Consider the following 57,671-nt stretch of genomic DNA (forward strand, 5'->3'; position numbering starts at 1 on the left):
ATTGTTTAAAGAGGCAGGGGGTAATGGGGGACGTGGGGGTGATGTTTGGGCTCTTGTTGTTGATGGCCTCAACACGTTGATTGATTATCGCTATAAGCAGCATTTTAGAGCAAAAACAGGGGGACATGGTAAGGGGCGTAACATGACGGGTGAAAAGGGTGATGATATCATCCTTAAAGTACCGATTGGTACGCAAATTTTTGAAGAAGATAATGAAACGTTAATCTGTGATTTAACAGAAGTTGGACAACGTTATCGTCTTGCAAAAGGAGGCAATGGTGGTTTTGGGAATCTTCATTTTACCACATCTACGAATCGAGCACCTCGCCGTGCAAATCTGGGTTTAGCTGGAGAAGAGCGCAGACTATGGCTTCGTTTGAAGTTAATTGCTGATGGTGGGCTTATTGGTTTACCAAATGCTGGAAAGTCAACTTTTTTAGCTTCTGTGACGGCTGCAAAACCAAAAATTGCGAATTATCCTTTTACCACTCTCCATCCTCACCTTGGTGTTGCACGCATTGATACGCGTGAATTTGTTTTGGCTGATATTCCTGGCTTGATTGAAGGGGCGCATGAAGGTGTGGGGATTGGGGATCGTTTTTTAGGGCATGTAGAGCGTTGTCGTGTTTTACTTCATTTGATTTCTGCGCAAGAAGAAGATGTAGCAAAAGCATATCATATTGTGCGGAATGAACTAGAGGCATATGGTAACAATTTGAGTGGTAAGACCGAAATTATAGCGTTAAGTCAGATGGATACTCTCACTGTTGAGGAGTGTAAAGCTAAACGAGAAGTTTTGCAAAGAGCAACCGGTAAATCTGTTATGATGTTTTCTGCGGTCAGTCGTGAAGGTTTAGAAAAAGTGCTACGTACTGTTGCTCATGTTATCGAAATGGCACGTAAAGAGGATGTTGATGGAAAAGAGCAGGATTGATTAAGATGGCGGTTGGATTACAAAAACTTGTGCACTATAAGCGCATTGTGGTCAAAGTTGGCTCTGCGCTTTTGGTTGATCCTCAGACAGGTTTACGGACTGAATGGCTCAACAGTTTGATAAGTGATGTTGCTCAGTTGCGCCAAAAAGGCGTTGAAATTTTATTAGTATCTTCAGGTGCTATTGCTTTAGGAAGGACATTGCTCCAGCTTTCCAAAGGAGCTTTGAAGTTAGAAGAGAGTCAGGCATGTGCTGCTTTGGGACAAATTGAATTAGCGAAAACATATAGTGACGCGCTTGCGCGATATGGATTAAAAACAGGTCAAATTTTACTTACTCTATTCGATACGGAAGAACGACGGCGTTATCTCAATGCACGCGCTACAATTAATGTACTTTTGCGTTTTGGAGCGATCCCCGTTATTAATGAGAACGATACTGTTGCAACAAGTGAAATTCGCTATGGTGATAATGATCGTTTAGCGGCACGTGTGGCAACAATGATGTGTTCGGATCTTTTGGTACTTTTATCAGATATTGATGGTCTTTATACAAAGTCTCCCCATTATGATCCAACGGCTGAATTTATTCCTTTTATTGCATCAATTACAAGCGATATTGAAAAAATGGCAGGTATGGCTGCTTCCGAGCTTTCTCGTGGAGGCATGAAGACCAAGCTTGATGCGGGAAAAATAGCGAATTCCGCTGGAACGGCGATGGTTATTACTTCGGGTAAGCGTATGAATCCTCTTGCGGCGATTGATAGGGGGGAACGCAGAAGTTTTTTTGCTGCCAGTGAGAAGCCTGTTAATGCCTGGAAAACTTGGATTTCTGGTCATTTGGAGCCATCTGGTATTTTAAAGATTGATCAGGGAGCGGTTAAGGCTCTTGAATCTGGGAAATCATTATTAGCTGCAGGAGTTATTGCAGTTGAGGGAAGATTTAATCGTGGAGATACGGTTGCGATTATTGATACAAATGGAGTTGAGATTGCGCGTGGACTTGTAAGTTACGGCAAAGATGAAGTTGTACGTATTATGGGGCGTAAAAGTGAAGACATTGAATCTATTCTTGGCTATGAAGCACGCTCTGCTATGGTACATCGTAATGATATGGTTTTACGCTGCTTGACCGATTCTGCTTAAAAAAGTTATCTTCTACCTTATTTATTGTTTTGGCAGATTGGATGATAGTACTATGGCTTTAAAAGAACAAATGAAGGAGATGGGGCTAAAAGCGCGTTATGCTGCCGCGATACTAGCTGTTATGTCTTCTGAACAAAAAAATAAAGCATTAGAAATGGTAGCTTTGAGTTTAGAAGCTCAGTCAGCTGAAATTTTACAAGCCAATCGTCAGGACTTAGTGAATGCTGCTCAGAATAATTTGAAGGCGGCGATGATTGATCGGCTCAAGTTAGATGAATTGCGTTTGCGTGCAATCATAGACAGTGTCCGCCAGATTGCTATTTTGCCTGATCCTATTGGGCAAGTGATGCGTGAATGGACATGTCCAAATGGACTTCATATAAGTCGTGTTTGTACGCCTTTTGGTGTAATTGGCATTATTTATGAAAGCCGACCAAATGTCACAATTGATGCAAGCGCTTTGTGTTTGAAGGCTGGAAATGCTGTAATTTTACGCGGCGGTTCGGATAGTTTTCATTCTGCTCATGCACTTCATTCAGCATTGGTGCAAGGATTAGAGTGGGCTGGTTTTCCTAAAGATGCCGTTCAAATGGTTGGAACGACAGACCGTGATGCCGTTGGAGAAATGCTTAAAGGTTTGGACGGTATGATTGATGTTATTATACCTCGTGGCGGAAAAAACCTTGTTGCACGTGTCCAGTCTGACGCACGTGTTCCAACTTTTGCACATTTAGAAGGGCTCTGTCATATTTATATTGATCAATCGGCAAATTTGAATATGGCGCGCAATATTGTTTTAAATGCGAAGTTACGACGAACAGGTATATGTGGTGCTGTCGAAACGGTTCTCATTGATCGTCAGGCATTAAAAAAGTTTCTTCCTGTTTTGACTGCATTACAGGAGAAAGGGTGTGAAGTTCGTGCAACAGAAGATATTGTTTTGCTTATGCCAGATCTCAAATTAGCTTCTGAAGAAGATTGGTCGCACGAATATCTTGATGCAGTTCTTTCTGTCAAAACAGTTGAAGGTATTGAGGGAGCTATTGCACACATTCAACGTTATTCATCAGGGCATACAGAATCGATTATTGCTGAAGATATGCGTGTGGTAAAAATATTTTTTGATCGTTTGGATTCGGCTATTTTGCTTCATAATGCGTCTACACAATTTGCTGATGGAGGTGAATTTGGTTTTGGAGCGGAAATTGGTATTGCAACGGGAAAAATGCATGCGCGTGGCCCTATAGGGGTTGAGCAGCTGACATCATTTCAGTATCACATTAAAGGAAATGGACAGGTTAGGCCTTGAAAGATCCGTTTTTTCTTTGGAAAAATCGTATGCCACATGTTGAAAGATCGAATGTTGTGGGGCTTTTTGGCGGATCTTTTAATCCGCCGCATGCTGGACATCTTCTTGTTGCAAAAAGTGCAATTCGCCGTTTGCGTCTCGATCAATTATGGTGGATGATAACTCCGGGAAACCCCTTAAAAGATTGTGCGCACTTACCCTCTTTAGATGAGAGAATGCGGCTAAGTATTGAACTCGTTGATCATCCGAAGATTCGCGTAACGGGTTTTGAACAGGCGATAGGCAGTAAGGTATCAAGTGATACGATTTCTCATATTCTGATGCATTGCCGCGGAGTACATTTTGTGTGGGTGATGGGTGCAGATAGTTTTGCAACGGTTCATCATTGGTATCGATGGCATGATATTGTATATATGCTTCCTATTGCAATTATCGATCGTCCTTTTGCACATATGTCAGCACTCTCTTCTCCTATGGCAAACATTTACCGTTCTTTTCGTGTAGATGAGAGAAAAAGTATACGATTACCTTTTATGAAGCCACCAGCTTGGACTTATTTACATGGGCCTTTATCTTTTCAGTCTTCAACGAATCTTCGTTTAAAGGAGAATAATTTTTCTTGAACATTTTATAAGATTCTGCTTCTTTTTGTATTCTAAACTATAAGAAAGGATATTTATCTGAAAAGCATTTCACAAAAACATTCTTACAGTATTGTATCTTCGACAGAAGAAACAATTTTTTTTGTCAGCGATGGTCTCAAGGTTATTCTTAAGAGTTTAGAGGATACAAAAGCAGAAGATATTGTTTCCATTGATATTCAGGGTAAGTCATCTTTAGCTGATTACATGGTTATAGCTTCAGCACATTCACAACGTCATATCTCTGCTGTTTCTGACCATTTGTTACGTACCTGGAAAGACAGTGGGTATAGCCTTGCAAGTGTAGAAGGACTTGCTGGAGGCGATTGGGTATTGATTGATACAGGTGATATTATTGTTCATCTTTTTCGTCCAGAAATTCGTCTCTTCTATAATTTAGAAAAAATATGGCTTTCTCCCGATTTAAATAATACAAAATCAGTTTTCTTTGGAGATCATTAGCATGCAAATTTCTATTTTTGCTGTTGGTCGTATGAAGAGGGGTGCAGAGTATAAATTGGTTGAGCATTATTTGGATCGTTTTTCTAAAATTTCTGGGGCTGTGGGATTTCATTTTAAAAAATTACAGGAGATATCAGAAAGTCGTGCTCAGACAGCGTATCAGCGTATGGAAGAAGAGGGAAAAAAGCTTATTGAGTTTTTGCCTGAAAAGTGTCGATTAATCGTATTGGATGAACGTGGAAAATCGATCTCATCATCCGCTTTTACTGAAAAGTTGGGGTTTTATCGTGATGAAGGTATCCGCGATCTCGTAATTGCTGTAGGGGGGCCTGATGGGCATAATGAACAGATAAGGAATCGTGCTGATTTCCTTTTGTCTTTTGGTTTTATGACGTGGCCCCATCAAATTGCGCGTATACTTCTTTCAGAGCAACTTTATCGTGCTGTAACAATTGCGAGTAACCATCCTTATCATCGTATTTAATATTTTTGTGCAATTTTTATCATTATTTGTGTATTTATTAATATTGTTTTAGCTGGCGTCATTTAAAGCATCGCTAGTTTGTGCGATAGTGCTTAATGGTTGGGCAAATGAAAAAGCTTCTTCATAGAAAAATGCAACATTTATATGAGGAATGCATGATATTTATTATGCTGTTCTTAAGTATGGGGTTTTGTTTTTCTGTATCGCATGCTGAAAATACAGTGAGGAGTGTAGAAGAAGCACATAAAGCGTTGGAAAAAATTCACCAGAATATTTCACTCTCGCGTGAGCAAGTTGCTTTTCTTACGCGTCAAGTTGAAGGTTTAAAAAAAGATCAGCGTGCTTTAAGTGATGCACTCATAAAAGCTGCTAGAGCAGAACGTGTAATAACAAATGATATTGCTGAAAGGGAAAAAAAGCTAAAAAAAATGATAGAAAAGCGGGTACAAGTTCACCAAAATTTAAAAAGTCGTCGCGCTGAATTTGCAGAAGTTCTTGCTATATTAGAACGTATGGGGTTAAATCCCCCTCCTGCTCTTATGGTACGGCCTGAGGATGTATTAGATTCTGTGCGCAGTTCTGTTTTATTAGGGGCTGTCGTATCTCAGATGCAAGAGAAAACGCGGGCTTTAAAAGAAAGTCTCCATGAGTTAACCAATTTAAGCAATTCAATTGCCATGGAATCTGCAGCATTAAAGATTAAAATGCAAAATCAAGCAGAGGAGCGGAAACGTTTAGAGCTTTTATTAGATAAAAAAGCAAAGTTACAAAAAAAATCAGAAGAAGAACTTACAGAGCAGAAACAGAGGAACGTTTTTCTTGCTAAAAAAGCGCATTCTTTAGAAGAATTAATTTTAGAGCTTGACCATCAATCAAAACTTAATTCTGATGTTTCAGTGTGGGTACGAGAAAATTTACAATTGTTAGAAAAGTCCAATTTTGAAAATCGAAAAGGTTCTTTGCTTTATCCTGTTTTGGGAACAAGAGTTCAGCATGCACATAATAATTCGCAGATGACACGCTTTGGTGAAGTAATTGAAACAGAAGCAGCAGCTGTTGTGATATCTCCTGCAGATGCTCTTGTTGCTTTTGCTGGGCCATTTCGTTCTTATGGACAATTAATTATTCTTAATGTTGGAAATGGCTATCATATCGTTCTTATTGGAATGTCAAAAATCAACGTCACGCAGGGACAATTTGTTCTTGCAGGTGAACCGCTTGGAACGATGGGGATGCAATTTATTGCGAATAGTGTTGCATTGGATATAGGCAAAACTGCTCCAATGCTTTACATTGAGTTTCGGAAGCAGGGAAAATCTATAAATCCAACTCCTTGGTGGCGGACTGAAAAAACGAAAAGGAACCGAAATGATTCGTAAAGTTATTCTTTTGGTCGCTGGGGTATTGCTCGGCGCCAGTTCAATGATAATGGTGCAGTCTGTTGCTGCCAATAATGAAAATGATGCGTATAGAGAGCTGGCCCTATTTGGCAATATTTTTGAGAAAGTACGTAGGCAATATGTGACGATTCCGGATGATAAAAAGCTTATAGAAAATGCTGTCAATGGAATGCTCACATCACTTGACCCCCATTCATCTTATATGAATGCACAAGAAGCCAAGGAGATGCGGGATTCTACGAAGGGAGAATTCGGAGGACTTGGTATTGAAGTTACTATGGAGAAAGGCCTCATTAAAGTTGTTTCTCCAATGGATGATACACCTGCTTCAAAAGCAGGTATTTTAGCGGGAGATCTCATTTCAAAAATTGATGGTGTACAGACGAACGGTCATACATTGAATGAAGCTGTTAATAAGATGCGGGGAACTCCTGGAACCCCCATTACGTTGACAATTATTCGTTCTGGTGTTGACAAGCCGCTCGAAATTAAGGTTATTCGCGATATCATTAAAATAAAGGCAGTAAAATATCGCGTTGAAGATGATCTTGGTTATCTAAGAATCATTCAGTTTTCTGAGCAGACTTTTGGTAATCTTCAAGCTGCGATTAAAGATATTCAGTCTCATATTCCTCAAGATAAGTTGAAGGGGTATGTCCTTGATTTGCGGCTTAATCCTGGTGGGCTTTTAGACCAGGCTGTTAGTGTTTCGAGTGCCTTTCTTAATCAAGGTGAGATTGTATCGACCCGTGGGCGTAAAAAGAATGATGTGACGAGATTTGACGCTAAGCCAGGGGATATCACCAATGGAAAACCTCTCATCGTTCTCATTAATGGTGGCTCGGCAAGTGCTTCTGAAATTGTTGCAGGTGCATTACAAGATCACCGTCGTGCGACAATTTTAGGTACACAATCTTTTGGTAAGGGGACTGTTCAAACGATTATTCCTTTGGGCGAAGATGGTGCTTTACGTTTAACGACAGCGCTTTATTATACGCCGTCTGGTACTTCAATTCAAGGAACTGGCATTACACCTGATATTATTGTAGAGCAACCACTGCCTGAAAAATATAAAGGTTATGATGTAAAGCTTGGTGAATCTGCATTAAAAGGGCATATCAAAGGGAAGCGAGAAGATAAAAAAGGATCTGGTTCAGCGGCTTTTGTTCCACAAGACCCTAAGGATGATGTTCAATTGCATGAGGCTTATAAGTTGTTACGGGGTGAAATGGCAAATGTGGCATTTCCACCAGATCCCAATAAGGATATTTTAAAGTAAGAAAGAATATGTATAGCCTACAGTTTGGGGTATAATTGAATGGATGATGCAGTGATTAATATGAAAACTCTTCCTTATAGGAAGGGTGTTGGGATGGTTGTATTTAATCATACAGGTAAAGTTTGGGTCGGGCGCCGTTTAATGACGGGCATTCGTCCTAATACTGAAATGTCTTATCGTTGGCAGCTTCCTCAAGGGGGGATTGATGAGAATGAAGGGCCGTTAAATGCGGCATGTCGTGAACTTTACGAAGAAACGGGTATCCGATCTGTAAAATTGGTTAAGGAAGCACAGAATTGGTTTCATTATGATTTTCCACAAGAACTTGTTGGATGCAAGTTAAACGATAAATATTGTGGACAAATACAAAAATGGTTTGCTTTTCAGTTTACGGGAGATGTGTCTGAAATTGCAATAAATCCCCCGCCGGATGGTAATAAAGCGGAGTTCGACCAGTGGAAATGGGTTGATCTAGAAACTCTTCCTTCTATTGTTATTTCTTTTAAAAAGCATGTCTATAGGAAAATTGTCAATGAATTTCGAGGTAGCCTTAGAGGATTATAAAAGCTATATAATTATAGAAAGCTCTTTTTTTAGCGAGATGCTTTATAGTATGTATAATCATTAAAAGATAATAAAAATGTTTCTCTTTTATGTAAAGAACTGGAATATAAGATGAAAAAAATATTTAATTTACTTATGGTTTTTACTCTTTTGAGTGTTTCTTCTATAGCATTTGCATCAGATCCAAAGCCAGCTGTAACAAAATCTGCAGCAGCTACATTGCCTAATGGTGCTTCTTCTTTGACTGAGGCCTACGGTTTGTGGAATGTTAGCTGTAGTGTGCAGGAAGGAAGAAAAGTTTGTTTCATGGGCCGTCAAGAAGTGAATGATCAGGGTCGTGTGGTTGTGGCTATGAACGTTATGCTCAATGCTGATGGCGTGGTATCTGGTAGTTTAATAGTTCCTTTTGGTGTTTTAGTTTCTAAGCCTATCCGTTTACAAGTTGATGAAGGCAAAGCCGTTATCGAAACTGGTATTCGGACTTGTGTACCAGCAGGTTGCATGGTTCCAGTAGTTTTTGACAAAAACTACGTGACGGCTTTACGTGGTGGAAAGCATTTGAAGTTGGCTATGACAATTGCCGCTCCAGGCGAACCACCTTTGAATGATTTGTTTATTCAGCTGAATGGTTTTAGCAATGCCCTTAATCGTTTGACTGCTTTGCAGAAATAATTTTAAAAAATACGACAAAAACGGCCTTTTAGGGCCGTTTTTAGTTTAAACGCTTTTTATAGTAACTTTACGGTTAAGACAACAAGATTACTTTATAAGGAAAGTTCAGAGTTTTCTGAATGTTCCCAGATTGTTCGTCGTTACTTCATGTTTTGGCAGACTATTTTTTATTCTGACATTTATTTTTTCGGTTTCATCATCATGATAATACAGGGATGAAGAATGAGGATGTTTGGATTTTCTATTCATGGAAAAAAGGATGTTGAAGTATAAAGCCATTATCCAATAAACTGATTTATTTTCATAAAAGCTCTATGTGTGATTTTCTGTAATTGAAAGAGGGATAAAGCATGATTTATACCTTACTTAAGGTGATTGATTTTATTTTTGATGTTTATACTTACGTTTTAATCGCAAGAGTTATCGTTTCTTGGCTTTATGTATTTAATATTATAAATACGCGCAATCGCTTTGTTGCTTTGATAGGGAACTTTCTATATCGCCTTACAGAGCCAGTTCTAGGTCGTATCCGGCAGAGTTTGCCAAATCTTGGAACACTTGATATTTCACCTGTTATAGCGTTCATCGTTATTTATTTTACGCGTGTTTTCATGTGGTACGCTTATACAAATATATATCTATAAAAAGGCTACATGAGACGAATAAAGATGTTTTATCAAAGCGATACACATGGTTTAATTCTATTTGTACATCTCACTCCAAAGGCTTCTATTGATCGGATAATGGGAGTTGAGTGTAGGGATGATGGAAAGCAATATTTGGTTATACACCTCCGTGCTATTCCTGAAGATGGAAAAGCAAATAGAGCTCTCATTAAATTTTTAGCGAAGCAATGGAAAATTCCATCTTCTTGTATTTATTTAAAAAGTGGTGCAACATCTCGCTATAAACAGCTTCACTTCTCAATACATTTGGAAAAGCTAAAGCAGATATGGTTCTCTTTAGGAGAGTGTACCTCAAGATAAAAGCCCATTCAAAAAAACAGGCTTTATTTGTAATCACTACATCTCTTTATTGCACTTAATAGCTTGCTTGATCAATTCATGTGCAAAACTTTTATCACGCCATCCTTCAATTTTCGCCCATTTTCCAGGCTCAAGGTCTTTGTAATGTTCGAAAAAATGCTCAATTTGTTTTAGTGTAATTTCAGGCAGATTTGTATAGTCATGGATATTGATATAGCGTTTTGTTAATTTAGAACTAGGAACAGCAATAATCTTTTCATCTTTACCACCATCATCTTCCATAATGAGAGCTCCAATGGGGCGAACATTGATGACACAACCGGGAAGGAGTGGACGCGTATTACAGATAAGAACATCTATAGGATCACCATCATCTGAAAGTGTATGTGGAATAAAACCATAATTTCCTGGATAAACCATTGATGTATGAAGAAAACGATCAACAAATAATGCCTCTGATTTTTTATCCATTTCATATTTTATTGGTTGACCACCAAGGGAGACTTCTACAATGACATTGATATCTTCTGGCGGATTTTTGCCAACGGGGATTTCTTTAATATTCATGTAAATATCCTTTCTGGGATGAAGCTAAGTATAATAAAATATTTGACTGAGAAAGCCATAAAATTAGCTTGAAGTTGATGCACGTATTTTTTCAAAACGTTTGCGTTCATTAGGATCCAGATAAAGTTTACGCAGACGAATATTTTTAGGAGTCACTTCTACAAGTTCATCATCTTGTATCCATGACAAGGCACGCTCTAATGTCATTTTAAGTGGAGGGGTCAATTTTACGGCTTCATCTTTTCCAGAAGCGCGCATGTTGGTGAGTTTTTTTCCTTTTAAAACATTCACTTCTAAGTCGTTATCCCGTGAATGAATACCGATAATCATACCTTGATAGACTTTAACACCAGCATCGATTATCATAGGTCCACGATCTTCAAGATTAAAAAGAGCATACGCGACAGATTCACCATGATCATTTGAAATCATGACACCATTAACACGGCCACTAATGTCTCCTTTATAAGGTTCATAGGCATGGAAAAGACGGTTTATAATGGCTGTACCACGTGTATCGGTTAAAAGCTCAGATTGGTAGCCAATAAGTCCTCGCGTTGGTGCGTAAAAGACGAGACGGACACGATTTCCTCCAGAAGAACGTAATTCAACCATTTCGCCTTTACGTTCAGACATTTTTTGAACAACAGTTCCAGAATATTCCTCATCAACGTCGATAACAACTTCCTCGATTGGTTCAAGAGTGCTTCCATTTTCATCTTTTTGCATAACGACACGTGGACGCGAAACGCTCAGCTCAAATCCTTCACGGCGCATATTTTCAATGAGAACGGCAAGTTGCAATTCTCCTCGTCCTGAAACGTAAAAGGAATCTTTATCGGCTGATTCTTCAATTTTAAGAGCTACATTTCCTTCCGCTTCTTTAAGCAGACGATCACGGATAACACGGCTTGTTACTTTATCTCCTTCAGTTCCCGCAAGGGGACTATCATTGACAAGAAAGCTCATAGTAACAGTGGGAGGATCAATGGGTTGAGCAGTAAGAGGCTCAGTGACGGAAGGATCACAGAAAGTATCCGCAACGGTACCTTTTTGTAGACCTGCAATTGCTACAATATCACCAGCACCACTTTCTTCAATAGGCTGCCGTTCCAGACCACGAAATGCCAAAATTTTCGAAATACGTCCAGTTTCTAGTATCTTTCCATCTTGCCCAAGAACTTTGATACTTTGATTAGATTTTATAGAGCCTGAATGAATACGGCCTGTAATAATCCGTCCAAGAAATTGATCTGCTTCAAGAATAGTTCCGATCATACGGAATGGTCCCTCTGCTACACTAGGAGAAGGGACATGGCGAGTTACGAGATCAAACAAAGGACTAAGTCCTTGATCTTTTGGTCCTTCGGGCGATTCAGCCATCCATCCATCACGACCTGATCCGTACAGAATGGGAAAATCAAGCTGTTCATCGGTTGCATCAAGAGCAGCAAAAAGGTCAAAAACCTCATTAATAACTTCATCAGCACGTGCATCAGCGCGATCAATCTTATTGATAGCGACAATCGGGCGTAAACCTACTTTCAATGCTTTTCCAACAACAAATTTTGTTTGCGGCATTGGACCTTCAGCGGCATCAACAAGCACAATTGCTCCATCAACCATGTTCAAAATACGTTCGACTTCTCCACCAAAATCAGCGTGGCCCGGTGTGTCAACAATGTTAATTCGGGTATCTTTCCAAACAACAGATGTGACTTTTGCTAGGATTGTAATTCCGCGTTCTTTTTCAATGTCGTTTGAATCCATCATACGCTCACTGGTACGCTGATTATCGCGAAAGTTTCCTGATTGCTTGAGAAGCTCGTCTACGAGCGTTGTTTTGCCATGGTCAACATGGGCAATGATGGCGATATTGCGCAATTGCATAAATTTTCTTCTTTTCGTTTAATGAAATTTCGTTTAAGCCAACGTTTTTGTGGGCCTTACTTCAATCTTACAAGACCTTTTACATGTTTTTTTATAATTTTGGAAGATGGAGGAAATATTTTTATGGTAAGGCGTTTGCAGAGACTTTTGAGATTCTGTTGATTTAGAAAATTTTCCAAAAAAATTTTCGATACGTAAGCACTTCATATGGAATATGTGCTAAGAAAACAAAGAGTATCCATTTGCTCTTTTGTAATAAAGTTCGCACCTTAGTTTTTTCTTGTCAATAAATATCTAAATTCAATGAAGTTATATTTTAGAAGATTATCGGTTTATAATAAATAGAGTGATCATTATTTTCTCTATTAATTTACATTGCTCAATACAAAGAATACTTTTTCATTTATTATGAATGAAAAAAATCAGTTATTTGCACATTAAAAGTAAAGATTGATATGTGGAAAAATTATTTGAGAAAGAATGAAACATGTGTCCAATAAACTGTCTTAATACAAAAGTAATTGTAGCATTAGGAACTGAAAAATAAACTGATAGCGCTAGCTTATATGTATTTTCTTTCACATTGCACTTGTTCTCATCTTTAATGGATACAGATTCTCTCTTCTAAAATTGCTTTTATAGAGATGTTTCTCTCTTGATTTGCTATTGAACAATTTTTACTCAATCCATAATAAAAAGCATTTCAAATCATGAATTATGACGGCATACAGAGATCCTGTCTAAGATATGTGGTGCTATTTTATGTTTTTAAAAATCATGTTTTTTCTAACCATTGCTTACAGAGAAGAAATTTAAAGTTATATAAGGTGCGTTTGTATCCCCTATTATAGCAGAGTTCCAGACAAAATAAGGGAAGCAACAGAAAAGTAGATCACAATTCCCATCACATCCACTAAAGTTGCGACAAGAGGAGCTGAAGCACTTGCTGGGTCGAACCCAAAACCTTTAAGGATAAAGGGAAGCATAGAGCCGGATAAAGAACCAAAGGTGACAATTCCAACTAAAGCTGTGCCCACTGTTATGGCAATGAACATCCAATGTTCACCATAGTTATAAATACCGAACTCTTGCCAAAGAGCAATACGCACCATTCCAATAACTCCCAGTAAAAGGCCAAGGGATATCCCTGCTGGAATTTCACGGATGATAATTTTCCACCAGTCTTTGAGTGTGAGTTCACGTAAAGCGAGTGCACGAATAATAAGTGATGTAGCTTGCGAACCAGAATTTCCTCCTGAACTCATGATAAGAGGAATAAACAGTGTAAGAGTGATTGCTTTTTCGAGTTCTGTTTCAAAATACTGCATAGCGCTTGCGGTTAACATTTCGCCAAGAAAAAGGAGTGCAAGCCAACCACCACGTTTTTTCATCATCCCGAGAAAATTGATCTGCATATAAGGTTTATCAAGGGCTTCCATACCCCCAAACTTATAAGCATCTTCACTCATTTCATCGACCATTGTGTCAAGTACGTCATCAACTGTCACAATACCAATAACATGATTACTCTCATCAATTACCGGTACAGAGAGAAGATCGTGGCGCTGAAAAAGACGTGCAATATCTTCATGATGTGTAAAGGGGGATATCGCTATGGGTGTGTCATGTGTAGAGACGTTTAAAATTTTATCATCTGGTGAAGCAAGAATAAGGTTACGCAGTGAAACAGCTTTGAGAAGAGTTCCCGTTTTGGGGTCAATCACATAGCTTGTATAGACTGTCTCACGTGTTCGTTCGACGTCGCGAATGTGATCCAGAGTTTTTTTTACGGTCCAGTTTGCGGGGACAGCTATAAACTCTGTAGTCATCAGTGCACCGGCTGTATGATCAGGATAACTGGTAAGTTTTTTTAGTTCAGCACGCGTTAAGGGTTTGAGCAATGCATAAAGCCGCGTACGGGTTTCTTTATCCATTTCCTGAAAAACGTCGGCAGCGGCGTCAGCAGACATGCCATCAAGAATTTCTACGGAACGATTAACAGGGAGAAGTTCAAGAATAGCTGCTGGCTGCTCAAGCTCTGGTTTATCAAAGAGTTCAATGGTATAATCCAGAGGTAAAAGGCTTAAGATAGCTATGCGTTCCATAATATCGAGACCATTGATAATATCAATCGAATCGGCAAAATGATAATTTTTCAATTCTTCGGCAAGAGCTTCAGGAGAAGAATTTTTGAAGTCGAAGGTCGTTTTAATTTCAGTCATAACAAAGTACCTTCCGAAAAATTGAAGAATTATAAATTCAGATCATAGATAAGATAAGATAAAACAAAATTCTAAAAATTTTAAAAAAAACGTTCCCCAATTGCACTCTTCCAATTGTTAATATTTAAAATAAAGTCAAGGATAGATTGCAGGTTATAAACAATTTCATGAATAAAGTATGTAGGATTCACATTTTTGTTTATCTCCTCATAACAAAGATATCCTTTAGTTCTGCTCTTAAAAGAGAGACCTAAAAGGTATTTTTGAAGTTCAATAAATAAATTTAGTATATTATCAATTTATGTCGTGAAGGTAATCATTATTACATTAAATTTATAATGGAGAGAGTGTGTTATGACAAAAGCAGCAGTGCTGGACTGGAAGGGATTTTCGGGGCTTCCGGATTTTTTTTCAATAAGTGATGAAGATTTTAAACCCGCTTTTGAAAAAGCTCTTCAAGAAGCAGAAGAAGAACTAGAGATGATTGCGAGAGTGAAAGAACCACCAACGTTTGAAAATTTTTTGCAACCTTTTGAACTTTCTGGCAAAGCACTTGATCGTGTATGTTCAATATTTTTCTTGCGTTCAGGTGCACATAGTAACGCGTTGATTCAGCAGTTAGAACGAGAGTTTGTTGTAAAACTTTCTCATTATTCTTCGAAAATAATGATGGATGCACGAATATTTGCCAAAATGGATGCACTCTATAAACAATCAAAGCAGGGCATGTATGATAGTGAAACAACACGTGTGCTTGAATTATGGTGGAAAAAATTCGTTTGTAATGGTGCAAAACTTGATGAAGAAAGTAAAGAACGACTTGTAAAAATTAATGAGAAGCTTGCCTTTTTAAGTGCTACTTTTGGCCAGCATGTCTTAAAAGATGAAGCTGAATGGATTTTACTTTTAAAACAGACAGATTTATCTGGTTTGCCTGATGATCTTATAGCTTCAATGAAGGAAATTGCGCGAGCGAGAGGTCATGAAGGTGCTTATGCATTAACCTTAGCACGTTCAATTGTTGAGCCTTTTCTAAAATTCTCTCATCGTCGTGATTTGCGTGAGAATGCATTCCAAGCTTGGGTTAAACGTGGGGAAAATAATAATGAAAATGATAATTGCGCTATTATTTCAGAGATTATTGCACTGAGAGATGAGAAAGCTAAATTATTAGGATATAAATCCTTCGCAGATTTAAAACTTGATAATACTATGGCAAAAAGTGTTGATGCGGTTATGGATTTACTCACGCCTGTGTGGGAACGAGCAAGAGCTAAGGCTTCTAGTGAACAAATTGAATTGCAGAACTTTGCAAATAATCAGGGAAGCAATGAAACTTTAAAGGCGTGGGATTGGCGTTATTATGCTGAAAAACTTCGCTCTGAAAAATTTTCTTTTGATGGTTCTGAAATTAAATATTATTTTCAGCTTGATCGCATGATTAAAGCGGCTTTTGGAGTAGCAGGAAAACTCTTTGGCATTACATTTGAAGAAAAAAGTGATGTTACACTTTGGCATCCTGATGCACGTTTGTGGGAAGTAAGAAAATCTGATGGAAGCTTGCTTGGACATTTTATTGGTGATTATTTTGCGCGTCCTTCAAAACGGTCTGGTGCATGGATGAACGGACTGCAATCCCAACATAAATTGGCTGGCGGACAAAAGCCTATTATCTACAATATTTGTAATTTTGCTAAGCCACCCAAAGGTGAGATTGCTCTTTTATCACTTGAAGATGCACGTACGCTTTTTCACGAATTTGGTCATGCATTGCATGGTTTGCTTTCTGATGTAACATGGCCATCTGTATCAGGAACATCCGTCTCGCGCGATTTTGTTGAATTTCCATCTCAGCTTTACGAACATTGGTTAACAGTACCAGAAGTTTTAAAATCTTATGCGACACATACAAAAACAGGGCTTCCTATGCCACAAACATTGATGGATAAAGTTTTATCTGCACAGATATTTAATGCTGGTTTTGCTGCAGTTGAATTTATCTCATCGGCTCTAGTGGATATGGCTTTTCATCAGGGAAAAACGGTAACTGATCCAACAATATTTGAGCGTCAGGAATTAGAAAAGTTGCAAATGCCCAACACTATTACTATGCGTCATCGTCCTGCACATTTTACGCATATATTTTCAGGAGATGGTTATGCCGCTGGCTACTATTCTTATATGTGGTCGGAAGTACTCGATGCTGATGCTTTTCAAGCTTTTGAAGAAACAGGTGATGTTTTTAATTCGGAACTTGCTGATCGCTTAAAGCGTTTTATTTATTCTGCTGGAGGAAGCCGTGATCCAGAGGAACTCTATAAAGCATTTCGGGGACGATTACCTTCACCAGAAGCTATGATAAAAAAACGTGGGTTGTAAGAGATGACGGTATGGTGTGAGCCATACCGTTGTTGTGTTCTTTTCTACGGTTGGGGTTTATGCAAAATTATGGTCATATAAACGGGAGTTTTTCATTTGTGGAGCAAATGAAAATTTCGTACTTTAAAGTTATCAGGGGAAAGAAAAATTATCAGCACGATCTTTTTGATGACCATTTTCCGGAGGCCACGATCTTTTTATGAATCTTTGATCGATTTTATTGATTAATTCAGTATTTTGTTGTGCTATATCATGAAGGCTCATAGGAGATTGACGTTCAATCTTTCGTGCTGCTTGCGTAAATTTTAGAGTATTGAGATTGACCAAAAGTGGATTTTCATGGGGAAGTGTATGAAAATTTAAAATATTTTCCAATTTTTTTTCTAAATAAGAAGCAAGTTTTCTTTTTCCTTCAGGGGTAAAATTCATACCATCATGTGCACGTAATCTAACGACTTTTCCGTTTATATCATAGCCTGAAAAAGAAAATTGTCCGCGTTCATCAATGAAAGCATTCCAAATATCGATAAAATATCCTCCTGCTGCTTCTGTTTTTTGTTTGTAGAGCTCATTAAGAATTTTCATTTTTTGTGTCAAATTATCATTTCCAAAAGCAGGTTGTCCCATCCATATCCACGGTTTCCCTGAAATATGAAGGTTTTCAGCAATTTCGGAAATTCTCTGCTTGTAGGCATTGAGCCATTCTGGCTGCATTGTATTGAATACGCCATAAGACGTTGTTATTGGTTGATTATCATTAGCACCAATCACTATGATAATAACGTCGGGTTTATTTTTATCAATGAGCTTAGAAATATGACTTTTCCAAGAAGTTTGATCAGTGCGGACCAAACCAGAATTCGGTATCGTATGATTTATGATGATAATATCACGATTATCCATAAAAAACTTCTTAAGCGCATCGGCAACAGCAGAAGCTACAAAGTCCCCTATAACGAGAATGCGTTTTGCATTTTCTTTTTTTATTTTTTGTACGGATTTTTGTGTTACAGTCTTTTTTTGTGGTTTGTATCTCTTCTGTTCTATAATTTGTGGGTGTTGTTGTGGTTGCTCTTGTTTGTTCTGTTCTACCAACCATTTAAAAAAATTCGTCGCTTTACTTGGAGATGGTTGTATGACACTTACAACGAAGAGCGAGAACAACAAGAAGATTAAGTATATCGGGCATGAATACGACAAATACTTTACTCCAAATTATTGTTTTCGAAGAAGAAAAAGAACTTCACGAGTTGGATATCCATTAGCCGTTAAGCCGTGTCGTAGTTGAAAAGCTTTAAGTGCTTTTCGAGAGACGGTACCGATTTTGCCATCAATTTCTCCTTTATAATAGCCAAGTGCCATTAAGCGAGATTGCAATTCTTTGCGCTCATGGAAAGTAAGAGGTTCGAATGGTCTTTGCCAATCCTGAATCAATCCAGGATGTCCAGCAATGCGGTTAGCGAGAAGGGCGACCGCGAAAGCATAGCGATCTGCATTATTATAACGTTTAAGCACAAAGAAATTTTTTGTTACTAAAAATATCGGCCCTTTTAGTCCATCTGGATATTTCAATATTGCACGTTCAGGTGATAAAGGCAAAGGCTGTCCGTTCGCGTGTTTTACACCTAGCTTTGCCCATTGCTCAAAGGAATGCCAATCTTCGGGGAGGTTTTTCCCTTGTGGCAATTTAACTTCTACTCCCCAAGGAAGGTTAGGTTGCCAACCATTCATGTGGAGAAGATTAGCAGCAGTAGCTAAAGCATCTGGGACAGAAGTCCAGATATCACGTCGTCCATCTCCATTCATGTCAATGGCGTAGGCAAGATAACTGCTTGGAATAAATTGCGTATGTCCCATTGCACCGGCCCAAGATCCAGTAAGTTGTACACGTCTAATTTCACCGCTTTGGAGAATTTTCATGGCAGCAATGAGTTGTGCCTGTGCATATTTTGCACGTTTTTTATCAGCATAGGCTAGGGTTGCAAGTGAGCGAATGGTATCACGCATTACACCTTTATTTGCTAAAATTTTTCCATAATTGCTTTCCATTGACCAAATAGCTAGGAGAATATTACGGTCAACACCAAAACGTTGCTCAATTTGAGGCAACCACTTTTGCCATTTTTGAGCTTGGCGCTGTCCTTCCACAATCGCAATATCATGAACACGATTGTCGAAGTAGTTCCATGAAGGATCAACAAATTCTGGTTGATATGCGGCCCTTTTTAAGACTTCTGGATCAATTGCACTGATACCTTGAAAAGCTATATCAAACGTGGAGGATGAAATATTGTTGGCAAGAGCTGTTTTTCTAAATTCTTTAATCCAGTATTTAAAACCACTATCAGCGTGTAAAAATTGTGCAAAAAACATGTAAAAAGCGGTAAAACCTATGATAAGAGTTCCTCGATTGATCAATTTCTTTAAAGAAGAAAAAGTTTTAGATTCTGTTTTTTGCATTTTTAAATTCCCCTTAATATTTAAATATTTTAATACGCAAAACATTATTTTGTATTTGGTGTTATTGACGATGTTATCAAGCGTATAAAAAAGCTAAAACAAATTATTTGTTTAAGGGAATGTTCTCAATGGATTATTATACTCTTGCATCTCTTTCCTGTCCATTATAATGGCAATCAAAACAATAAGATATCTTTTTTACCATTTGGTAAAAACATATGTTAAATGAATTTATAAAGCTATACGATGAATGAGGGGTAGGAGGGTGTAAATGTGTAAAATCCGGAAAGCAGTATTTCCCGTGGCTGGTCTTGGTACACGTTTTCTTCCTGCAACAAAAACAATTCCTAAAGAAATGCTGACTGTTGTTGATAAGCCGGTTATTCAATATGTTGTAGATGAGGCTCGTGAAGCTGGTATTGAGCATTTTATCTTTGTTACTGGGCGCAATAAAGCAGTCATTGAGGATTATTTTGATGCGCAAGTTGAATTATATACAACCCTTGCAGAACGTGGTAAAAGAGAAGAACTTGAACATTTGCACGATTTACAACCTCCACCTGGTACGACTTCTTTTACGCGCCAACAGCAGCCTTTAGGGTTAGGGCATGCCCTTTGGTGTGCACGTGAGTTGGTTGGAGAGGAGCCTTTTGCTTTATTGTTACCGGATATGCTTATACAAGCTAAAAAGGGATGTCTTTCTGAGATGATAAATCTCTATAAGGAAACCGGTGGAGGAAATATTATTGCTGTTCAGGAGTGCGATCCTGAAGAAGTGCATAAATATGGTATTGTTGGAAAAGGCAAGCAGATAGCAAACGGTTTTAAAATTACAAAAATGATAGAAAAACCAACAAAAGGAACAGCGTCATCAAATCTGTACATCAATGGACGTTATATTTTACAACCAGAAATTTTTAACATTCTCTCTAATCAAAAACGAGGAACGGGAAATGAAATTCAATTAACAGATGCAATGGTGAGGCTTTTAAGTGAGCAGGATTTTTTTGGTTTCCAATTAGAAGGACTTACCTTTGATTGTGGTTCTAAAACTGGTTTTATTGAAGCCAATGTTGCATTCTCTTTGGCACGCGCTGATATGCATTGCCAAGTCTCTGCCTCATTAAAAAATTTACTAGAAACCATTAAAGTTGAAAAATGATGTAGATCTCTCATTTAATTTCATTTATCATATTTGATTATGACAATACAAGCTTCTCATATAGCTTTGCAGGGTGCTATCACATCAGCGTTAAAAACTCTTGCAAGTGAAAAACAAGGTCTAAAGGCGCTTGAAGTAGCTCTTCTTGGAAATCTTTCTTCTTCCTTTAAAACTGCTGTTCAAACCATCAGGAATGCTAATGGCCATGTGGTGATTACTGGTCTTGGGAAGAGCGGTCATATAGGTACAAAAATTGCTGCAACCCTAGCTTCGACGGGGACGCCTGCCTTTTTTGTTCATGCTGCAGAAGCCAATCATGGTGATCTTGGTATGATTGGATCTGATGATGTTATTCTCGCCTTATCATGGTCTGGTGAAACTTTGGAATTAAGTGGTATTATTAAGCATGCTGCACGTTTTCGCATACCACTTATTGCCATGACATCGGGTAAAAACTCTGTATTAGGACGACAAGCTGATATTGTACTTTTATTGCCAAAAATAGAAGAGGCTTGTCCTCATGGTCTTGCTCCTACAACTTCAACCATTATGCAATTAGCGATGGGAGATGCATTAGCTGTTGCTCTTTTAGAAATGCGTGGCTTTAGTGCAACGGATTTCAAAATTTATCATCCTGGTGGCTCGCTCGGTGCAAGCCTAAAATATGTGCGTGATATTATGCATGAGGGTGATCGTATTCCTTTAGTTGCACAGGGAGCAACTATGACTGAAGCGATGCATGTTTTGGTTGAAAAACATTTTGGATGTGTTGGTGTTGTGAATCAAAAAGGTGAGCTGATCGGGATTGTGACCGATGGTGATCTTGCACGCAACATTCACTTTAACTTATCAAAATTTAATGTTGATGAGGTGATGACAAAAAATCCTAAAATTGTGGAGCCAAATACGTTGGTTGGTGCTGCAACAGCGTTTATTAATGATCACCATATTGGAGCTTTTTTTGTAGTTGAGAACAAAAAACCAGTGGGAATTGTTCATTTCCATGATCTTTTGCGTATTGGTGTGGTGTAAGTTGGAGTACACACATCAAATTGGGTTTTGTTCCAGAATAAAATAGATTTAAAAACAAAAAGATAAAACTCTGTTCGACGACAACCGGGGATATTTCTTGGAAAAAATGGTTTCTTGAACATACCATAGTATTTGCAGGTTTTATCGTTAGAATGCGGTATCAGTATTTTATGTATTTTAGAGAAAACCCCTTATCAAGGGGAGAGATTATACTTCCTGATTATGCGACTTACCATGTTTCCAAAAGAAGCCAGGGCTTTTATTTTATCAAAGTTTCCTATTAAGAGAAAACTGTGATCCTGTATGTGATGTGCAAAGAAGTTTCATTGCATCCCGTGATATCATACACTCGACTTTGGATACGGTTCCACGAAGAATGGAGCGTATTTCAATTTCTATATTTTGAGCACTAACATAATTATATGTGCCTTCTGATAGTTTTTCTTCAGTATCTGCTGCATGTGTTTCAAAAACACCATTGCGAAAAAAAGAAATAATGCCGTTTTCATCAACCCATTTACCATCAATTCCAGCTGGTATATTTTGCCCGTAATATTGTGAAAAGATGCAGGCACTTAATACCAAAGCGGTAATGGTAAGATATAAAATACGGCAGATATGTTTCATTTGTTTTACTCTATTTATATTATTTTATTCTCTAGCCTCTATAACATTGTTAAATTACTTCACGAGTCAAGATGAAAAATTTGATAAAAATCAATGAAAAAGCAAAAAAATAGAAAAAAATGCCTTAATGTTGTATTTAATTAGCAGCTTGATGAAATTCGTAGATGAAACACAAGAGGTGAAATATTTCTTATGGTTTACAACAATTTTTACATTAAGCCGTTTAATAGTCTCAAGGGAGATTATTGAAATTATGGTTGGTCCCATTCTTGTTGCGAGTGAAGATTATGGAAGACGTATAGAACTTTCTGCTATGCTCCGAGGTTTTGGTCACCGTGTTATTGAAGCAGAAAATGGACTCCGTACGATCGATCTTTTACACAGACGCAAAAATATTGTGCTTGCACTCCTTGATGTTGCGATGAGTGATTTGAGTGTGGGTGATTTGATTAAAATGATTAGGGTTGCTGGTGTTTCTGTTCCTATTGTTGTGATAGCACAACAAGAGAATCAAGGTTTACTCCAGAAAGCTTTAGCAGCTGGGGCTATTGATTATTGGATTCATCCAGTTACATCATTACGGTTAAGAGTTACTCTGGATACTCTTGCTCTTATTTCTGCATTAGAGCGTGAGGTTCGTTATATTAGGCGCAAAAATGAGAATCATTTACGATTTTCTGACCTCTGCATAAAAAGTAAGGCAATGCAGATAGTTCTGGAACAATCGAGGAATGCAGCAGCTTCTTTACAGAATCTTTTGATAGAAGGTGAAGGTGGAACTGGTCGTGAAACACTGGCACGCATTATTCATCATGAAGGTTTGTTATCGGATGGGGCTTTTATTCGCTTCCAATGTTCAGCTATCGTTGACCCAGAGGAGGAAGAGCGTCAGTGGTTTAAAGAATTTTTGCCACTGGTCTCTGCTCTTGAAAAGGGGACTCTTTGTCTTTGTGATGTTGATCGACTCGAGCCCATACAGCAAAAGCGTTTCGCTGGTTATCTTCAGGAGAGGGAAAAGATAACAAAGAACAATACTCCCCCTTTCCGGATCATAGCTATTTCAGCATCTCGGCTTTCAGATTTGGTTAAAGAAGATTATTTTTCGCGCAGTTTGTTTGAACAGCTTTCTCAATTATCAATCGGTGTTCCTGCTTTGCGGGAATTGAGAGATGATTTTCCAGAGCTTACGCAACGTTTGATCGACCGCATTATTACGGAAACGGGCCGGTCGCATGTGCATGGTTTAGCGGGATCAGCTCTTTCCTTGCTTATGCAGTATGATTGGCCTGGTAATCGTGGTGAACTTGAGAATTTTCTATTTCGTGCAGTTTTACTCAGTGAGGGGCCATTGTTAACTGTGCGGGATTTTCCCCAATTGATGGGGAATCCGTTGATAAGCGTTCCAAATATTATTGAAAGTGATGTTCAAGAAGATCATGAACAGGAATCCATACAATTTTTAAATGCTGATGGGCATGTTCGCACTTTTGCAGAGATGGAACATGATATTATCGAAAAAGCGGTTCAACATTATAAGGGACATATGAGTGAGATTGCTCGCCGTCTTCATATCGGGCGTTCTACGCTTTATCGAAAAATAGAGGAATTGAGAGTAAAGAAAAGCCAAGAACGCAATTAAAATCCGTAACAGATTTCCATTTATGAGAGGCGTGATTTTCAGAAAAACTGAAGTAGCTTTTAGTGAAGGCAGGGAAGGGATTTTGGTTTTTAAAAGAAATATTCTTTGTTATAAATCTTAGATATTGAAGATAGTCTTGAAGACTTAATAAGTACTGAATTATTTGCAATTATCTTTTCTTATTTTAGTTTTCACAACGTTAGTTCGATTTATATTCATTTAAGATGAGAGATAACTTTTATACTTTTTAGTATGAGAGCTAAAATTCTGAAATCATTGATATTGGGTTTATATTCTCTTAAGCAAGAGATGGTATTCCATCTGTTGCAATGATTAAGACATGATCGTTAATTTTAATGTTGTGATCCGTATCGGGGGCTATACGGTGTCTTAAAAATGGAAAGTTTATTCTCTTTGACTCTGTTACAAATTGCTATCGATTTTATCATATTTTTTTTTATTGCGTCTGTGTTGGCGATTTATACATATGGACGTTTTGTGAAAAGTGCTAGAGGGGTATGTTCTTATGCATTAGCTGTTAAGAAAGATGAAACCAAGCTTGACCGTATAATCAGCCTATTGGCAGAGGAGAGGGATGGATTAGGGGTTGATAAAGACGCCCTTTCACTCATCATCAGCAATTTGGATGCGTTTTGTGTTCGTGCAATAGGCGCAGCACAGGCGGGACGTAGTCTTGATCTGATGTATTATATTTGGGATGATGATTTAACGGGACGTTTATTATTAAGTGAAATAGTGGAGGCAGCTGATCGTGGTGTTCGAGTACGTCTTCTTTTAGATGATATTAATGCTCAGGCACGTGATCCAGCTTATATTGCACTGGATAAACATCCTCATATTGAGGTCAGAATGTTTAATCCAGGACTATCACGTAAGGGGGGATTACGCCGTGGCTTAGAGATTATATTGCGGGCAATTACCGTAACACGCAGAATGCATAATAAAGCTTTTATTGTGGATGGTCGAGTAGCTTTTGTAGGAGGACGTAATCTTGCAGATTCTTATTTTGATGTTGGTGAGGAATCACATTTTCGAGATTTGGATCTGATGTTAATCGGTCCTTCGGTTAAAAAGGTGGAAACTGTTTTTGATGACTTTTGGAATAGTGCTGTGGTTTTGCCGATTCATACTTTGGTTGCTCCTAAAACTGCAGGTGACCTTGGTTATTGGAAGGATAAATTACGACAATTTCGTGATTCCAAAGCTGCAAAGGTTTATTTAGATTATGTCAAAAAGCATATTAATTTTGATTTTTTTCTCCAGACAGGAAAGCGGTTATTTTTAGCAGATAAAGTTGTTGTTCTTTCTGATCCTCCAGAAAAAGCATTGCGTAAAAAGTCGGGAAATTGGCTCATAAAGGCACTTTCACAGGTTATTGGAGATGCTAAAAAAACGGTCCAAATTACATCACCTTATTTTGTTCCTGGCAAGGTAGGCACACAGAATTTTAGCAATTTGGTTTTAAAGGGTGTTGATGTAAAAATTCTTACAAATTCTTTAGCAGCCACTGATGTAGCACTGGTGCATGGTGGTTATGTACCATATCGTAAAGCACTCTTAAAAAATGGTGTTAAACTTTATGAGTTAAAGCCAGATGGAAACACGCACGGATTGCGGCTCTTTCGATCGAGTAGGACAAGTTTACATACCAAAGCTTTTTTGGTTGATCGTAAAACTGCGTTTATTGGATCTTTAAACTTTGATCCCAGATCAGCTGCACTGAATACAGAAATGGGTATTCTTTTTGAATGTGAACCGATTACAGCAATGCTAGATTTGCTTTTTTCTGAAGAAACAACAGGTGAAATGAGTTATCATCTCCGTCTTGGGGATAATAACCGTATTTACTGGGATTTTATTGAAAATGAAAAACAGTACAGCATAGATTATGAGCCAGAAAGCAAATTTTGGCGCCGCGCGTTTTCAAAAATAATAAGTTGGCTGCCCATTGAATCGCAATTGTAGATTTTATAAGCTATAATAAAAAAATTATTTTTATTTTTTTTGTAAAATGGCATATTTTTGTGCCAATCCACAACGTATGAAAACCGCAGTTGTTATTTTAAAGCACCTTGCGGTATTTTATTATAAAAGGAATTTGGCTATGGCAAAAATTGTTGAAACGGGGACAGGTGCATTGGCACTGACTTTTGATGACGTGCTTTTACAGCCTGGTCATTCTCTTGTTATGCCTGGCCAAGTAGATCTTAGAACACGTATTGCAGCTGATATTAAGTTAAATTTGCCATTGCTTTCTGCTGCAATGGATACTGTAACAGAATCGCGTTTAGCTATTGCTATGGCGCAAGCTGGTGGTCTTGGTGTTATCCATCGGAATATGTCTCCTACAGAGCAAGCTGAAGAAGTTCGTCAAGTAAAAAAATTTGAATCTGGTATGGTTGTTAATCCAGTAACAATGGGACCAGATGCAACACTTGAAGAGGCAAAAGCTTTGATGCGCTCATATGGTATTTCAGGTATTCCAGTTGTTGAAAATGGTGCTAAAGGTGAGACTGCAGGACGGCTTGTTGGTATTTTGACGAATAGGGATGTGCGTTTTGCATCGGATCCAAAACAAAAAATTTATGAATTAATGACGCATGAAAATTTGATTACGGTACGTGAAAATGTTCAACTCAGTGAAGCGAAGTATCTTTTACATCATCACCGTATTGAAAAATTATTGGTTGTAGATGAACAAAATCGTTGTGTCGGTTTGATAACAGTTAAGGATATTGAAAAAGCACAATTAAATCCAAACGCAGCTAAAGATTCTCAAGGTCGTTTGCGTGTTGGAGCTGCTAGTAGTGTGGGGCGTGATGGGATTGAGCGGGCTGAACGGCTCATTGATGCAGGTGTAGATGTGCTGGTGATTGATACAGCGCATGGGCATTCTCAACGTGTGCTAGAAACCGTTGAGCGAATTAAAAAAATGGCGTGTTCTATAGCTGTTATTGCTGGTAATGTAGCGACTTCTCAAGCAACGCAGGCATTAATTGATAGTGGTGCAGATGCGGTAAAGGTTGGTATTGGTCCTGGTTCTATTTGCACAACACGAATTGTTGCAGGTGTTGGTGTGCCTCAACTTGCAGCTATTATGAATGCTGCAGAAGTTGCTGAAAAAGCAGATATTCCTGTCATTGCTGATGGTGGCATCAAAGCTTCGGGTGATTTTGCTAAAGCTTTAGCAGGTGGGGCTTGTGCTGCTATGATTGGTTCTCTTTTAGCAGGTACAGATGAAAGTCCTGGCGACGTTTATCTTTATCAAGGGCGCTCTTTTAAAGCCTATCGTGGTATGGGATCAGTTGGTGCTATGGCAAGGGGGTCGGCAGATCGCTATTTTCAGGATGAAGTACGTGATGAACTTAAATTAGTTCCTGAAGGTGTGGAGGGACAAGTGGCCTATAAAGGACCTATAGCATCGGTTCTACACCAACTAGCTGGTGGGTTGCGTGCTTCAATGGGGTATGTTGGGGCGAAAGATTTAGCTGAATTTCGTAAAAAAGCAACGTTTGTCCGGATCACCAATGCTGGGCTTCATGAAAGCCATACACACGATGTCGCTATCACACGGGAGAGTCCAAATTACCGGGGTCCTGTTTGATATTTAAGAGTTTAGAATTATGTTACATGATACAAAATCTTTTGAAAATACAGAGGTTCTACCCTTTTTCCTTTTTATAATTTAGTGTAATGATTTTAGCAAGGAAAGAATTGGAGGATCATATTCCAATTCCTTCCGTGGGTTATATAAAATTAAGGGAATTAACTTTTTATAGTCTTCCGCTCCGACTTTGACGCACGTTGGCGAGTGTTAGCCTGATCGATGGATTTCTTTCCATTGTTTGAGGGCATTGTATTGTGACGGCTTTTAGATGAAGTTGTTTTCCCATTATTGTAAGTGTTCATTATTTTCTCCTTTTAAATTATCTGGCTTAAAACCAGTACAGTAAAAACGGTCATGCCAAATAGTGGTTCCAAGTGTTTTCGAAAAAGTTAATATTTTATTAATAATAGGATACGTGTGCTGGCCTTAAGAGAAGAATTTTTTATCCTTTCAGAAAGAGAATATTTTCAAGATGATAGATAATGGATGTTACGTGCTGTTTAGAGCGAGCTATGGCAATTTAATTTACCAAGAAAGAAGGGAAGATGACATTTTGTAAATGTACATTGAAAAAGAGATTTTAAGGATACCCCCTATCGTAGTGGACTAAGGGAGAGTCTATGTATTTTAGAGTAAGAGGAATATAAACAGAGAGCACATGAAAGGAAAAGTTTTGATTCACTAAAAAGTATGATCAGAATCACAAGGTTTGCAATGTAAATTTGAGATAGTTTTGGGAAGATTCCACTGGCAATAAGAGAGATAAGGTTGTTCTTTACTTCAATGGTTTAGAATTTTATTGAAATGCAATGGGAGAAATGAATGCGATTAGGTGGTCGTTTGCAAGCAGCAATAGATGTTCTAAGAGAGATAGAAATTCGATATCGTCCAATAGGGGAAGCCTTGAAAGATTGGGGAGTTTGTCATCGTTTTGCTGGAGCAGGTGATCGCGCGGCGATTGGTACAATCGTTTATGATGTCTTAAGACGGCGTTATTCCTTACAATGGCGTATGGAGAGCGATGATATCCGAGATATCGTTTTTGGTACCCTATTAGACACTGGTAAAATGACGATTGAACAAATTGATAGTGCGTTGGCAGGAGATCGATTTGCACCACAGCTATTAGGGGATAAGCAGCGCCAATCATGGCAAAAACAGCGGTTAGTTGATGCACCAGACTATATTCGTGGTGATATTCCACAATGGTGTCAAACACATCTTCTTTCTTCATTCTCGGACAATTGGGTCATTGAAGCTGCTGCATTAGCAACACGTCCTTCTTTAGATTTACGTGTGAATAGCCTGAAGGCAACGCCAGAGAAGATTTTACAGAAATTATCAAAAACAAAAGCTGAACCGTTGTCATGGTTTCCGCAAGCCTTAAGAATTGCGCCGATTGAGAAATTTGAACGTCATCCCAATGTCCAAGCTGAACCAGCTTTTCAAAAGGGGTACTTTGAAATACAAGATTTAGGATCTCAGATTGTTGCTTATCTTGTCGAAGCAAAAGCAAATATGCAGGTCTTGGATTATTGTGCTGGGGCTGGTGGCAAAACGTTGGCTTTAGCTGCCAGTATGGAAAATAAGGGACAAATTTATGCTTATGATTCAGATAAAGCGCGTTTAGCCCCTATTTTTGATCGTCTCCGACGCGCTGGTGTTCGGAATGTACAATCACGTGGACATAGAGAAGAATTAAAGCCGTTAGTAGGTCGAATGGATATTGTTTTGCTGGATGCACCATGTAGTGGTACAGGAACATGGAGGCGGCGACCAGATACAAAATGGCGTTTAACGTCGGAACAGGTAAGACAACGCCAAATAGAACAGAGAACTATTTTAAATGAAGCTATAGATTATCTTAAACCAAATGGATGTTTAGTCTATATTACATGTTCTCTTTTCGTGGATGAAAATGAAGAACAAATTTTCCGTTTTCTTCAACAGTATACCAATTTTTATCCAATCGATATGCGTGCACTTTGGCAAAAACATTTTAGTTCTTCTTCTGTTCAACCGCTTTTTTCAAATTATGGACTCACCTTATCACCCGCAACAACAAAAACAGATGGTTTCTTTTTATCTGTGTTGCAAAAAAAACATTGATACGTACTTTTACATTTTTTATCTTAAATTTTATGAGCAGAACCTTTTTCTCAGGTGAATAGGCTTGTGAAAAAGAGAAGATTGAATAATAAATCTTATTGGTTCTCTTTTACAATAATTGATTGGTTTTTTATGAGCATATCACATCCAGACGCTGTTCTTATTATTGACTTTGGTTCACAAGTTACACAACTTATCGCACGGCGGGTGCGAGCAATGGGTGTCTATTGTGAAATTGTCCCTTTTCAATCTGCTTTAGAAAGTCTCAAGCGGATAAGACCTAAAGCTGTTATTTTATCAGGTAGTCCTTATTCAGTTATTGATGATGGTTCGCCGCGTATTCCTATGGAAATTTTTGAAATTGGTGTTCCAGTTCTTGGTATTTGTTATGGTGAACAAGTCATGTGTGTTCAACTTAATGGAAAAGTTGAAGCGGGACATGAGCGTGAATTTGGGCGCGCTTTTTTAGAGGTGCAAGAAGAGAGTGCATTGTTTGATGGTGTGTGGGAAAAAGGCTCTCATTATCAAGTATGGATGAGTCACGGTGATCGTGTGACGGCTTTACCAGAAGGTTTTCGCGTCATAGGAACTTCAAAAGGCGCTCCTTATGCTGCTATTGCTGATGAAAAAAAGCGTCTTTATGCAGTGCAATTTCATCCTGAAGTTGTTCATACCCCAGATGGTACAAAGCTTTTGCAAAATTTTATTCATAAAATCTCTGGTCTTAAAGGCGATTGGTCAATGGCTGCTTATCGTGAGCAGGCAATTGCTACAATACGACAAAAAGTTGGAAAAAGTCGTGTGATTTGTGGTCTTTCAGGTGGGGTGGATTCATCCGTTGTGGCTGTGCTTCTCCATGAAGCGATAGGAGATCAACTAACATGTATTTTGGTAGATCATGGGTTGATGCGCAAGAATGAAGCTGAAGAAGTTCTCACGCTCTTTCGTGATCATTATAATATAGAACTTATTCACGTGAATGCTGCCAACATATTTCTCCATGCTCTAGAAGGTGAGACAGATCCAGAAAAAAAGCGCAAAACAATTGGTCACCTTTTTATTGAAGTTTTTGAAGAAGAAACCAAAAAGATCGGAGGTGCAGAATTTTTAGCACAGGGTACACTTTATCCAGATGTGATTGAGAGTGTTTCAGCGATTGGTAAATCGGTAACAATTAAAAGCCATCATAATGTAGGGGGGTTACCAGAACGGATGAATATGAAACTTATAGAACCGTTGCGTGAACTGTTTAAGGATGAGGTTCGTTCGCTAGGGCGAGAATTAGGATTACCTGAGCAGTTTATTAGGCGTCATCCTTTTCCAGGTCCTGGTCTTGCAATTCGATGTCCAGGCGCAGTTACACGTGAAAAATTAGAAATTTTACGTGAAGCGGATGCCATCTACCTTGATGAAATTCGTAAAGCTGGTCTTTATGATGAGATTTGGCAGGCTTTTGCTGTTCTTCTTCCTGTTCGGACTGTCGGTGTGATGGGTGATGGACGCACTTATGAATTTGTTTGTGCTCTTCGTGCGGTCACATCTGTGGATGGAATGACCGCTGACTTTTATCCTTATGATATGGGCTTTTTAAGCAAAACAGCGGCACGTATTATTAACGAAGTAAGGGGTATTAATCGTGTTGTTTATGATGTAACCTCAAAACCCCCCAGTACCATTGAGTGGGAATAATGAAAATGCAATACAAATCTTTTAAGAATAGAATATTGTTTAAATTTGGTATTAGAGTACGTAAGTAGGAGAATGCAGTTTCCTAAAAATTATCTTCTATCTATTGTGATTTTTAAAAATGATTATTTGATCGTATGTTCGTGAGTATCGTTTAAAATTGAGAAATGTGAAATTTTATATGTCTGAGAAAAAAATTATTGCACACCGTGGAGGGGCTCATCTTTATCCTGAAAATACACTTTCGGCATTTCGTCATGCAATTGGGTTAGGAGTTGATGAGGTTGAATGCGATGTTCATTTGCTAAAAAGTGGTGAAGTGGTTGTGTTTCATGATTTTCATTTAGAACAATTGGTTGGGAAAACAGGATATATTCACGATATTGATAATGAGACACGCAAACAACTCTGCGTAAAAGGAAGCACTGAACCTCCTCCTTTATTAGAAGAACTGCTCGATCTTTTAGCACCAACTAACATTGCATTGCACCTTGAGATTAAAACATGTGGTGAAATTGAGCGTGAAACGCTTTTATCTCAGAAAGCGCTTGCATTGATAAAAGGCCGAAATTTAGCAGAGCGGGTTTCTGCAATTAGTTTTGATCCTACAAGCCTTCGTCCCTTTATTGAAGCAGGAATAACATCTGGCCCATGTATTGATAGCTTTGAAGGTAATCTGTACCATCATTTTTCTGAGTGGAAACAATTGGGATATTCTGATCTGAGTTTATATGGTTCCATTGTTTCACGGGATTTTATCGAAGCTGCACTTGATGCTGGTTTTACGGTAGGGGTATGGACAATCAACGGGAGAGCTCGGTTATCGCATTGGCTTGATATGCCTGTACATTATATCACAACAGATCAACCTGATCTCGCTTTACAATTGCGTGCACAAAGATAAAAAAGCATAGATCTATAATACAAAAAGGCTATATTATTTAAAAAATGAGATTAATAAGAAAAATGTAGCAAATATTTATTGAAGCCTGCTTATAAGGTTGAACTTTCTACTTTATTTACTTATTGCATATACGTTTTCCAGTGGTCTTATTAAAGGTATGAAAATTTTGATAAGCGACAGTGAAGTTAAGTTTTTTGCCATAGTCGTGTGTCAAACGCTCTTTTATTTCAATGGTAAAGATATTTTCATTCCAACGTGTTACAACATGGCTTCCTGTCCCTACCGGTTTGATAAGCTCAATTTTTGTGTGAAAGACAGGTCCTTGATCTGGATATTCTCCTAATAAAATGATTTCTGGTCTGAATGCTAAAAGATCAGTTTCTTTACTATAAGATAATGAATGTCCTAAATATTGTTCTAGAATTTGGCGATCGAGAAAGTTCATAGGAGGGGAACCAATAAAATCAGCAACAAATGTTGTTGCAGGATAATCGTAAATTTCCATTGGTGTTCCAATTTGCTCGATAGCTCCTTTATTCATGACAACGATTCTATCAGCGAGTGTCATTGCTTCTAGTTGATCATGGGTAACATAGAGGCTTGTTGTCCCTAATGAACGCTGGAGTGTTTTAATCTCAATACACATTTGCGCTCGCAATTTTGCATCAAGATTGGAGAGCGGTTCATCAAAAAGAAAGACACGTGGTTGACGAACAATCACGCGTCCCATTGCAACACGTTGGCGTTGTCCTCCTGATAGTTGTCGTGGTTTACGATCCAGAAATGACTCTATTTGCAAAAGTTTTGCGGCGTGTGTAATACGTCTATTTATCTCATCTTTAGGGGTTTTACGATTTTTAAGACCATATTCTAAATTTCCACGAACTGTCATATGGGGATAGAGTGCGTAATTTTGAAAAACCATAGCGATATCACGATCCGCTGGTTCACGATTATTGATATACTCATTATCGATATAGAGTTCTCCAGCGGTGACTTGTTCAAGCCCTGCAATAATGCGCAAGAGCGTTGATTTTCCACATCCTGAAGGACCAACAAGGACAAGAAGTTCCCTATCGGCAACCGTCAAATTTAAATCATCAATGACCGGAATGCCGTTGTCATACTGTTTTTTTATATTTGATAACTGAATTATGGCCACAGTCATTTCTCCGTTTCAATAAGGCCTTTGATAAAAAGTCGCTGCATGCAAATGACGATAAGAACGGGCGGTACCATGGCAACGACCGATACTGCCATAAGTATATTCCATTGAGGATTGTGTTGAACTGATTCAACAATAAGCTGTTTTAGAATAATAAGAATCGTTTGATGATTTTGATCAGTTGTAGCTATAAGAGGCCAGAGATACTGTATCCACCCATAAATGAACATAATAATAAACAAAGCGGCGATATTGCTTTTGCTGAGCGGGAGAAGAATATCTTTAAAAAATCTAAATGGTCCTGCACCATCAACACGAGCAGCTTCTAAGAGTTCATCAGGAACAGTTAAAAAAAACTGACGAAATAAAAATGTAGCAGTTGCAGATGCAATAAGTGGAATAATCATTCCACCGTAGGTGTTTATCATACCCAACTGTGCGACGATTGCATATGTTGGAATAATACGAACTTCGACAGGAAGCATCAGTGTGATAAAGATGAGAGCAAAAGTAGTTTTTCGGAAAGGAAAACGCATGTAAACAATTGCATAAGCGGAAAAGAGCGAAATAATAATTTTTCCAATACTAATACCAAATGCCATAATAAGCGAATTCATTAAAAGTGGCCAAAGACTGGGTAGTCCGAGTTGTACAAGGCCATCACCAAAGATTGTTTTATAGTTTTCTAGAGTATGATCTCCTGGTAAAAGAGGAAGTGTTCCTGAACTAAATGCTGCTGAACTATGGGTTGATGCAATGATAGCAACGTAAACCGGAAAGCAAATAATGATAATACCAACAATAAGAATAAGGTGGGTTAGAGATTTCAGAATAGGGCGATTTTCAACCATAATTCACTTCCTAATATTGTACGCGACGTTCAATCCAGCGGAACTGGATAAATGTTAGGACAATAACCATCAACATTAATATTGTTGATTGTGCTGCTGATGCACCGATTATTTGATTTTTAAAACCATCATCGTATACTTTGTAGACGAGAGTATTTGTTGCACGTGCAGGACCTCCAGAGGTTATATTATCGATAATACCAAATGTATCAAACATGACATAATGGATGTTGACTATAAGAAGAAAAAAAGTAGTTGGCGAAATTTGCGGAAAAACTACGGTCCAAAATCGTTTAAAAGGGCTGGCACCGTCAATTGCTGCTGCCTCTATTTGGGAACGTGGAACAGACTGGAGACTCGCAAGAAAAAAGAGAAAATTATAGGAGATCTGTTTCCAGCTAGCTGCAATCACAATAAGGATCATTGCTTGAGTACCATTAATACGATAATTCCATATAATACCTATCTTTTCTAAAAGAGCAGGGATAATTCCGATGGTTGGATGAAAGATAAACAACCATAATATACCCGCCAATACTGGAGCCACAGCATAAGGCCAGAGCAAAAGTGTTGTGTAGAACTTTTTTGCCTGGATAACACGATCAACACAGACCGCTAAAAGAAGTGCTATCGTCATCGAAACGACAGTAACCGAAATGGAAAATATTGCGGTTGTAAGAAGTGATTTCAGATAAGCAAGATCAGAAAAAATAGTCACATAATTTTCAAATCCAATAAAAGTTGTCGTAAATCCAAAAGGATCTTCACGCTCGAAAGACGATTTTATTGCTTGGGCAGCAGGCCAAAAGAAAAATAAAAAAGTCACAATGAGCTGAGGTAAAAGCAGCCAGTAAGCGAGTAGAATATTTTTGAAATATGCGTGTTTTTCTTGCATCCGTAGGGTTCTTTAAATACAGAGACTTTAAAAAGGCGAAAAAAAAAGAAATAAAAAGTCTTAACTATTTGGTTAAACTTTTTATATTCAATAATCATAAAGAAACCTTAATGATTGGCTTTTTCAAATTCACGTAAGAGCTTATTACCACGTTCGACAGTTTCGTCTAATCCATCTTTTGGTGTTTTTGAACCACTAAGGACAGCTTCTAATTCTTGATCAAGAATAGAACGAATTTGCGGCAAATTACCAAATCTTATACCCTTTGAGTTAACGGTTGGTGGATTGAGAGTGATTTGTTTAATGGCAATATCTGCACCAACATTTTTATCGTAGTAATGCTGTTGTTTACTCAATTCGTAAGCAGCCTTTGTTGTTGGAAGGTAACCCGTTATCTGATGCCACTTAGCTTGGTTATCTGCTCTTGAGAGGTATTTAAGGAAAGCAGCTGCACCTGCATATTCTTCAGGGGTATGACCTTTCAAAACCCAAATGGAAGCACCTCCAATGATTGAGTTTTGTGGTGCACCTTCCACATCATCATAATAAGGCAGCATACCAAATCCAACCTCAAATTGCGCTTCAGAAAGGATTCCTGCACGAGATCCTGAAGACTGCATAAAGATTGCGCAATTTTGTGTCATAAACATTGGTGTTGCATCTAAAGCTCCTGCTGGACCTCCGTAGCGAAAAATACCTTGATCAGACCATTTTTTAAGATCGGTCCACATACGTACTTGTAAAGGACCATTAAAGACAAGTTTTGAATCAAGTCCACTAAAACCATTTTCTTTCGTTCCAAAAGGAACATTGTGCAATGCTGAAAAATTTTCTATGCCAATCCATTGAGATGCATAAGACATTGTAAAGCCACAACTCGCTGCTTTAGTCTCAAGGATTTTTTTGGAGAAATTTTCTATATCTCGCCATGTTTTAGGAGGCTGTTCCGGATCAAGTCCTGCTTTTTTAAAGATATCTTTATTATAATAAAGGATTGGTGTTGAAGCATTGAATGGCATAGCCAGCATTCGTCCCTTAACATCAGAATAATAGCCACTGATAGCAGGCAAGTAATCAGTAGGATCAAATTCTTGTTTTGTATCAGCCATAAGTTGATAAATGGGATACACAGCGCCTTTTGCAGCCATCAGGGTTCCAGTGCCAATTTCATAGATTTGGGTGAGAACTGGTTGTTGTCTTCCGCGAAATGCTGAAATAAGGGAAACCATGCCTTCTTCATATTCACCGCGAAATGAAGGAATAACTTTGTACTCAGATTGACTAGCGTTAAAATCGTTAATGAGATTTTCAGTTTGTTTTCCCAGCTCGCCGCTCATAGAATGCCAGAAACTAATCTTTGTTTGCGCAAAACTTGTTGTTGTCATGCTGATCGCAACTGCAAATGCTGCGATGGAGAGATAAAGACATTTCATAGTTCCCCCTTTCTGAAGTGGTGCAATACAGGTTTCTCCTAGATTTATAGTATTACGCATGAGCATGCCATGACAGTTTTATTTCAGAAATATATTGGCTCATTTAAACAGGAACCACCAAAAGGTCAAACAAATTTGTTTAAGTTCATCAGTTTTTCCTTTGTGAAAACGACCATGTGTTAATAGGATATTACCATGCAAACATCTGATAGAAAATTGAAACAGTTCAAATGAGCAAGGCAGGCAGAAAGTTTAAAGGTACAAATAATAAAAATTGTTCAGTTATGGCTATTGCTGTACTCGAATTTATTTTTTCAAGAGATTTTTTAGTTTTGTGGTATTTTTCCTATAATGTGGGAACGATAGTTTTGAGGAAATTGTTTGCATTCTCATAATGAGAATGTTTAAGAGAGCGGATTTTTTCATTTATTGCGAAGCTCTTGTCCTCTCAAACTTTCTCGTCCACTTACCAAAATCATGCTTTAGATTCGTGTTTTAAAAGCTGCCTAACAAACCTTGGTCTTAAGTTTCAGGAGATTACTTCGGGTTGTCTAACGATGTTCTCTATCTATAACAAACAATGCTTTTTTAGCATTCTTTGACAGTTCTAAAACTATGATTTATGAGATGTTTCTCTTGGCATCAAAATCAAAATAGAAAAATTATCAAGTGGATGATGTTAATTTATAGGTAAAAAACAATTTTAAAATAAAACATAGAATTGTGCTTGCAGAAATTTTGCATAAACGGGCTCTTTTCAGGAGTAACCAAATGCGCATTTAGAAAATTTCAAAAACGATAAAGTAAGTTTAAGCATCAATGGTATTTTTGTTTGTCAGATATTTCTTTAAGCTTAAAATAGTATTTTAGAAATGATGAAAAAACGTCTTATAACTTGACTATGAATTCTGTTAATTTGTGTCTCATAATTTATCTGAGAATTTTAGGAATCCTTAAAAGAATAGAACAAATCATTTTAGTAATGCTGATTATGATTTTATTATTTTTTTATTATCCCTTTATATAATAGATACATCTTAGTGTTTTATTATCGCATTGATAATAGTGTTAACATTATGTTCCATCATATCGAGATAAGTTGTAGCAGGACCATTTTCGTTTGATAACGCATCAGAATAAAGTGTTCCACCGATTTTTAAACCTGTTTCTTTTGAAATCTGTTTTATGAGGCGGGGATTAGAAATATTTTCAACAAATAAGGCGGTTGCCTTATTGGTTTTAATTTGTTTGATAAGTTTGGCTACATCAGCTGCAGTCGCTTCAGATTCCGTTGAAGCACTTTGGGGTGCAAGTATGGTAAAACCATATTCTTGAGCAAAATAGCCAAAGGCATCGTGAGATGTGATAATAATACGCTTATCTTTTGGAATCGTTGCAATCTTTATTTTAAGTTTTTCTTGTGCTGCTTTAAGCTTTTGGAGATAGGATGCAGCATTTTCGTTGTAACTTACGCAGGATTGGTGATCAATTTTACAGAAAGCCGTTGCGATATTTTTGATATAAGTTTCAACATTAGGGATGGTTTGCCAAGCATGTGGATCAATATCAATGTGGTGGCGGTGATGTTGTTGGATACTATGTTCTTGATTTTTAATTTCGAGAACGGGAATATTGGCACTCACTTCGACAAGAAGCGCTTTTGTACCGCTTGCTGTGATGAGACGGTCCATGAAACCTTCTAAATGTAATCCATTGATGAAAATAATATGCGCATCTCTAAGAGCTTGGGCATCACGAGGGGTAGGTTCATACGTGTGGGTATTCGCATTAGGGCCAACCAAACTAGTCATAGAAATATGGTCACCTCCTACGTTTTTTACTAAATCTGCAAGAATAGAAAAGCTCGCAATAACCTGAATCTTATTATATGCAGAAGCAGAAGCTGTAAAAAGGACAAGCAATAGAAGCGTTCCAAGCAGAAAACATTGTTGAATGAGTTTAAACACGTTATTTCCTTGAGGTGGGGAGAGATGTATAAAAGAGATGAGGAAGCCATACCACAATAAAGCCGCGTGGACTTATGAAGCAGGAAAAAAGATAAATAGATCCTGCAGCCATGATGATAGCAGGCCCGGAAGGAAGAGACAGATGAAAAGAAAGCAATAGACCGCATATGCTAGCAACGATTCCTAAAAGGGTGGAAAGTATGCAGATAGGACCAAGACGCGAAAGCCAAAAACGGGCTGTAATAGCTGGGATCATCATAATACCGACAGAAAGTAATGTTCCCAGTGATTGAAAACCACCAACCAGATTCAACACCACAAGTCCAAGTAATAATACATGAACATATTTACTCAATGGAGAGAGTGATTTAAAAAAAAGGGGATCAAAGCTTTCTACTACGAATGCACGCCAAAAAATACGGAGGCTACATACTGTGATCAACATTATAGTAGTGATCATTAGAAGAGCTTGTGTATCAAGTGCAAGTACTGAACCGAATAAAAGATGAAGCAGATCAATCGTAGAATTTTTAAGTGAAACAATAATGACACCTGCTGCGAGTGCAATTAGATAAAAGACTGTCATGGACGCGTCCTCTTTCTGAAAGCTATTTCGTGAAATCACGACGGTTGCTAAAGCAACAATGACGCCAGCTAAGATGCCGCCGAGCGTCATGGATAGTAGCGAAAATCCACAAAAAAGAAAAGCAGCTGCAACACCGGGAAGAATAGCGTGGGATATGGCATCTCCTGTTAAACTCATTCCGCGCAGCATCAAAAATACACCAACAGGACAAGCGCTAATAGACAGAAGGATTGAACCGATAAGGGCGCTTTGCATAAAGTGGAAATCAATGAAGGGGGCAAGAAAAAATGCATACACGTATTATAACCTAATAGAGTAAGAATCACTGAGGGGAAAATGTTGTTTGAGTGCGCTGATACACAATGAATTGGATGCAAAAGATAGCATAACGTGATCAATAGTGCCGCGGAAAAACTGTTTTGTTTCTCCATAAAAGGCATTTTTTTCATTAATGTGAATCATTTGAGGAAAATATTTTTGCACAATGAGTGGATCATGGAGTGCTGTAAGAACTGTTCGTCCTTGTTTTTGCCAGTGTGTGATCAACGCAAGAAGGTCTTTTTGGGTATTACGATCTACACCATTGAAAGGTTCATCAAGTAAGATAATATCGGCATCTTGTACAATAATACGTGCAAAGAGGGCGCGTTGCAACTGGCCCTTAGAGAGCGTATCAAGTGAACGTCTAGCGAGTGCCGTAAGCCCAACCGCTTCAAGTGCATTCTGAATTTTAGAGTCATAAGAGCGCTGGTTTTTCCATAATCCGCAAAAAGACCACAGCCCCGTTTTTATCAGCGCTTTTACATCAATTGGAAATGTTTGATCTATATCACACTGTTGGGCAAGATAGGCAATCCGACTTTTCTTCGGTTTTGTGATTTTACCTTTGAGAGGTTTAATCAATCCCGCAAGTGCTTTTAGCAGTGTAGATTTCCCAGCACCATTATCACCTATTATTGCTACCAATGAGCCAGCGTTTAATTTTGCTGAAAAGCTCTCTATTGCTATTCTATTTACATATCCTAATGTTGCACTTTCGAAATGCAGACCCATAATTATACCACCTTTTATTTATCTTGAACAATATGTAATACTATAACATTTGTCAATAAAATGTTATAGTATTACATATATTTTGGGAGTCGAAAATTTTAAGAGGAAGATCGTGGAAAATTCAAAATAATGGTTGAATTTTCCTTGACGAAATAGAGAGTGTGTATACTATATATAGTACTGAAACGATTGGTGATTCTAAATAGGCACAAGTGAGGGTAGTGTGTGTTTCGTTTGGCGTCTAAGTTATTTCCGTAATATGTCGCAAAGAGTTTATCGGCAAAGAATAGAGTAGTGTTTCTGTTGGAATGTCTCTCTCCAGGGAATTCCCTTTTGTTTTTGTAAGTCGATTTTATCATATAAAGAGTAAAACTATGCATTGGGAAGCAACTGCTGGGGAGGGACGTTAGTTTTTAGGCAGCAGGAGGGAATTGTAATGCAAGCAAAAGATTGTTTTATAACTAAAATGCGTTACCGTTTAAGTTGTAGAATAGTCATTTATGTTCATCATAGTTTTGAAGTTACTTGATGGGGATTTCTGTTATGTTCAAAAAGCTATGTGTTGTTTGAACAAGAGTGTGGCTGTGTGTGTTTGTTTACAATTACTGTTTTTTGTTATTCTTGAGTATCTTAAAATTATTAGAATTAATGCCCTTTGAGGGGTGGTTTTTTTTAAATTATGAAAGTTGAAGAAAATGTCGATCACTATTTATAGCAAGCCGTCTTGCGTTCAATGTGACGCCACGCGTCGCGCTTTTGATGCTAAAGGTATTCATTATCGTATTGTAGACATTTCCCGCGATGAACAGGCATATACTTTTGTTCAATCTCTGGGGTATCGTCAGGTTCCTGTGGTTGTTTGTGGTGAGAATCATTGGTCTGGTTTTAGACCAGATATGATTAGTGGTCTTTGTGTTTAATGGGACTGATTGTTTATTATTCGAGTACAACGGGTAATACTGAACATTTTGTCTCACAGCTTGGCCAAAGGCTCTTCAAGATTGATAAAAAAAAACCATCTATATTAGTTGATGAGCCTTATGTATTAGTCGTTCCTACCTATGCAGATGGTGAAGGAAGAGGGGCTGTACCAAAAGCGGTTATTCGTTTTCTCAATGAAAGTGAGAATCGCAAATTCATTCGTGGTGTCATTGGTGGAGGGAATCGTAATTTTGGTCGTTATTACAATTTAGCAAGTAAGATTATTGCTGAAAAATGTTTTGTACCTTGCCTGTATCGTTTTGAATTGCGTGGCACTGATGAAGACGTCATTTGTGTAAAGAAGGGATTGGAAAGATTTTGGAAACAGTTAGTATAAAACAATCACAAAAGTCGGGACAAATCATGGACTATCATGCGCTAAATGCAATGCTTAATCTTTATGATGAAAATGGTCATATTCAATTTGATATGGATCGGCTTGCTGCACGGCAGTATTTTCTTCAACATGTTAACCAAAACACGGTTTTTTTTCATAATCTTAAAGAAAAAATAGACTACTTGATAGAAGAAGGTTACTACGAAAAGCCTTTATTAGAGCTTTATGATTTTTCTTTTATTAAAAAGCTTTTTAAACGCGCTTACGCATTTAAGTTTCGTTTTCCTACTTTTTTGGGCGCATTTAAGTACTATACGAGCTACACTCTCAAGACTTTTGATGGCAAGCGCTATCTTGAACGCTATGAAGATCGTGTCTGCCTTGTTGCTTTATATTTAGCACAAGGCAGTAGAGCTCTTGCTGAGACTTTTGTGGATGAAATTATTACAGGCCGATTTCAACCTGCAACACCGACATTTTTGAATGCAGGAAAGAGACAGCGTGGCGAATTAGTATCGTGTTTTTTGTTGCGTGTTGAAGACAATATGGAATCGATAGGTCGTGCGGTCAATTCTGCTTTACAACTCTCAAAACGCGGTGGAGGTGTAGCACTTTGTTTAACAAATGTGCGGGAAGCAGGAGCACCAATCAAGCAAATAGAAAACCAATCTTCAGGTGTATTGCCTGTGATGAAACTTTTGGAAGATTCTTTCTCTTATGCCAATCAACTTGGTGCACGACAAGGGGCTGGTGCTGTTTATTTACATGCACATCATTTAGATATTATGAAGTTTTTAGATACAAAACGTGAGAATGCTGATGAAAAGGTTAGAATAAAAACACTTTCGCTTGGTGTGGTAGTTCCTGATATTACTTTTGAGCTTGCGCGTAATAATGAGGATATGTATCTATTCTCACCTTATGATATTGAGCGCGTAACAGGGAAACCCTTTAGTGATATTTCTTTGACGGAGCATTATCGATCTTTTGTTGATAATGCCAAGATTCGTAAAAAGAAAATAAGCGCACGCGTTTTTTTTCAGACATTAGCGGAAATTCAATTTGAATCAGGTTATCCTTATATTTTATTTGAGGATACTGCTAACCGAGCTAATCCAATAGCCGGACGGATAAGTATGAGCAATTTATGTTCAGAAATTTTGCAGGTAAGTGAAGCAAGTGAACTAGAGACGGATTTAACTTATCGCACAATTGGAAGTGATATATCCTGTAATCTTGGTTCAATGAATATTGCAAAAGCAATGGAAAGTCCTGATTTTGGGCAGACAGTGGAAGCTGCTATTCGTGCTCTTACTGCTGTTTCCGATATGAGCAATATTGCCTGTGTACCTTCCATTGCGAAGGGCAATGCTGAGAGTCATGCGATTGGTTTGGGACAAATGAATTTACATGGTTTTTTAGCGCGTGAACAGATTTATTATGGATCTCCAGAAGCGATTGATTTTACCAATATCTATTTTTATGTTGTAACCTATCACGCAATCCGTGTCTCCAATTTAATTGCACGCGAACGTCAGCAGGTATTTGCTGGGTTTGAGAAGTCAGCTTATGCAGATGGTCGTTTTTTTGCGAAGTACATTGAGAAAGAATGGAAGCCGCAATTCGCACTTGTACAAGAGATTTTCGCACGAAATAACATTGCTATACCAGACCAAAAGGATTGGCAGATACTCAAGGATTTAGTTGTTGAGTACGGGCTGTATAATCGCAATCTACAGGCTGTGCCTCCTACAGGATCTATTTCTTATATTAATCATGCAACATCTTCTATTCACCCAATAGCTTCGAAGATTGAAATTCGTAAAGAGGGGAAAATTGGGCGTGTTTATTATCCTGCTCCTTATATGGATAATACGAATTTGAAGTTCTACCAGGATGCTTATGAAATTGGCCCTGAAAAAATTATTGATACCTATGCTGCTGCTACGCAGCATGTTGATCAAGGTCTTTCATTAACGTTATTTTTTCCTGATACCGCTACCACGCGTGATATTAATCGTGCTCAAATTTATGCCTGGAAAAAGGGTATAAAGAGTATTTATTATATACGGTTGCGGCAAGTAGCGTTGAGTGGGACAGAAATTGATGGCTGTGTTTCCTGCAGTCTATAGGAGATAATCATATGACAAAGATTACAACCAAGAATCCTGTTGTTTGCGCTGTCAATTGGAATAGATTGCATGATGAGAAAGATCTTGAGGTATGGAACCGCTTAACTGGAAATTTTTGGTTGCCTGAAAAGGTTCCGCTTTCTAATGATATTCCTTCATGGTCAAGTTTGACAGAGGAAGAGCGCAAGCTAACGATTCGTGTTTTTACAGGATTAACTCTTTTAGATACGATTCAAAATACTGTAGGGGCCATTTCACTGCTGGCTGATGCGATAACAGAGCATGAGGAGGCAGTCTTGACAAATATTGCATTCATGGAAGCAGTTCATGCGCGTTCTTATTCTTCTATTTTTTCAACCCTATGTTCGACCGTAGAAGTTGATGATGCATTTAGGTGGTCAGAAGAAAATGTTCATTTGCAAAAAAAAGCAAGATTAGTGCTTGAACGTTATGAGGCAAATGATCCGTTAAAGAAAAAAATTGCTTCGACTTTGCTAGAAAGCTTTTTATTTTATTCTGGTTTTTATTTACCAATGTATTGGGCAAGTCGCGCTAAATTAACAAATACAGCCGATCTCATTCGGCTGATCATCCGTGATGAAGCTGTACATGGTTATTATATAGGCTATAAATTTCAATTGGGATTTGCAAAACTTGATGAAGACAAGAAGAAAGAAATTAAAGATTTTGCTTTTAATTTGCTCTTTGATCTTTACAATATTGAATGCAAATATACTGAAGATCTTTATGATGCACTTGGATTGACAGAAGATGTTAAAGTTTTTCTTCATTATAATGCAAACAAGGCCTTAATGAATTTAGGTTTTGAAGTTCTTTTTCCTCCTGAAGTTTGTCGCGTTAACCCTGCGATTTTAGCGGCTTTATCACCAAATTCTGACGAAAATCATGACTTTTTTTCAGGAGCCGGCTCTTCTTATGTTATTGGCAAAGCAGTTGCTACGACAGATGATGATTGGGAATTTTAACGATTGCGTAAAAAGAGTAGTGCGCGAGGTATACCATTCAAGTCTTTGCGCATTTCTAGCAATTGGAAGCCACATTCTTCAAATAAACTGCAGACTTTTGTTTCTTGAGAATATCCGATTTCGACAGCGATACAGCCGCTTCCTGCTTTTAAGTAGTTTGCTGCTTCATGAGCAAGCTTTCTATAAAAATCAAGACCGTCTTTTCCACCAACCAATGCGCGTAAGGGATCATGTAGACGCACTTCCTTTGCAAGTTTTTTGATGTCTTTTTCTGGAATATAGGGTGGATTGGAAATAATGAGATCAAATTGACCTGTGACAGAAGCAAACCAATTACTAAGAAGAGGTGTGAAGCGGTTTATAACTTCTGCATTTTTTGCATTTTTTGTCGCTGTTTTAAGGGCATCTTCAGAAATGTCGACAGCGACTGCGTAGGATTGGGGAATTTGTTTAAGAATCACAATGGCTATAGCACCACTTCCTGTTCCCATATCAAGCAGTGTTATTTTTTCTGATTTTTCCCCTTTTTTTTTGAGGAATGGTAAAACAAGATCTATAAGCGTTTCTGTATCGGAACGTGGTTCTAATGTATCATGAGATAATGCGAAGGATATGCCATAAAACTCTCGTTCTCCGATAATACGATAAACAGGTTCGCCAGCAAGACGCCGTTGTATGGCATATTCTAATTGTACAATTTGTTCAAAAGAGAGGCACATATCTGGTTTGCAAATTCTATCTGATGCATTTGTATTTGTTATCCATTCAACAAGTATTTTTGCATCAAGATTCGCTTCAGAAATTCCTTGAGTACGCAGTTTTTCTTGTGTTTTTCGGATGGTATCATTGAGAATATGGCGGCTCATCCATTATTATCCATTTCCATAAGCAGAGCTGTCTGATGATCAGATATGAGTGCATGAATAAGTTCATCAAGATCTCCTTCTAGGATACGGTCAAGCTTATACAGAGTGAGATTAATACGATGATCTGTGACACGTCCTTGTGGAAAATTATAGGTACGAATACGTTCCGAGCGATCACCAGAGCCGACTTGGTTTTTACGGGAAGCTGAACGTTCACTTTCCGCTTTTTGTCGTTTGATATCAAATAAGCGCGCGCGTAAAATTTGCAACGCCCGCGCGCGGTTTTGATGTTGTGATTTTTCCGCTTGCACAACCATAATTCCTGTTGGAATATGCGTTATACGAACAGCTGAGTCAGTTGTATTGACATGCTGACCTCCTGCTCCAGATGCACGCATTGTGTCGATGCGAACGTCTTCGGGACGGATTTCGATGTCAATTTCCTCAGCTTCTGGAAGGACTGCAACGGTAGCAGCAGATGTATGAATGCGTCCACTTGTTTCTGTTTCAGGGATGCGTTGCACACGATGAACGCCTGATTCAAATTTCAGTTTAGAAAAAACACCTTTACCTGAAATGGCTGCAATAATTTCTTTATATCCACCGACTTCCCCTTCATTAAGCGAAACGACTTCAACTTTCCAGTTATGAGAAGTGGCATAACGTTCATACATGCGAAAAAGATCACCGGCAAAGAGTGCTGCTTCTGATCCACCCGTTCCTGCTCGAATTTCAACAATTGCGCTTTTTTCATCAGCAACATCTTTAGGTAAAAGAAGAATATGGAGTTCTTGTTCAAGTTTTTCTATTTTCTGACATAATAATGGTAGCTCTTCTTGGGCAAGATTGCGCATTTCTATATCTGTTACTTTATCACCGATGATATTTTCCAGCTCTGTGATTTCTACGTGGAGAGCATTTAATGTTCGTATAGAATGAACAATTGGCTGTAACTCTGCATATTCAGAAGCTAATTTTACATATGTTTCGGTATTTGGGTTTGTAGCCATTTGGTTTTCAATTATTTCAAAACGCTTTTCAAGCTGTTTCATACGATCCTGTGGTAAAGAAACCATGATACTATAGACCTAATTTATTATAACACTTCATTATTGCAATATTGATGATAGAAAGTTTTATCACATCCTATAAAAAGGGGTAATAAAGCAGAAAAGCTTCCTTGCCAATGAAAGATACAGATTTTCGAAACAATCGCTTTAAAAATTACGTTTTTTCCCATAAAGTTCGAGGCGGTGATGAACAATATTATAGCCAAGTGATTTAGCAATTTCTTCCTGCAACTTTTCCATGATATCAGAATGAAATTCAATAACTTGTCCCGTTTCTATATCAATGAGATGATCATGGTGTTGTCCATCTGCTTGCTCAAAACGAGATGGGCCACCACTAAAGGTATGGCGATGAATTGTCCCATTTCCTTCTAATATTTTCATGGTTCTATAAACGGTTGAAAGCGAAACACTAGAATCTATTTTATGAGCGCGCTGAAAAATTTCAAACGCATTTGGATGATCGTTTGTGTCCACTAAAATATCAAGAATAACACGTCTTTGACGTGTTACTCTTAAACCTGCAGTGCGTAATTCTTGCTCATAATTTCGCTTTTTATTCATCTTCTTCATTGTTTGTTTTTCAAACAAATGCACCGTGACAATGTTTGTACTTTTTCTCTGAACCGCAAGGACAACGCTCATTACGCCCAACTTTACCCCATGTGGTTACATCGTTGGGATTACGGTTTTTCGGGTCAACAATTTTATTTTCTTGTGTTCGTGCCCACAAGGGTAGAATATTTTTTTCTCCTTGATCATTTAGAATAGAGTTATCAGCATCCGCTTGCATAGGTGCGAGGGGGGCTGTAGGCTGCTGAATGATTTCGAAACGCATGAGTTTAGAAGTAACAATTCTGCGCAAATTTTTAAGCATGCTCTGAAAGAGTTCAAATGATTCTGTTTTATACTCGTTGAGTGGATCTCGTTGTGCATAACCACGAAAACCAACAGCAGAACGCAAATGGTCTAAACTTACCAAATGTTCACGCCATAAAGTGTCAATTGTTTCAAGTGATACGGCTTTGTGAAAATAAGCCATAACTTCTGGAGAAAAGCGTTCAGTACGCTCATTTTCAAGTTTGGTAATAGCATTTGATATGCGTTCTAAAATCTGTTCTTCAGCGATTCCATCTTCTTTTGCCCATTTTTCTATTGGAAGTTCAAGATTGAAGAGGTGGTGAATTTCTTCTTGCAGGGCTTGCACATTCCATTTTTCAGAATATGTTCCTGATGGAATATAAGTTTCTACGAGATCTTCTACCACTTCATTACGCATTTCAAGGATCATATCTGTTAAATCATCTGCATTCATGACTTCCATACGCTGTTCAAAAATAACCTTGCGTTGGTCATTCATGACATCGTCATATTTTAACAAATTTTTACGGATTTCGAAATTACGTGCTTCGACTTTTTTTTGTGCTTTTTCAAGGGCTTTATTAATCCATGGATGAGTGATCGCTTCATTTTCTTTCAAACCAAGTTTTTGTAGCATTCCATCCATACGATTGGAGCCAAAGATACGCATAAGATCGTCTTGAAGAGAAAGAAAGAATTTCGAGCGACCAGGGTCGCCTTGGCGACCAGAACGACCACGTAATTGGTTATCAATACGACGGCTTTCATGGCGTTCCGTAGCAATGACGTAAAGACCGCCAACAGCTAATGCTTTTTCTTTAAGCTGTTTGACATCTTTTTTTATTTCTTCAATCTTAGCTGTCCGTTCTGCTCCATCAGGTATATCCTGTAATTCTTGTCGGATACGCATTTCGATATTACCGCCAAGCTGTATATCAGTACCACGACCAGCCATATTGGTAGCGATGGTTAAAGCTCCAGGAACCCCTGCTTGTGCAATAATATACGCTTCTTGCTCATGATAGCGGGCATTTAAGACTCTAAAATCGGTAATACCTTCTTTTCGCAAACGTTTTGCCAATTGTTCTGATTTTTCGATAGACGTTGTCCCAACAAGAATAGGTTGCCCTTTTTCGTGTGCTTGACGGATATCATGTACAATAGCACGATATTTTTCTTCTGCCGTTCGGTAAATTTCATCATCTTCATCAATACGCTGTATTGGTAAATTCGTAGGGATTTCTACGACTTCAAGACCATAAATATTATTGAACTCTTCGGCTTCCGTTGTGGCTGTTCCAGTCATTCCAGACAGTTTTTTGTACATACGGAAGTAATTTTGGAAAGTGATGGAAGCGAGCGTCTGATTTTCTGGTTGAATAGTAACATGCTCCTTAGCTTCAAGAGCTTGATGCAGTCCCTCAGAATAACGCCGTCCTGGCATCATGCGGCCTGTAAATTCATCAATAATAACAATTTCACCATTACGAACAATGTAATCCTTGTCACGGACAAACAACTTATGGGCTTTAAGAGCGTTATTAACATGATGGACGATAGCAACATTTTCTATATCATAAAGATTTTCTCCTTTTAGATATCCAGCTTCTTCGAGTTTTTTTTCAATTTTTTCAGTACCAATTTCCGTAAAGGTTGTTGTTTTTTGTTTTTCGTCTATTTCATAGTCTTCTGGAATTAAGGCAGGAATAAATGTATCAATAAGGTTGTAGAAGTCAGTACGATCTTCTAAAGGACCAGAAATTATAAGAGGGGTACGTGCTTCATCAATAAGGATCGAATCAACTTCATCAACAATTGCGTAATGATGTCCACGCTGGACCATTTGCCTACGATCAAAGGCCATATTATCGCGCAGATAATCAAATCCTAATTCATTATTTGTTGCATAAGTGATGTCACATGCATAGGCTGCTCGACGGGCATCATTATCAAGATCATGGAGAATCACACCCGTTGTTAATCCTAAAAAACCGAAAATTTTCCCCATTGTTTCAGCATCACGACTAGCCAGATAATCGTTTACCGTTACGACATGAACGCCTTTTCCTTCCAATGCATTGAGATAAATCGGCAGAGTCGCCATTAATGTTTTACCTTCACCGGTACGCATTTCAGCAATACCGCAGTCATGAAGCACCATTCCACCAATAAGTTGTACATCAAAAGGGCGCATATCATAAACGCGTTTTGCGGCTTCACGAACAGTTGCAAAAGCTTCTGGTAGAAGCAAGTTAACGGTTTCACCCTCAGTGAGACGTTTACGAAACTCGTCAGTTTTTTGGCAGAGTTGCGCATCGCTTAATTTCATGAATCGTTCTTCTAAAGCATTAATTTGTACAACTTTTTGACGAAGAGCTTTGAGACGTCGCTCATGAGCTGAACCAAAAAATTTACGTGCAAAGACACCTAAACTGACCATCTCTGGCCCTTTCTTTTAATTGTTGTCACTCTTGTTGGATAACTCATATGCTATCCCCATACTCCGCACTTTCCAAGACATCTAATATAATAATCAGATACACATGGTACTATTATACTTGTCGGTGTGCAATTTTTCACTTTAATTGTAAAGTAGAGATAAGAGGCTAAGTGCACTGTGTCAACTTTAGTAATGCTATTTAATTGGTACGGTACAAAGTAATTTGGGATACATTTGGGATACAATGTGTCATTTTTCTATGTTATTATATTCTCTAGAAGCATTGGATGGGGTAGAATAAACTGAAATAAAAGGACAAGTTTATAATTTTTAAAATAAAATTATTGATTTATTTGCCCATGTTTAGAGATTAAAATGTCACGGTTAGAGAAAATTAAAATCTTAAACCTGCTTTCATTTTCAAGGAGTATATTTATGAAATTCAACTTTATCATGATTTTTTTAACATCAGCCTTATTGACGAACATGAGTTTGGGGGTGATGGCTCAAGAAAGTTTGAATTCACCGTCGAATGATTTAAAGACTTTAGAAAAAGCTTCTGAAAAAACAATTCCCCTCTCTCATGTTATGGCAGTTATTGATGGAAAGAGTATTACAGCAGGGCAATTGGATGAGTTAGCGCTTGAAATAAATCCTAATTTAGAGCGTTTTCCTGATGAACAACGTCGTGTAATGGTTTTAAAAGCTTATTTAGATATGCAGGCACTTTCTAAAGCAGCAAGGAGTCAGGGGATCGATAAAACTGAAGCTTATGATAAACGTATGGCAGTTATGCGTGATAATGTTCTTCAACAGCTTTATTTTAAGCAGACGATCGTTGATCAAATTTCGGATACCGATTTGGAGACCCTTTACAATAAAGAAGTTGCTGCTTTACCCAAAGAAGATGAGGTTAAAGCGCGCCATATTTTGGTCAAAACGAAAAAAGAAGCAGAAGCTGTTATTAAGCGTTTAAATAAAGGGGAAAATTTTGAAGAGATCGCAAAGAAGAGTTCAACAGATGGTTCTGCCGCTGTTGGGGGCGATCTTGGCTACTTTAGCCATGGTCAAATGGTCAAACCTTTCGAGGATGCTGTATTCGGTCTGAAAGTTGGCGAATATACTAAAAAGCCCGTTGAAAGTCCTTTTGGTTGGCATGTTATCAAGTTAGAAGATCGTCGTTTGAAACAACCTCCTCTATTTGATGATGTTAAAGAGATGTTGCGTACACAGCTGATAAAAGAACGTTACCAAAAATTGATTATTGATTTACGTGGCAAGTTAGACGTGCAATATCCTGATCCTAATGTTACAAAACTTATGCAATCGCTTAGTCAGAATGGGACGCCGCTTCCAGATGAAACAGCTGATGAAGAAGACGCCGAGTAGCGAGGAGAAAGAAGCGGAGAATGTCTGTATTGGGGAATTTGAGAGATTAATTTTGTCAAAAAAGCTTAGTATTTTTTTGTGAAAGGCTATTTATTTATGATCCGTTCATCTTTTTTTATAGAAAGTATAGTGTGACTTTGAAAATATCTCCTTTATCTCCCCAAAATATACAAGAGCTTCCTCCATTATCTGGTGTGCGGATAGCAACGGCTGAAGCTGGAATTAAATATAAAGATCGTACAGATCTTCTTTTCATCATATTTGATAAACCAGCAAGTGTTGCCGGGGTTTTTACACGTTCAAAGTGTCCATCTGCTCCTGTAGAACATTGCCGTGCATCTCTTCCGCATGGAGTTGCTAGAGGTATTGTTGTTAATTCTGGGAATGCAAATGCTTTTACAGGACGCAAAGGCAGGCACACAACAAATGAAATTATGTGTGCAGCAGCAAGTGCTTTGAAGGTTAGTGAAAATGAGATTTTTATAGCTTCTACGGGTGTTATTGGCGAGCCAATGGATGCATCGGGTATTGTAAATCTTTTACCGAGTATGGTGAAGACAGCCAAAGAGAGGAATTGGTTAGAAGCTGCGAAAGCTATTATGACGACCGATACATTTCCTAAACTTGCTACGCGCAGATTTGAGTGTGGGGGGGAAATTGTTACCATTAATGGGATTGCAAAAGGCGCTGGTATGATTGCACCAGATATGGCGACAATGCTCTCTTTTGTCGTAAGTGATGCATGGATTTCTTCAGATATACTTCAATCAATGTTATCAGAGGCAGTTCAGAATTCTTTCAACTCAATTACTGTTGATAGCGATACCTCAACATCAGATACACTCATGATGTTTGCAACAGGAAAGGAGGGTTTTCCCTGCCTTACATGTAAAACCGACCTACGTTATGAAGTATTTACAAAGCACTTGAGTGCGCTTTTGCATGAGCTTGCATTACAAGTTGTTTGTGATGGAGAAGGTGCGCGCCATTTAATTGAAGTGAATGTAATTGGTGCAACAACAGATAAAGCTGCTAAAACTATAGCTTTATCAATTGCAAATTCACCACTTGTGAAAACGGCTATTGCTGGTGAGGACGCCAATTGGGGGCGGGTAGTAATGGCGGTGGGTAAGGCAGGTGTTGAAGTAGACCGTGATCTCTTGGCGATTTGGTTTGGTAAACATCGTTTGGCAGTTAATGGTGAACGAGATCCCGAATATTGTGAAGAGAAAATAGGTGCTTATATGCGAGGTGAATGTATCACAATTTGTGTTGATATCGGTTTAGGCACTGGTAAAGCGACAGTTTGGTCTTGTGATTTGACGAAGGAGTACGTTATGATCAACGGTGATTATAGAAGCTAGCTGATACACTATAAATTTAACGTTGGATACTATATATTTTTAGAGAGGGTAAGGTGTTTTAATTCTTTTATCTTGGAGTAGGTAAGTTATAAAAGAGATGACTATTTTTATCTCTGTGGGAGAGTGGTATGCACATAAAAAGTTCACTTCTTCTTGTTGTTGCGTGTGCGTTATTGGATCAAGATAATTGTGTTTTACTTACAGAACGTCCTCAAGGAAAATCACTGGCTGGTTTATGGGAGTTTCCTGGTGGAAAGGTTGAGCAAGGTGAAACTCCAGAAGCTTCTTTGATTCGTGAGTTAGAAGAAGAGCTTGGTATTTATGTTCAACCAGAAGATTTATTACCCTTAACATTTGCAAGCCATCGTTATGAAACATTTCATCTCTTAATGCCGTTGTACCTTTGTTACCATTATGAGGGTATTGCGCAAGGACGGGAAGAACAAAATTTAAAATGGGTTTTTATTGGTGACCTTGATAAATATCCTATGCCTGATGCTGATAAACCATTAATTCAGCTATTAAGAAATTTTCTTCTTTAATAGGTTCGTGAGAGAAAGATGCTGTGTATTTTGTAAAACATTAATGATGTGAACAATCTAAAAGGATTCTTTTACATAACATTATATGTAAAAAACGATAATTTTAAAAAAAGCTATTCAGGAAGTTGGATGACAAATTTTTGCGATATCCAAAAGACAGGGAATGTTGATAAAAATTTTTAAAAAAATGCTGAATATTCTTCACAACATAACTTATAGCAAAACTCAAGGCATTCATAGAGGAAATTTGTAAAAAAACACACCTCGCAGAATGCATGTTGGAAAATCTTATCCTCTATTCACATGTCCATCACTAAAAAATATACAAGTCAATAAATTTTATGTATAAAAAACACAATACTCCTAAATACCGAAGTTTAGAAAATACCTAAGTAATGCACTCTATTTTATATAAATTAATCTACAAAAGCCTTCTTATGTTAACACGAAGCAAACAACCCACAATGACCCACATCATCATATTTATGAAAAATACATATTATATTCCTAGTGTTGTTGGACGGCGTCTTTCTATGGGATGTCGTTGACATTTTTGAGCCATACGTGTAACTGCTCTTTCCAGTGGTTCGACCATAACATCCATAGAAGAACCATTTGCATGAATGATATTTTCATGATCAACCATAATAGCGACATGACCTTTCCAAAAAATCAAATCACCTCGTCGAAGTTTATCATCTTCTGAGAGTGGATTTCCTATAGTTTGTTGTTGCATGTCGCTATCACGTAAAACTACTTGACCGGCCATTGCCATAGAAACCTGGACTAGTCCTGAGCAATCAATTCCAAAGCTACTGGTTCCACCCCAACGGTAAGGTGTATGGATCAACCGTTCAGCAACATCAACATAATCTTTATACACGATTTTGCCAATCGGACTAAGATGACAGCTAACGATTGCACCCCCGTTTTCAAGTATAGAATACTTGGTACCACGAACTTCGACTTCATTAACAACGCTTACCTTACTTCCTATAGATAAAGGATATTCTACTGGTCCACGCAAGTCAGCCTGGGAATATTGGAAAGTACGTGGTGCTGTAACAATATGTGTTGGTTCTACGGTTGCTGTACAAAGCGCTTTTGTCTCAATATAGCCAACATAACCATCTTTGGTGGATTGTGCCCACGACATCTCTTCTCCATGCTCAAAGACAAGAAGTTCTTCTCCGAATAAGCACTCTGTCTGCATTTCACTTTTGTTATTATTTTCTTTAAACAATGCAGCAACAGGTACATTAACGCGTCTTTTTTCACCTTGCACAAAGCGCTGAGCTGTAACTTCGCCTTTAAGACGTTCATCTGCTAGATCTTCTCTGAACGCATGCAATCTCGGATCTCTAGGGAACATTTATTTACCTTTCATCTTTTGTTTTTTATCTTTAAACAGGCGTATGAAAATTGGTACTGGTAGAATTTTTATCCTCAAATAAATTACAGAACACAATTAACGGCAAAAAACAATGGCTCTTAAGATTCTAAAGTTGTCCATTTTTATGTTTATTTTATGTCAAAATTAATTTTTAAAGAGATTATAAAGGGCACGAATAACTTGTGCGGAACCACCGACAGGATAACCTGGTTTTTCTTTTGAAATCCATCCATAAAGATCAAAATGTGCAAAATGTTTGGTTTTTTCAACAAAAGAGTTAAGAAATAAAGCAGCAATTATAGAACCAGCAAAGTTATTTCCAGCTGTATTGTTAAGATCAGCGATTGGTGATGATAACATTTTTTGATAAGGTTTCCAAAGTGGCATTTGCCAAAGAGGATCGGAGACAGAACAAGCAGATTGAGAAATTTGTTGCGCCCATAGTGAATCATGACAATAAAATGCAGGGAGATCTGGTCCTAATGCTATACGCGCTGCTCCTGTTAAGGTAGCCATACAAAGCATGAATTGTGGACTTTCTTCATCACCATAGGCAAGTGCATCGGCAAGGACAAGCCGTCCTTCAGCATCTGTATTGCCAACTTCAACACTTAAACCTTTACGGCTTTTGAGAATATCGCCTGGTCGGTAAGAATGAGCAGAAATTGCATTTTCAACGGCTGGAATCAAAACACGTAGATGAAAGGGTAATTTGGCATCCATAATAAGTTTCGCCAATCCTAAAACATGTGCTCCACCTCCCATATCTTTTTTCATGAGCAGCATGTTATTGGCTGATTTAATATCAAGTCCTCCAGTATCGAAGGTTACGCCTTTTCCAACCAGCGTTATTTTAGGATGATTTTTTTTGCCCCAGCGTAGCTCAATCAGTCGTGGTGCAGTGCTACTGGCACGTCCCACAGCATGGATCATAGGAAAATTATATGTTAAGAGATCATCTCCACAAATGCTTTGAACGTGAGCATTATAGGTTCTTCCCAGTTGACGTGCTTCTTTCTCAAGGCTTTCGGGATTCATATCATTAGCTGGAATATTGATGAGATCCCGGACAAAAAAGACAGTTTCATAAATTCGTTTAAGATCATCGAAATCAACCATATCACTTACAGAGATCGACAACGATTTGGGGGAAGAGTTTTGGCGATAGCGGTTGAATTGATAACTTCCAAATGCCAATCCAAGATAAGTATTCAACTCATGGGAAGCTTCTCCTTCTAAATGCCACTGACCAGCTGGAAGGTTTTGAGCGAGAAGTCCTGTGATAAAAGGTTCATCACCATTACCAAGCCCAAAGAAAACTTTTTTTAAATGTCCCGCTTCATCAGGAATGAAGAGTATTTGACCTGCTTTTCCAGTGAAATCATTGGCTTTCATCCATGTTGTTGTTAATGTATCGAGTGGTAAATCAGCAAGACTGTTAGGACTTACCAAGCATATGGGGCAGCTATTATCGATAGGTTTTGGGCTAAAATAAATGTGATGTGAATGCATATTGATGAAATCCTCATAGCCGTCGAAGTGCGACATATTCAACCAAATGGTTTTTTCCTTTACGTAGAATGAGATTAGAGCGTGGTCGTGTTGGCAATATATTCTCTTGTAAATTTTTCAAATTAATTGTTTGCCAGATATTTTCAGCAATTTTTAAGGATTCTTCTTCATTCAAGAGTGCATACCGATGAAAATAGGACTCAGGATTTTGAAAAGCTGTTTTACGCAAATGTTTAAAACGTTCCAAATACCAATGCCGAATGACTTCTGTTTCAGCATCTACATAGATTGAAAAGTCAAAAAAATCTGAAACAAAAGGAATAATTTTTCCATCTTTAGGGAGGTCACTAACTTGTAGAACATTAATACCTTCAATAATTAAAATATCAGGACGATCGATAGTAACGGTTTGATTTTCCAGAACATCATAGATCATATGTGAATAAAGTGGGGCACTAACATTACCAATACCAGCTTTTATAGCAGAAAGGAAATTCAGCAATTTTTTAATATCATAGGAGTCTGGAAACCCTTTACGATGCATACGATCTTTTTTCTGTAATACGGCGTTAGGATAAAGGAAACCATCAGTTGTAATTAAATCAACTTTAAGACTGGATGTCCAACGTTTCAAAAGTTCTTGCAGAATACGAGCGGTAGTTGATTTTCCTACCGCAACAGAGCCGGCAATCCCAATAATAAAAGGAGTTTTCTTTATCCCTTCTTGATGTAAAAATTGTTGACGCTTGTAAAAAAGTTCTTGTACTGCTTCAACATGGCACGATAATAAACGCGATAAGGAAAGATAAATGCGTTGCACTTCTTCAAGATCAATTGGATCATCCATTGAGCGTAAACATTTAATTTCATCAAAGGTCAACGTGAGTGGTGTATCCGCCCGGAATTGAGACCATTCTTGTGCAGTAAAGACACGATAAGGTGAATATCGATCAGGAACAGACTTGACTAGGTTATCTTCCTGATCAATTTTTGAAAGAATCTTATCAATCATTTGTATCAGTCAAAAAGTTTTCTGCCAAAGTAATCAATTAAGGATAGACAGACGAACTGTTTTTTCAAATGAATTTTATTTTGCATGTTTTCTTTCTTTAAAATAATAGGCAATCTTTAGCTTATAGTCCAGTCATTCCAATGTGCATTAATTTGTGCCAATGAACATCCTTGTGCCAAAAAAGCCCATAAAAGTAACCGTGCTTTTACTGCTGATAAATAACCAGACATAAGAGCACCAGAAGCAATCAAATCAACTTCTGAACCTTTATAACCATAAGTTGCACGAGTTGTAGAGCCAGTACAGGTACGGCTAGCAATAATAATTGGCATTTTTTGTGTATATTGTTGTACGATGTCTGTTTCTTCAAAACTGCAGTGTCCTGATCCAAAACCAGCAATAACAAGTCCAGCATACTGTCCACTTTCAAGGCAGAATTTCATCAACTGTGTATCAGAAGATAAGGAAGAGTATAGGAGCGCAACTTTATGATCATAATTTTTGGGAAGATCAAATGTTTTCGGGACAAAATTTCGATCATTAAAATAAATTAGCTTTCCTTCCAAAAGAGTACCTAAAATACCTACCAGGCCTGACTGAAATGTCTCAATTTTGACAGTATGGCTTTTCTGAACCCAATAAGGTGAGTGAACGG

At 38.0% G+C, this 57,671-nt stretch carries 50 protein-coding genes (1 of these 50 running past the window's edge); 28 read left to right on the forward strand and 22 right to left on the reverse strand.

Annotated elements, in window-relative coordinates; all coding sequences use genetic code 11:
- The 12 genes from obgE to J7R07_RS00060 all read left to right on the forward strand — a co-directional run.
- A partial coding sequence (gene obgE / locus J7R07_RS00005) for a GTPase ObgE (protein ID WP_208434914.1) occupies positions 1 to 934 on the forward strand: 934 nt, incomplete at its 5' end.
- 5 nt (positions 935 to 939) lie between these two features.
- The gene (gene proB / locus J7R07_RS00010; protein ID WP_208434915.1) at positions 940 to 2,079 is read left to right on the forward strand and encodes a glutamate 5-kinase; all 1,140 of its coding nucleotides are present in this window, start codon (positions 940 to 942) and stop codon (positions 2,077 to 2,079) included.
- A 52-nt stretch (positions 2,080 to 2,131) separates the two neighbouring features.
- Entirely contained in the window at positions 2,132 to 3,388 is a 1,257-nt protein-coding gene (locus J7R07_RS00015) for a glutamate-5-semialdehyde dehydrogenase (RefSeq protein ID WP_208434916.1), read from the forward strand.
- A 29-nt stretch (positions 3,389 to 3,417) separates the two neighbouring features.
- The gene (locus J7R07_RS00020) at positions 3,418 to 4,011 is read left to right on the forward strand and encodes a nicotinate-nucleotide adenylyltransferase (RefSeq protein WP_208434917.1); all 594 of its coding nucleotides are present in this window, start codon (positions 3,418 to 3,420) and stop codon (positions 4,009 to 4,011) included.
- 51 nt (positions 4,012 to 4,062) lie between these two features.
- Positions 4,063 to 4,491 (forward strand): ribosome silencing factor, encoded by a 429-nt coding sequence (rsfS, locus tag J7R07_RS00025; RefSeq protein WP_208435279.1) that lies wholly within the window; start codon positions 4,063 to 4,065, stop codon positions 4,489 to 4,491.
- A 1-nt stretch (position 4,492) separates the two neighbouring features.
- On the forward strand, positions 4,493 to 4,975 hold the full coding sequence (gene rlmH, locus J7R07_RS00030) for a 23S rRNA (pseudouridine(1915)-N(3))-methyltransferase RlmH (protein ID WP_208434918.1): 483 nt from the start codon (positions 4,493 to 4,495) through the stop codon (positions 4,973 to 4,975).
- Positions 4,976 to 5,070: 95 nt separating this feature from the next.
- Positions 5,071 to 6,354: a murein hydrolase activator EnvC family protein gene (locus J7R07_RS00035; RefSeq protein ID WP_208434919.1), complete on the forward strand. Its 1,284-nt coding sequence runs from the start codon at positions 5,071 to 5,073 to the stop codon at positions 6,352 to 6,354.
- Positions 6,344 to 7,654, forward strand: coding sequence for a S41 family peptidase (locus J7R07_RS00040; RefSeq protein ID WP_208434920.1), 1,311 nt, complete (start codon positions 6,344 to 6,346; stop codon positions 7,652 to 7,654). Before J7R07_RS00035 ends, J7R07_RS00040 begins: the two co-directional genes overlap by 11 nt.
- Before the next feature lie 39 nt (positions 7,655 to 7,693).
- Positions 7,694 to 8,218: an RNA pyrophosphohydrolase gene (locus J7R07_RS00045; RefSeq protein ID WP_208434921.1), complete on the forward strand. Its 525-nt coding sequence runs from the start codon at positions 7,694 to 7,696 to the stop codon at positions 8,216 to 8,218.
- A gap of 111 nt (positions 8,219 to 8,329) precedes the next feature.
- Complete coding sequence (locus tag J7R07_RS00050; RefSeq protein WP_208434922.1) at positions 8,330 to 8,890, forward strand: invasion associated locus B family protein; 561 nt, start codon at positions 8,330 to 8,332, stop codon at positions 8,888 to 8,890.
- 350 nt (positions 8,891 to 9,240) lie between these two features.
- Complete coding sequence (locus J7R07_RS00055) at positions 9,241 to 9,534, forward strand: YggT family protein (protein ID WP_208434923.1); 294 nt, start codon at positions 9,241 to 9,243, stop codon at positions 9,532 to 9,534.
- Between the two features lie 24 nt (positions 9,535 to 9,558).
- Positions 9,559 to 9,876: a DUF167 domain-containing protein gene (locus J7R07_RS00060; RefSeq protein ID WP_208435280.1), complete on the forward strand. Its 318-nt coding sequence runs from the start codon at positions 9,559 to 9,561 to the stop codon at positions 9,874 to 9,876.
- Positions 9,877 to 9,912: 36 nt separating this feature from the next.
- Here the strand turns inward: J7R07_RS00060 and ppa are convergent, their stop codons facing one another.
- The 3 genes from ppa to mgtE form a co-directional block, all read right to left on the reverse strand.
- Positions 9,913 to 10,443 (reverse strand): inorganic diphosphatase, encoded by a 531-nt coding sequence (gene ppa / locus J7R07_RS00065; protein WP_208434924.1) that lies wholly within the window; start codon positions 10,441 to 10,443, stop codon positions 9,913 to 9,915.
- Positions 10,444 to 10,506: 63 nt separating this feature from the next.
- Complete coding sequence (typA, locus tag J7R07_RS00070; protein WP_208434925.1) at positions 10,507 to 12,333, reverse strand: translational GTPase TypA; 1,827 nt, start codon at positions 12,331 to 12,333, stop codon at positions 10,507 to 10,509.
- 845 nt (positions 12,334 to 13,178) lie between these two features.
- Entirely contained in the window at positions 13,179 to 14,555 is a 1,377-nt protein-coding gene (gene mgtE, locus J7R07_RS00075) for a magnesium transporter (RefSeq protein ID WP_208434926.1), read from the reverse strand.
- Positions 14,556 to 14,909: 354 nt separating this feature from the next.
- On the opposite strand from mgtE, the gene J7R07_RS00080 reads away from it, so the two are divergent.
- On the forward strand, positions 14,910 to 16,934 hold the full coding sequence (locus J7R07_RS00080; protein ID WP_208434927.1) for a M3 family metallopeptidase: 2,025 nt from the start codon (positions 14,910 to 14,912) through the stop codon (positions 16,932 to 16,934).
- A gap of 132 nt (positions 16,935 to 17,066) precedes the next feature.
- Here the strand turns inward: J7R07_RS00080 and J7R07_RS00085 are convergent, their stop codons facing one another.
- On the reverse strand, positions 17,067 to 18,134 hold the full coding sequence (locus J7R07_RS00085; RefSeq protein ID WP_208434928.1) for an SGNH/GDSL hydrolase family protein: 1,068 nt from the start codon (positions 18,132 to 18,134) through the stop codon (positions 17,067 to 17,069).
- 15 nt (positions 18,135 to 18,149) lie between these two features.
- Positions 18,150 to 19,394, reverse strand: a complete 1,245-nt coding sequence (locus tag J7R07_RS00090) for a lytic murein transglycosylase (protein ID WP_208434929.1) — start codon at positions 19,392 to 19,394, stop codon at positions 18,150 to 18,152.
- A 271-nt stretch (positions 19,395 to 19,665) separates the two neighbouring features.
- On the opposite strand from J7R07_RS00090, the gene galU reads away from it, so the two are divergent.
- Both galU and J7R07_RS00100 read left to right on the forward strand, forming a co-directional pair.
- Entirely contained in the window at positions 19,666 to 20,556 is an 891-nt protein-coding gene (gene galU / locus J7R07_RS00095; RefSeq protein ID WP_208434930.1) for a UTP--glucose-1-phosphate uridylyltransferase GalU, read from the forward strand.
- A 39-nt stretch (positions 20,557 to 20,595) separates the two neighbouring features.
- Entirely contained in the window at positions 20,596 to 21,588 is a 993-nt protein-coding gene (locus tag J7R07_RS00100) for a KpsF/GutQ family sugar-phosphate isomerase (protein WP_208434931.1), read from the forward strand.
- A 267-nt stretch (positions 21,589 to 21,855) separates the two neighbouring features.
- Here the strand turns inward: J7R07_RS00100 and omp10 are convergent, their stop codons facing one another.
- Positions 21,856 to 22,215 carry an outer membrane lipoprotein Omp10 gene (gene omp10 / locus J7R07_RS00105; RefSeq protein WP_208434932.1) on the reverse strand — a complete coding sequence of 120 codons (360 nt, stop codon included), beginning with the start codon at positions 22,213 to 22,215 and terminating at the stop codon, positions 21,856 to 21,858.
- Positions 22,216 to 22,468: 253 nt separating this feature from the next.
- On the opposite strand from omp10, the gene J7R07_RS00110 reads away from it, so the two are divergent.
- The 3 genes from J7R07_RS00110 to guaB all read left to right on the forward strand — a co-directional run bounded on the left by J7R07_RS00110 (position 22,469) and on the right by guaB (position 27,479).
- The gene (locus J7R07_RS00110; protein ID WP_208435281.1) at positions 22,469 to 23,854 is read left to right on the forward strand and encodes a sigma-54-dependent transcriptional regulator; all 1,386 of its coding nucleotides are present in this window, start codon (positions 22,469 to 22,471) and stop codon (positions 23,852 to 23,854) included.
- 414 nt (positions 23,855 to 24,268) lie between these two features.
- Positions 24,269 to 25,840: a phospholipase D family protein gene (locus J7R07_RS00115; RefSeq protein ID WP_208435282.1), complete on the forward strand. Its 1,572-nt coding sequence runs from the start codon at positions 24,269 to 24,271 to the stop codon at positions 25,838 to 25,840.
- Positions 25,841 to 25,979: 139 nt separating this feature from the next.
- Complete coding sequence (gene guaB, locus J7R07_RS00120) at positions 25,980 to 27,479, forward strand: IMP dehydrogenase (protein WP_208434933.1); 1,500 nt, start codon at positions 25,980 to 25,982, stop codon at positions 27,477 to 27,479.
- A gap of 161 nt (positions 27,480 to 27,640) precedes the next feature.
- Here guaB and J7R07_RS00125 read toward each other — a convergent pair whose 3' ends face one another.
- Entirely contained in the window at positions 27,641 to 27,784 is a 144-nt protein-coding gene (locus J7R07_RS00125; protein ID WP_208434934.1) for a hypothetical protein, read from the reverse strand.
- A 520-nt stretch (positions 27,785 to 28,304) separates the two neighbouring features.
- On the opposite strand from J7R07_RS00125, the gene J7R07_RS00130 reads away from it, so the two are divergent.
- The 3 genes from J7R07_RS00130 to J7R07_RS00140 all read left to right on the forward strand — a co-directional run bounded on the left by J7R07_RS00130 (position 28,305) and on the right by J7R07_RS00140 (position 32,181).
- Positions 28,305 to 29,591, forward strand: coding sequence for an RsmB/NOP family class I SAM-dependent RNA methyltransferase (locus J7R07_RS00130; RefSeq protein ID WP_208434935.1), 1,287 nt, complete (start codon positions 28,305 to 28,307; stop codon positions 29,589 to 29,591).
- A 132-nt stretch (positions 29,592 to 29,723) separates the two neighbouring features.
- A complete protein-coding gene (gene guaA / locus J7R07_RS00135; RefSeq protein ID WP_208434936.1) occupies positions 29,724 to 31,280 on the forward strand; it encodes a glutamine-hydrolyzing GMP synthase in 1,557 nt (518 codons plus the stop codon).
- 178 nt (positions 31,281 to 31,458) lie between these two features.
- A complete protein-coding gene (locus J7R07_RS00140; RefSeq protein ID WP_208434937.1) occupies positions 31,459 to 32,181 on the forward strand; it encodes a glycerophosphodiester phosphodiesterase in 723 nt (240 codons plus the stop codon).
- A 115-nt stretch (positions 32,182 to 32,296) separates the two neighbouring features.
- Here the strand turns inward: J7R07_RS00140 and J7R07_RS00145 are convergent, their stop codons facing one another.
- From J7R07_RS00145 to J7R07_RS00175, 7 genes are all read right to left on the reverse strand, one after another.
- Positions 32,297 to 33,343: a sn-glycerol-3-phosphate import ATP-binding protein UgpC gene (locus tag J7R07_RS00145; RefSeq protein ID WP_208434938.1), complete on the reverse strand. Its 1,047-nt coding sequence runs from the start codon at positions 33,341 to 33,343 to the stop codon at positions 32,297 to 32,299.
- Between the two features lie 2 nt (positions 33,344 to 33,345).
- Entirely contained in the window at positions 33,346 to 34,197 is an 852-nt protein-coding gene (gene ugpE / locus J7R07_RS00150) for a sn-glycerol-3-phosphate ABC transporter permease UgpE (RefSeq protein ID WP_208434939.1), read from the reverse strand.
- Between the two features lie 10 nt (positions 34,198 to 34,207).
- Entirely contained in the window at positions 34,208 to 35,092 is an 885-nt protein-coding gene (gene ugpA, locus J7R07_RS00155) for a sn-glycerol-3-phosphate ABC transporter permease UgpA (protein ID WP_208434940.1), read from the reverse strand.
- Positions 35,093 to 35,199: 107 nt separating this feature from the next.
- The gene (gene ugpB, locus J7R07_RS00160; protein ID WP_208435283.1) at positions 35,200 to 36,525 is read right to left on the reverse strand and encodes a sn-glycerol-3-phosphate ABC transporter substrate-binding protein UgpB; all 1,326 of its coding nucleotides are present in this window, start codon (positions 36,523 to 36,525) and stop codon (positions 35,200 to 35,202) included.
- 1,037 nt (positions 36,526 to 37,562) lie between these two features.
- Positions 37,563 to 38,492 (reverse strand): metal ABC transporter substrate-binding protein, encoded by a 930-nt coding sequence (locus tag J7R07_RS00165; RefSeq protein ID WP_208434941.1) that lies wholly within the window; start codon positions 38,490 to 38,492, stop codon positions 37,563 to 37,565.
- 1 nt (position 38,493) lies between these two features.
- Positions 38,494 to 39,375, reverse strand: a complete 882-nt coding sequence (locus J7R07_RS00170; protein ID WP_208434942.1) for a metal ABC transporter permease — start codon at positions 39,373 to 39,375, stop codon at positions 38,494 to 38,496.
- A 3-nt stretch (positions 39,376 to 39,378) separates the two neighbouring features.
- A complete protein-coding gene (locus J7R07_RS00175; RefSeq protein WP_208434943.1) occupies positions 39,379 to 40,131 on the reverse strand; it encodes an ABC transporter ATP-binding protein in 753 nt (250 codons plus the stop codon).
- 695 nt (positions 40,132 to 40,826) lie between these two features.
- Between J7R07_RS00175 and nrdH the strand changes: the two genes are divergently transcribed.
- Genes nrdH through nrdF form a run of 4 tightly spaced genes read left to right on the forward strand, consistent with a single transcriptional unit; the run spans position 40,827 to position 44,567 of the window.
- On the forward strand, positions 40,827 to 41,051 hold the full coding sequence (gene nrdH / locus J7R07_RS00180; RefSeq protein ID WP_208434944.1) for a glutaredoxin-like protein NrdH: 225 nt from the start codon (positions 40,827 to 40,829) through the stop codon (positions 41,049 to 41,051).
- Entirely contained in the window at positions 41,051 to 41,449 is a 399-nt protein-coding gene (gene nrdI / locus J7R07_RS00185; RefSeq protein WP_208434945.1) for a class Ib ribonucleoside-diphosphate reductase assembly flavoprotein NrdI, read from the forward strand. The genes nrdH and nrdI overlap by 1 nt, the downstream gene beginning before the upstream one ends.
- Entirely contained in the window at positions 41,431 to 43,581 is a 2,151-nt protein-coding gene (gene nrdE, locus J7R07_RS00190) for a class 1b ribonucleoside-diphosphate reductase subunit alpha (RefSeq protein WP_208434946.1), read from the forward strand. Before nrdI ends, nrdE begins: the two co-directional genes overlap by 19 nt.
- 11 nt (positions 43,582 to 43,592) lie before the next feature.
- Positions 43,593 to 44,567 (forward strand): class 1b ribonucleoside-diphosphate reductase subunit beta, encoded by a 975-nt coding sequence (gene nrdF / locus J7R07_RS00195; RefSeq protein WP_208434947.1) that lies wholly within the window; start codon positions 43,593 to 43,595, stop codon positions 44,565 to 44,567.
- Here nrdF and prmC read toward each other — a convergent pair.
- From prmC to secA, 4 genes are all read right to left on the reverse strand, one after another.
- Positions 44,564 to 45,433, reverse strand: a complete 870-nt coding sequence (gene prmC / locus J7R07_RS00200) for a peptide chain release factor N(5)-glutamine methyltransferase (RefSeq protein ID WP_208434948.1) — start codon at positions 45,431 to 45,433, stop codon at positions 44,564 to 44,566. The two genes, nrdF and prmC, sit on opposite strands and share 4 nt — an antisense overlap.
- Complete coding sequence (gene prfA, locus J7R07_RS00205; protein ID WP_208434949.1) at positions 45,430 to 46,509, reverse strand: peptide chain release factor 1; 1,080 nt, start codon at positions 46,507 to 46,509, stop codon at positions 45,430 to 45,432. Before prfA ends, prmC begins: the two co-directional genes overlap by 4 nt.
- Before the next feature lie 141 nt (positions 46,510 to 46,650).
- Positions 46,651 to 47,148, reverse strand: coding sequence for a Fur family transcriptional regulator (locus J7R07_RS00210; protein WP_208434950.1), 498 nt, complete (start codon positions 47,146 to 47,148; stop codon positions 46,651 to 46,653).
- Positions 47,087 to 49,804 carry a preprotein translocase subunit SecA gene (gene secA / locus J7R07_RS00215; RefSeq protein ID WP_208434951.1) on the reverse strand — a complete coding sequence of 906 codons (2,718 nt, stop codon included), beginning with the start codon at positions 49,802 to 49,804 and terminating at the stop codon, positions 47,087 to 47,089. Before secA ends, J7R07_RS00210 begins: the two co-directional genes overlap by 62 nt.
- A gap of 435 nt (positions 49,805 to 50,239) precedes the next feature.
- Between secA and J7R07_RS00220 the strand changes: the two genes are divergently transcribed.
- From J7R07_RS00220 to J7R07_RS00230, 3 genes are all read left to right on the forward strand, one after another.
- Positions 50,240 to 51,193 carry a peptidylprolyl isomerase gene (locus J7R07_RS00220; RefSeq protein ID WP_208434952.1) on the forward strand — a complete coding sequence of 318 codons (954 nt, stop codon included), beginning with the start codon at positions 50,240 to 50,242 and terminating at the stop codon, positions 51,191 to 51,193.
- 131 nt (positions 51,194 to 51,324) lie between these two features.
- Positions 51,325 to 52,557, forward strand: coding sequence for a bifunctional glutamate N-acetyltransferase/amino-acid acetyltransferase ArgJ (argJ, locus tag J7R07_RS00225; protein WP_208434953.1), 1,233 nt, complete (start codon positions 51,325 to 51,327; stop codon positions 52,555 to 52,557).
- A gap of 128 nt (positions 52,558 to 52,685) precedes the next feature.
- Positions 52,686 to 53,099 carry a (deoxy)nucleoside triphosphate pyrophosphohydrolase gene (locus J7R07_RS00230; protein WP_208434954.1) on the forward strand — a complete coding sequence of 138 codons (414 nt, stop codon included), beginning with the start codon at positions 52,686 to 52,688 and terminating at the stop codon, positions 53,097 to 53,099.
- A gap of 499 nt (positions 53,100 to 53,598) precedes the next feature.
- Here J7R07_RS00230 and J7R07_RS00235 read toward each other — a convergent pair whose 3' ends face one another.
- From J7R07_RS00235 to J7R07_RS00250, 4 genes are all read right to left on the reverse strand, one after another.
- A complete protein-coding gene (locus tag J7R07_RS00235; protein ID WP_208434955.1) occupies positions 53,599 to 54,471 on the reverse strand; it encodes a C40 family peptidase in 873 nt (290 codons plus the stop codon).
- A gap of 165 nt (positions 54,472 to 54,636) precedes the next feature.
- The gene (locus J7R07_RS00240; RefSeq protein WP_208435284.1) at positions 54,637 to 56,004 is read right to left on the reverse strand and encodes a leucyl aminopeptidase family protein; all 1,368 of its coding nucleotides are present in this window, start codon (positions 56,002 to 56,004) and stop codon (positions 54,637 to 54,639) included.
- Positions 56,005 to 56,017: 13 nt separating this feature from the next.
- Positions 56,018 to 57,016, reverse strand: coding sequence for a type I pantothenate kinase (gene coaA, locus J7R07_RS00245; protein WP_208434956.1), 999 nt, complete (start codon positions 57,014 to 57,016; stop codon positions 56,018 to 56,020).
- Positions 57,017 to 57,132: 116 nt separating this feature from the next.
- Positions 57,133 to 57,671, reverse strand: partial view of an asparaginase gene (locus tag J7R07_RS00250; protein WP_208434957.1) — the 3' portion only. It continues 451 nt past the right edge of the window; 539 of the gene's 990 nt are visible here — the last part of the coding sequence; the start codon falls outside the window, past its right edge — the gene reads right to left on this strand; it ends in the stop codon at positions 57,133 to 57,135.

The organism is Bartonella phoceensis, assembly GCF_902825145.1.
In the GTDB taxonomy this organism is placed as follows: Bacteria; Pseudomonadota; Alphaproteobacteria; order Rhizobiales; family Rhizobiaceae; genus Bartonella; species Bartonella phoceensis.

Coding starts and splice junctions, on each gene's coding strand:
- coaA (WP_208434956.1), bottom strand. CDS start 57,016: ATGATTGATAAGATTCTTTCAAAAATTGATCAGGAAGATAACCTAGTC.
- J7R07_RS00110 (WP_208435281.1), top strand. CDS start 22,469: ATGGTTGGTCCCATTCTTGTTGCGAGTGAAGATTATGGAAGACGTATA.
- ugpE (WP_208434939.1), bottom strand. CDS start 34,197: ATGGTTGAAAATCGCCCTATTCTGAAATCTCTAACCCACCTTATTCTT.
- J7R07_RS00140 (WP_208434937.1), top strand. CDS start 31,459: ATGTCTGAGAAAAAAATTATTGCACACCGTGGAGGGGCTCATCTTTAT.
- nrdH (WP_208434944.1), top strand. CDS start 40,827: ATGTCGATCACTATTTATAGCAAGCCGTCTTGCGTTCAATGTGACGCC.
- proB (WP_208434915.1), top strand. CDS start 940: ATGGCGGTTGGATTACAAAAACTTGTGCACTATAAGCGCATTGTGGTC.
- guaB (WP_208434933.1), top strand. CDS start 25,980: ATGGCAAAAATTGTTGAAACGGGGACAGGTGCATTGGCACTGACTTTT.
- nrdF (WP_208434947.1), top strand. CDS start 43,593: ATGACAAAGATTACAACCAAGAATCCTGTTGTTTGCGCTGTCAATTGG.
- J7R07_RS00020 (WP_208434917.1), top strand. CDS start 3,418: ATGCCACATGTTGAAAGATCGAATGTTGTGGGGCTTTTTGGCGGATCT.
- prmC (WP_208434948.1), bottom strand. CDS start 45,433: ATGAGCCGCCATATTCTCAATGATACCATCCGAAAAACACAAGAAAAA.
- J7R07_RS00035 (WP_208434919.1), top strand. CDS start 5,071: ATGGTTGGGCAAATGAAAAAGCTTCTTCATAGAAAAATGCAACATTTA.
- J7R07_RS00015 (WP_208434916.1), top strand. CDS start 2,132: ATGGCTTTAAAAGAACAAATGAAGGAGATGGGGCTAAAAGCGCGTTAT.
- J7R07_RS00090 (WP_208434929.1), bottom strand. CDS start 19,394: ATGCAAAAAACAGAATCTAAAACTTTTTCTTCTTTAAAGAAATTGATC.
- omp10 (WP_208434932.1), bottom strand. CDS start 22,215: ATGAAACATATCTGCCGTATTTTATATCTTACCATTACCGCTTTGGTA.
- J7R07_RS00210 (WP_208434950.1), bottom strand. CDS start 47,148: ATGAGCGTTGTCCTTGCGGTTCAGAGAAAAAGTACAAACATTGTCACG.
- J7R07_RS00130 (WP_208434935.1), top strand. CDS start 28,305: ATGCGATTAGGTGGTCGTTTGCAAGCAGCAATAGATGTTCTAAGAGAG.
- J7R07_RS00220 (WP_208434952.1), top strand. CDS start 50,240: ATGAAATTCAACTTTATCATGATTTTTTTAACATCAGCCTTATTGACG.
- typA (WP_208434925.1), bottom strand. CDS start 12,333: ATGCAATTGCGCAATATCGCCATCATTGCCCATGTTGACCATGGCAAA.
- J7R07_RS00230 (WP_208434954.1), top strand. CDS start 52,686: ATGCACATAAAAAGTTCACTTCTTCTTGTTGTTGCGTGTGCGTTATTG.
- J7R07_RS00100 (WP_208434931.1), top strand. CDS start 20,596: ATGACAATACAAGCTTCTCATATAGCTTTGCAGGGTGCTATCACATCA.
- ugpA (WP_208434940.1), bottom strand. CDS start 35,092: ATGCAAGAAAAACACGCATATTTCAAAAATATTCTACTCGCTTACTGG.
- J7R07_RS00040 (WP_208434920.1), top strand. CDS start 6,344: ATGATTCGTAAAGTTATTCTTTTGGTCGCTGGGGTATTGCTCGGCGCC.
- mgtE (WP_208434926.1), bottom strand. CDS start 14,555: ATGACTGAAATTAAAACGACCTTCGACTTCAAAAATTCTTCTCCTGAA.
- J7R07_RS00235 (WP_208434955.1), bottom strand. CDS start 54,471: ATGTTCCCTAGAGATCCGAGATTGCATGCGTTCAGAGAAGATCTAGCA.
- guaA (WP_208434936.1), top strand. CDS start 29,724: ATGAGCATATCACATCCAGACGCTGTTCTTATTATTGACTTTGGTTCA.
- J7R07_RS00175 (WP_208434943.1), bottom strand. CDS start 40,131: ATGGGTCTGCATTTCGAAAGTGCAACATTAGGATATGTAAATAGAATA.
- ppa (WP_208434924.1), bottom strand. CDS start 10,443: ATGAATATTAAAGAAATCCCCGTTGGCAAAAATCCGCCAGAAGATATC.
- J7R07_RS00060 (WP_208435280.1), top strand. CDS start 9,559: ATGTTTTATCAAAGCGATACACATGGTTTAATTCTATTTGTACATCTC.
- J7R07_RS00125 (WP_208434934.1), bottom strand. CDS start 27,784: ATGAACACTTACAATAATGGGAAAACAACTTCATCTAAAAGCCGTCAC.
- nrdI (WP_208434945.1), top strand. CDS start 41,051: ATGGGACTGATTGTTTATTATTCGAGTACAACGGGTAATACTGAACAT.
- J7R07_RS00050 (WP_208434922.1), top strand. CDS start 8,330: ATGAAAAAAATATTTAATTTACTTATGGTTTTTACTCTTTTGAGTGTT.
- J7R07_RS00045 (WP_208434921.1), top strand. CDS start 7,694: ATGGATGATGCAGTGATTAATATGAAAACTCTTCCTTATAGGAAGGGT.
- secA (WP_208434951.1), bottom strand. CDS start 49,804: ATGGTCAGTTTAGGTGTCTTTGCACGTAAATTTTTTGGTTCAGCTCAT.
- J7R07_RS00055 (WP_208434923.1), top strand. CDS start 9,241: ATGATTTATACCTTACTTAAGGTGATTGATTTTATTTTTGATGTTTAT.
- ugpB (WP_208435283.1), bottom strand. CDS start 36,525: ATGAAATGTCTTTATCTCTCCATCGCAGCATTTGCAGTTGCGATCAGC.
- J7R07_RS00240 (WP_208435284.1), bottom strand. CDS start 56,004: ATGCATTCACATCACATTTATTTTAGCCCAAAACCTATCGATAATAGC.
- prfA (WP_208434949.1), bottom strand. CDS start 46,509: ATGGTTTCTTTACCACAGGATCGTATGAAACAGCTTGAAAAGCGTTTT.
- galU (WP_208434930.1), top strand. CDS start 19,666: ATGTGTAAAATCCGGAAAGCAGTATTTCCCGTGGCTGGTCTTGGTACA.
- rlmH (WP_208434918.1), top strand. CDS start 4,493: ATGCAAATTTCTATTTTTGCTGTTGGTCGTATGAAGAGGGGTGCAGAG.
- J7R07_RS00080 (WP_208434927.1), top strand. CDS start 14,910: ATGACAAAAGCAGCAGTGCTGGACTGGAAGGGATTTTCGGGGCTTCCG.